Here is a 54898-nt window from a genome sequence, read left to right as displayed (position 1 = left end):
GACCACCTGGACCGCCAGCGTGCCGATGGAGCAGATCGTCTACCTGACGCTGGTCAACGGGTTCGGCATGGGCATCATGTGGGTGTCGCTGGCGACCGTGACCTTCTCCACCCTGGAATCGACCCTGCGGGTGGAGGCGGCGTCGCTGTTCGCGCTGGTGCGCTCCATCGGTGCGTCCATGGGCACCAGCGCCATCGTCATGACGCTCACCCGGTCGGCGCAGACCAGCTATGTGGAACTGCGCGACCACGTCACCCCCTACAGCGAGGCGATCCGCGCCATGGGCTCGGGCCTGCCCTGGGACATGGATACGGTGGCGGGGTTGTCGGCCCTGCGCGGCCTCGTCATCAACGAGGCGCGCATGGTCGCGTTCCTGAACGACTTCACCCTGCTGGTGATCGTCGTCATCATCCCGATGCCGCTGGTCTTCTTTCTGAAGAAACCCGCCGGTCGCTGACGGGGTTTGGCGACGACGGGCTTGGGCGATATCGGGCCCGGGCGATAACGGGCCCGGGCGATAACGGGGAGGGCCGGCTCTATTCGGCCATCACCTGCTGCTTGGCGGTGATGAGCAGGTCGTCCATCTGCCGGCGCACCTGGTGTTCCGAGGCCTGAATCGCCTTGGCCTGCAGGTCGCCCAGCACCTTTTGCAGCACGTCGTCGTCGCCCGGCTTGTCGAAATCCGACTGGACGACTTCCTTGGCATAGGTCGCACGCTCGTCGCCAGACAGCCCCATCAGGTCGCCGGCCCACTCGCCCAGCAGGCGATTGCGCCGGACCATTACCTTGAATTGCAGCTCCTGATCGTGTTGGAACTTCGACTCGAACTGCTTCTCGCGGTCATTGAACGTGCTCATGCCAGACAGAACCCTTTGCCGGTGATCGGAATATCATGGCATATAGCGAGCCTGTCCCCACGGAGCAATGCGATCCGCGTTACAATTCATGTGTACTGTCGTCACTCTTCGCCGCCCCGGCCATGACTGGCCGCTGCTGCTGGCCGCCAATCGCGACGAGATGCTGGGCCGGGCCTGGTCGCCGCCGGCGCGCCACTGGCCCGACCGCCCGACCGTCCGCGCCGGCCTGGATCACGAAGCCGGTGGCTCGTGGCTGGGCGTGAACGATGCCGGCGTGGCCGTCGCCATCCTGAACCGCCGCGGCTCCCTGGGCGCGGCCGAGGGCAAGCGCAGCCGGGGGGAGTTGGTGCTGCGTGCGCTCGGCGCCGCCTCGGCACGGGCGGCGATGGAGGACATTGCCGCGGTCGACGCGGGCGCCTATCGCAGCTTCAACATGATGGTGGCCGATGCCCGCGACGGGTTCTGGCTGAAAGGAGTCGGCGCGGGCGCGGTCGAGGCGGCGGCCCTGCCGGAAGGGATCGGCATTCTCACCGCCTGGGACCTGAACGACACGGGCCTGTCGGCGCGGACCGCCTTCTATCTGCCCCGGTTCCGCGCCGCCCGGCCGCCGGCGCCGGAAGCGGGCGACTGGCGCGAATGGCAGGGCTTGCTGGAATCGACCGAGACGGCGCGCGGCGTGCACGATCCGAACGGTGCGATGACGGTGGAAACCGACTGGGGGTTCGGCACGGTGTCGCGCGCGCTGGTGGCGCTGCCGCGCGCCGGCGAGCCGGTCTGGCTGTTCGCCGGCCTTCACCCCGAGCCGACCGGCTACGTGCCCGTCGCCGGCTAGGTGCCGCGACCGCAAAGGCCGTGGCGTGTTGCGCTGCGTCATGCTAAGAACCAAATTCGTTCCAATTTCTCGCTAGGAAACCTCCATGGCCCGCCGCAGGCGTATCTACGAGGGCAAGGCCAAGGTCTTGTACGAAGGCCCGGAACCCGGCACGCTCGTCCAGTATTTCAAGGATGACGCCACCGCCTTCAACAACCAGAAGCACGACGTGATCACCGGCAAAGGGGTCCTGAACAACCGGATCTCCGAGTTCATCATGTTGCGCTTGCAGGAAGTCGGAATCCCGACCCATTTCATCAAACGGGTCAACATGCGCGAGCAGTTGATTCGCGAGGTGGAAATCGTCCCGGTCGAGGTGGTGGTGCGCAACATCGCCGCCGGCAGCTTTGCCAAGCGCTTCCGCCAGGACGAGGGCACGCCGCTGCCCCGCTCCATCGTCGAGTACTATTACAAGTCCGACGAGTTGGGCGACCCGCTGATCACCGAAGAGCACATCACCGCCTTCGGCTGGGCCAGCCCGCCGGAGCTGGACGACATGTTCAACCTGGCGCTGCGCATCAACGACTATCTCTCCGGCCTGTTCATGGGCGCCGGCATGCGGCTGGTCGATTTCAAGGTCGAGTTCGGCCGGCTCTACACGCCGGAAGATGTGCGCATCGTCCTGGCCGACGAGATCTCGCCGGACAGCTGCCGCCTCTGGGACGTCAAGACCAACGAGGTCATGGACAAGGACCGTTTCCGCAAGGATATGGGCGGCCTGCGCGAGGCCTATCAGGAAGTGGCGCGCCGGCTCGGCATCCTGCAGGAACTGGGGCCGGTGGACGTCACCAGCGCCAATGACGACGACGACAAGACAGCGTGAAGCGACCATGATCAGAGCGGAAGTGCGCGTGATGCTGAAAACCGGTGTGCTGGACCCGCAGGGGCAGGCCATCGGCAAGGCGCTGGGCCATCTGGGCTTTGGCGGGGTCGACGGCGTGCGCCAGGGCAAGCTGATCGTGCTCGACCTGGCCACGGACGACCGGGGGCAGGCGGAGGCCCAGGCCCGCGCCATGGCGGAGCAACTGCTCGCCAACCCGGTGATCGAGGACTTCTCCGTCGAACTGGTGGACGGCTAGAGCGATGAGCTTGCGCGCAGGCGTGGTGGTGTTTCCCGGCTCGAACTGCGACCGGGACGGGGCGGTGGCGCTGGCCCATGTGACCGGCCGCAGCCCGAAAATGATCTGGCACCAGGATACGGAACTGCCGCCGCTGGACCTGATTTTCCTGCCCGGCGGCTTTTCCTATGGCGATTATCTGCGCTGCGGCGCCATCGCCGCCCACTCGCCGGTGATGCGCGAGGTGGTGGCGGCGGCCCGCAAGGGCGTGGCCGTGCTGGGGGTCTGCAACGGCTTCCACCTGCTGACCGAAAGCGGCCTGCTGCCGGGCGCGCTGATCCGCAATGCCGGCCTGAAATTCGTCTGCCACAGCGTCGCCCTCAGCGTGGAGCGCACGGACACGCCGTTCGCCGCCCGCTACGACAAGGGCCAGACGCTGCGCATTCCCATCGCCCATGGCGACGGCAACTACAATGCCGACGCGGAGACGCTGGCCCGGCTGGAGGGCGAGGGCCGGGTGGCGTTCCGCTATGCGGGCGACAACCCGAACGGCTCCGCCGATGCCATTGCCGGCCTCTACGACGAAACCGGCCGCGTGCTCGGCATGATGCCCCATCCCGAACGGGCCGTGGAGCCGGCGCTCGGCTCCTCGGACGGCCTGCCCCTGTTTCAGTCGCTGGCGGAGGCGCTGGCATGACGACCGACCGCATTCCCGCGTCCGACCTGCCGGACATCCAGGCCTCGGCCGAGGCGGACGGGCTCGCCCAGGGCCTCAGCCCCGAGGAATACGCCCGCGCCTGCGAGATCTGCGGCCGCGCGCCGAACCTGCTGGAACTGGGTATTTTCTCGGTGATGTGGAGCGAGCACTGCTCCTACAAGTCGTCGAAAAAGTGGCTGCGCCAGTTTCCGACCAAGGCGCCGTGGGTGATTTTCGGCCCGGGTGAGAATGCCGGCGCCGTCGCCATCGGCGACGGGCTGGCCGCCTGCTTCAAGATGGAAAGCCACAACCACCCCAGCTTCATCGAGCCCTATCAGGGCGCGGCGACCGGCGTGGGCGGCATTCTGCGCGACGTCTTCACCATGGGCGCAAGGCCGGTGGCGATCCTGAACGCGCTGCGCTTCGGCGATCCCGCGCACCCGAAGACCCGCCACCTGATCGGCGGCGTCGTTCGCGGCATCGGCGGCTACGGCAATTGCGTCGGCGTGCCGACCGTTGGCGGCGAGTGCGAGTTCGACCCGTCCTACAACGGCAACCCGCTGGTCAACGCCATGGCGGTCGGCATCGCGCCGGCGGACCGCATTTTCACCGCCAAGGCCGAGGGCGCGGGCAACCCCGTCGTCTATGTCGGCGCCAAGACCGGCCGCGATGGCATTCACGGCGCCACCATGGCCAGCACCACCTTCGACGACGAGGCGGAGCAGCAGCGCCCGACCGTGCAGGTCGGCGACCCGTTCACGGAAAAACTGCTGATCGAGGCCTGTCTGGAACTGATGGCGACCGACGCCATCGTCGCGATCCAGGACATGGGTGCGGCCGGCCTGACCTCGTCCAGCTTCGAGATGGCGAGCAAGGGCGGCCTCGGCGTCGAATTGGCGCTGGACCGGGTGCCGATGCGCGAGACCGGCATGCGCCCCTACGAGATCATGCTCTCCGAAAGCCAGGAGCGTATGCTGATGGTCCTGAAGCCCGGCCAGGAGGCCGTGGCCGAGGCGATCTTCACCAAATGGGAGCTGGACTTCGCCGTCATCGGCAAGCTCACGCCGTCCGGCCGCATGGTGCTGACCTGGGACGGCACCACGGTCGCCGACGTGCCGATCCCGCCGCTGGCCGACGAGTCGCCGGAATACGACCGGCCCTGGGTCCCGACGCCGCCGCGCCCGGCGCTCGATGCCGCGAGCCTGCCGCCGCTCGGCGACTGGCGCGATGCGCTCAAGCGGCTGATGGGCAGCCCGAACGGTGCCTCCAAGCGCTGGATCTGGGAGCAGTACGACCATTCCGTCATGGGCGACAGCCTGGTGGTGAACGGGGTCGGCCCCGGTGGTGACGCGGCCCTGGTGCGCATTCACGGCACCGCCCGCGCCCTGGCGCTGACCAGTGACTGCACCCCCCGCTATTGCCAGGCCGACCCGGTGCAGGGCGGCCGCCAGGCGGTGGCGGAGGCCTATCGCAACCTGTCGGCCACCGGCGCGAAGCCGCTGGCGCTGACCGACAACCTGAATTTCGGCTCGCCGCAGCGGCCGGAGATCATGGGCCAGTTCGTCGGCTGCACCCAGGGCATGGCCGAGGCCGCGGGCGCGCTCGACTTCCCCGTCGTCTCCGGCAATGTCTCGCTCTACAACGAGACCAATGACCAGGAAATCCTGCCGACGCCCGTCGTCGGTGGCCTGGGCGTGCTGGACGATCTGAGCCACGCCGTCAGCATCGCCTGGGGCGAGGCGGGCCTGGACCTGGTGCTGATCGGCACGGGCGCGGGCCATCTGGGCTGTTCCGCCTATCTGCGCGACGTGCTGGGGCGCGCCGGCGACGAGGCGGGTCCGCCGCCGCCGGTCGATCTGGCCGCGGAAAGGCGCAATGGCGAGTGCGTGCGCTCGCTGATCGGCCGCGGGCTGGTCGCGGCCTGTCACGACCTCTCGGACGGTGGCCTGCTGGTGGCGGCGGCGGAAATGGCGCTCGCCAGCCGCTGCGGCTGCGCGCTGACCCTGGCCGATGCCGGGGCGGGCGCGCTGTTCGGCGAGGACCAGGGCCGCTATCTGCTCGCCACCGGTCGCGCCGACGAGGTTCTGGAGCGGGCGAGGGCGGCAGGTGTCGCTGCGGTCGCGGTCGGTCGTACCGGCGGCGATGCGTTGACAGTGAACGGCGGCGCGCCAATATCATTGGATGACCTGCGCGCCGCCCACGAAGGGTGGCTGCCGGCTTTTGCCGACGCCATAGCCTGACCACCCCCACCGGACGGAGTTCCCCGACCATGCCGATGGCCGCCCACGATATCGAGGCCCTGATCAAGGAAGCCTTCCCGGATGCCCAGGTGAAAATCCAGGATCTGGCCGGGGATGGAGACCACTACGCCGCGCAAATCACCTCTGCGGCGTTTGCAGGCAAAAACCGGGTGCAGCAACACCAAATGGTCTACAAGGCCCTGCAAGGCCGCATGGGCAACGAGTTGCACGCGCTGGCATTGCAGACCAGCGTGCCCGACCAGGGCTAGGCCTCCGCAAGGGGCGCGTGCCGAGAAGGCTTGAAGTTTTCACCGGAATTTGCGACGCATTCGCAAATCTGTCAGCCAGGAGATCCTCCGATGAGCAATTCGGTTCACCAGCAGATCCAGTCCACCATCGACGGCAACGACGTCGTGCTGTTCATGAAGGGCACGCCGATGTTCCCGCAGTGCGGTTTCTCCGCCGCGGTGGTGCAGGTGCTCTCGCACATGGGCGTGCCGTTCCAGGGCGTGAACGTGCTGGAAAGCATGGAAATCCGCCAGGGCATCAAGGACTTCTCGTCCTGGCCGACCATTCCGCAGCTCTACGTCAAGGGCGAGTTCGTCGGCGGCTGCGACATCATCCGCGAGATGTACGAGAATGGCGAGCTGGAAGACCTTCTGAAAGACAAGGGCATCGCCCCGGCGGCCGCCTGACCCGGCCGGGCGCGGCGGTTCCCCATGCTGCAACTGCGCCCGAACTGCGAATACTGCGACAAGGATCTGCCGCCCGAGGCGGCGGATGCGATGATTTGCAGTTATGAGTGCACCTTCTGCGCCGATTGCGTCGAGCGGCACCTGCACAATGTCTGCCCCAACTGCGGCGGCGGCTTCTCGCTGCGCCCGATCCGCCCGGCGCGGGCGCATCGCCCCGGCGTGAGCCGCACGCACCAGCCGCCACAGGCCGAGCGGGTGCATCCGAAGCACGACAAGGCGGCCATCGCCGCCTTCGTCGCTGCCCTGAAGGACACGGCTCCCGCGGACCGCTGACGGCTTTCGCCGGTGTGGCGCCGATGTTTCCCGGAGCCCGCGGAGCGGAAGCTGTTTCCCGGAGCCCGCGGAGCGGGCATCCGGGATCGGTGTCCTTCATCGAACATCGCCATCGTCTATGTTCGCGAGAGCGACCGGCCCCGGATCGGCGCTCCGCGCCGTCCGGGGATGAGGTGCGATTGGGCGCCTATTCCGCCGCGACCGACTTGTTCGACGGGTCGAGATGGGCGACCTTCGGCGCCACTTCCTTCTGGATCATCTCGAACGAGTTGCGCCAGACCTCCGGCTTGTCGGCATAGTCGAAGCCGAACACCAGCAACTGGCCGAAGCCGCCCACGTCTTCGTAGACCTGCTCGATCTTCTCGGCGACCGTGGCCGGCGAGCCGACCAGCCAGTTGTGCTTGGCGCAATAGGCGGCCGTCACGTCGCTGTCGGGCACGCTCGGGTCGTGCTTCAGGTATTCCAGGAAGCCGAAATTCGAGAGCAGCGGCAGGAAATACTCGCTCATCATCCGGCCCATCATGCCGTTGACGGCTAGGTCCCACGCCTTTTCGTCGGTCTCGGCGACGAAGATCTCGCGCACCATGCGCCACTCGCCCCGGTCCGGCGTGCGGCCGGACTTGCGCGCGCCTTCCTCCACCGCATCCCAATGGCTGCCGACATAGGCGGGGTTCAGGTTCAGGCTCATGGGCATGAAGCCATGCTCGCCCGCCATTTTCAGCGTGTCGGAATTCTTGGAGAGGCCGGCGACGCCGATCGGCGGGTGCGGGCTCTGCACCGGCTTGATGTGCGGGCGCAGGAAGCCGAACATCTCGCCGCCCTTGGTGACGTGCCAGTATTTGCCCTTGAAGTCGAACTCGTCCTCGCTCCACATTTTCAGGATGATGTCGAGCGCCTCGCGGGTCATGTCGCGGTTCTGGCCGCTCATGCCGTCGACATTGAACAACTGCCAGTCGCTGGGCAGGCCGCTGGCGGCGATGCCGAAATTCAGCCGGCCTTCGGACAGATGGTCCAGCATGGCGACGCGGTTCGCCAGTTCTGCCGGATGATGATAGGGCAGCAGGAAGCCGCCGGGGCCGATGCGGATATTCTGGGTCTCGCGCAGCGCCTGGGCGATCAACAGGTCCGGCGTGGGGTTGGGCTCCCAGGGGGCGGTGTGGTGCTCGCCGATCCAGATTTCGGAAAAGCCCAGTTCGTCGAGCCAGCGAAAGGTCATCAGGTCGAAATCGTGCCCGTCTTTCAGGCTCCGCTCCGGCGGATGCGAGGGCATGGTGAAGAATCCGAATTTCATGGTCGTTTCCTCCTGTGGTTGCGGGACGCCATGCTAGGGTTCCGCCCGGCAGTCTGCCAGCCGACGGCGACGAATGCGAGAGATTGCGTATCAATTTTGCTGCCCGGTGCGCAGGGCTTGTCCGCGCCCGGCCGGAGGCGGCAGACTGGCCCCTCTTTGCCCTGCCGATCCGACTGGAAGCATTGCCGTCATGACCGCCTATCTCATCGTCCGCGCCGAGGTGTCCGAAGCCGACCGGGAGGCCTTCGACCACTGGTACGAAACCGAGCATCTGCCCGACGCCAAGCGGGCCTTCGCCACCCTGTCCGCCCGGCGGGGCTGGAGCGATGTCACCCCCGGCGTGCACATCGCCCTCTACGAATTCCCGGACCTGGCAGCGGCCCGGGCCGCGACCTCCGGCGACGCCATCAAGGCCCTGATCGCCGAATTCGACCGGGTCTGGCAGAGCCGGGTGGTGCGCACCCGCGAGGTGGTCGGCATCAAGCAAGTGCTATAGAGCGGGTTCTTTCCCCGCTGGCACCCCATCTTCCCTGTCCCCGCGGAAGCGGGAGAGGGGGCAACCCGTGCCGAAAGCGCCCGGGCCCGCCTTTCTCCCTTGGCGCTTGTTCCCCGGACGGTGCGGAGCGCCGCTGTTCCCCGGACGGTGCGGAGCGCCGATCCGGGGCCGGTGTCTTCATCCGAATACCGCCCGCGCCGGTGTTCGTTCCCGCCAACCGGTCCCGGCTCTCGCCTCCGGCTCGGCCGGGAAACACCCGCTGCGATGGCCGGGGTGCACGCGTCCCTACCGCCGGGCCAGCGTGTAGCCGACGCTCTCCCGGTCCCAGGTTTCGGCCGTGACGCCGGCGTCGCGCAGGTCGCCCTTGCGCAGCTTGCCCGAGGCCGTCTTGTCGAGGGCGGCGATGAAGGCGACGAAGCGGGGCACCGCATAGCGCGGCATGCGCTCGGCGCAATAGTCGAGCAGGGCGACGCAGTCGACCCGCGGCTGCCCCGCCGCCGGCACGATCACCGCCTTCACCTCTTCCTCGCCGCCGGCCCCTTCGACCCGGACGCCGACGACGGCGCTTTCGGCCACCAGCGGATGGCCGTTCAGCACCTGCTCCACCTCGAAGGCGGAGATGTTCTCGCCGCGGCGGCGGATGCAGTCCTTGATCCGGTCGATGTAATGGACGCGGCCGCGCTCATCCATGCGGCAGGCGTCGCCGGTGTGGAACCAGAGATTGCGCCAGGCCTCCACCGTGCGTTCCGGCATGTTGTAATAGCCGGCGGAAAAGCAGCCAGGGATGTTGGGCCGGATCAGCAATTCGCCCACTTCGCCCGCCGGCAGCGGGTCGTCGGTCTCGGGATCGCCGATGCGGACCTCGAAATGCTCGGTCTGCGGATAGCCGGCGCAGCCGCCGATCACCGGCTCGCGGTCGTGCCGGTCCCCCCAGACCGGCATGCCGCATTCGGTCATGCCGAAGCCTTGCAGGAAGCGCACGCCGAACCGGTCCTCGAAGGCCTGGCCCCATTCCTTCGAGATCGGCACCGCCATGATCAGCCGCAGGCCGTGGTCCCGGTCGCGCGGGCCGGGCGCGGTGTTGAACACGAATTCCGGCATCACGCCCAGCAGGTTGGTGATGGTGGCGCCGCAGGCGATCACCTCGTCCAGCCAGCGGTTCGGGCTGAACCGCTCGACCAGATGCACCCGCGCGCCGGCCAGATGCGCCGCCATCACCTGGATGAACAGGCCGTTGACGTGGAACACCGGCATGGAGACGTAATAGACGTCGTCCGCCGCGAGGCCCGTCGCGCCGTTCGAGCCGGCGCCGAACAGATAGCAATGCCCGTGCGGCAGCAACACGCCCTTGGCCGGGCCGGTGGTGCCGCTGGTGTACATGATGCCGGCGATCGTGTCCTTGGTGGGCGTGAAATCCGGCGGTGACGCAGCGGTGCCGCTCGCCTCGAACGCCGCCCAGGTCTCGACCCGCGCCGAGGCGAGGGCGGGCGGCGGCGCGGACGGGGCGTCGCCCGCCACCACCACCAGATGGCCCGGCTGGGCGCTGCCGGGGTCGACGCCGTTGAAGGCATCCAGCAGGCCGGCCTCGCCAATCACCAGGCCCGGCGCGCTGTTCTGCAACTGGTGTTGCAGGAAGGCGCCGCGCAGTTCGGTGTTGATGGGCACGACCACCGCGCCGCATTTCATGGTGCCGATCATGGCGATCAGGAATTCCGCCCGGTTCTTCACCAGCAGCATCACCCGGTCGCCCTCGCCGATGCCGCGGGCGGCGAGCGCCGCGGCCACCGCGTCGGAACGGCGGTCGAAGCCGGCATAGGTCAGGTCCGGCGCACCGTCGCCGAACGTGATCCAGACCCGTTCGCCGCGTGCGGCGGCCTGGTCCCGCACCTGATGCACCAGGGTCCAGCGGCTGTGGTCCGGCAGTTGGTCGCTCATCTTGGGCTCTCGTTCGGCGTCCGGTTGGGCTAAGATGCAGCCTAGCGCCCGCGCCGGGCAAGAGCCAACCGCCGGGCAAGATCCCTCCGTCGCCAAAGGATCGGCAACGACCATGCGAGACTACACCGCGAACCGGCTTTTCGACCTCTCCGGCAAGGTCGCGCTCGTCACCGGCGGCAGCCGCGGCCTGGGGCGCGAAATGGTGCGCGCCTTCGCCCAGGCCGGCGCCGACGTGATGATCGCCAGCCGCAAGCTGGCCCAGTGCGAGGAACTGGCGGACGAAATTCGCGCCCAGACCGGCCGTCGCGCCTTTCCCCATGCCGCCAATGTCGGCGACTGGAGCCAGGTGGAAGCCATGGTCGAGGCCGCCTACGAGCATTTCGGCCGCGTCGACGTGCTGGTGAACAATGCCGGCCTGTCGCCACTCTACCCCTCGCTGGACGATGTGGGCGAGGACCTGTTCGACAAGGTGTTCAGCGTCAATCTGAAAGGCCCGTTCCGCGCCATGGCCATGGTCGGCAAGCGCATGGCGGCGGGCGAGGGTGGCTCGATCATCAATGTCAGTTCCACCGCCAGCGTGAACCCGAACCGCACCACCGCCCCCTATGGCGCGGCCAAGGCGGCGCTGAACCACATGACCGCCACCTTTGCCCAGGAATACGGGCCGAAGGTGCGGGTGAACTGCATCATCCCCGGCCCGTTCGACACGGACATTTCCGTCGGCTGGTTCCATTCCGAGGCCTTTGCCGAGCGCGCCGCCACGCGCATCGCCCTGAAGCGCGGCGGCCAGCCGAACGAGATCGTCGGCGCGGCCTTGTATTTCGCCTCCGACGCGTCCAGCTTTACCACCGGCACCACGTTGCGGGTCGACGGCGGCAGCATCGGCTAGACGCACCGCCCGCCCCCTCCCATTTCGCCAGGACCCGGACCGTATGAACCACGACACCTATGCCGACGCCTATCTGAAGCGGGTGCTGAACGGCACCAAGACCGTCGCCATGGTCGGCGCCTCGCCGAACTGGAACCGGCCCAGCTATTTCGTGATGAAGTATCTGCAAACCAAGGGCTACAAGGTCTATCCGGTGAACCCGCGCGCGGTGGGCGAGACCATTCTGGACGAGCCGGTCTATGCCAGCCTCGCCGACCTGCCGGAGACGGTGGACATGGTCGACATTTTCCGCGCTTCCGAGGCGGCGAGTCCGATCACGGACGAGGCCATCGCCCACGGCGCCAAGACCGTGTGGATGCAACTCACCGTCCGCAACGACGCGGCCGCCGCCCGCGCCGAGGCGGCCGGCCTCGACGTGGTCATGGACCGCTGCCCCAAGATCGAATACGCGCGCCTGAACGGGGAATTGTCCTGGAACGGCGTCAATTCCCGCGTGATCTCATCGAAGCGGCGCAAGCTGGCCTGATCCGGCCGAGGGCGAGCCCGACGCGCTTCTGTACCCCGGCCGCCGCGGAGCGGGGAGCCGGGGCCGCTCGCTCTCGCGAACACGGGCGGTGGCGGTGTTCGGATGAAGACACCGGTCCCGGATCGGCGCTCCGCACCGTCCGGGAAACAGTGGCTGCGGTCCCGACGGGGATTGGCGGCGCTGTTAGCCGGCCGAGGGCGAGCCCAAGACGCTATGTACCCCGGACGGTGCGGAACGGGCCTGTACCCCGGACGGTGCGGAGCGCCGATCCGGGGCCGCTCGCTCTCGCGAACACGGGCGGTGGCGGTGTTCGAAGGATGACACCGGCCCCGGATGCCTGCTCCGCAGGCTCCGGGGAATAGTGGTGGCGTCAGCCCGCCTTCAGGTAATCGGCCAGCCGTTCCATGGCGGTCGTCAGGCGCTGCGGATCCTGGGCGAAGCAGAGCCTGAGCCAGCCCTCGCCGCCGGGGCCGAAGCTGCTGCCGGGGGCGACGCCGACCTTGGTCTTGCGGAACAAATCCTTGGCGAAGGCCAGGCTGTCGGTCATGCCGTCGACCTTGCAGAAGGCATAGAAGGCGGCGCGCGGCGGGTCGATATGGACCCGGTCCATCGCTTGCAGCGCCGGCACCATCGCCTCGCGCCCGGCGCGGCAGCGCGCCACCATGTCGGCCACGAAGGGCTCGCCTTGCGTGATCGCGGCGAGGCCGGCCTTTTGCAGGAAGGGCGGCACGCAGGCGGTGTGGTATTCGATCATGCTGAACAGCGCATCGGTCACCCAGACCGGCGTCACCATCCAGCCCATGCGCCAGCCGGTCATGGCCCAGGCCTTGGAGAAGCTGTTGATGCCGATCACCGGATCGTCCGGCCCGGCCAGGTCCAGGAAGGACGGGGCCACCGGCCGGTCATAAACCAGCCGGCTGTAGACCTCGTCGGCGACGATCCAGAGGCCGCGCTCGCGGGCGAAGTCCAGCAGGGCCTGCTGCTGCTCGCTTTCCATCATCCAGCCGGTCGGGTTGCCGGGCGAGTTGACGAAGATGGCGCGGGTGCGCGCGCCGCAGGCGTCCATCACCGCCTGGGTGTCCAGCTGCCAGACGCCGTTTTGCTGCTCCAGCGAGACGCGGGTGACGGACGCGCCCATGGCCAGGGCCGATTGCTCGCAATTGGGCCAGACCGGGTCGACCAGCACCATGTTGTCGCCGGCGTCCAGGATCGCCATCAGCGCCAGCATGATCGCGTTCATGCCGGACGTGGTCACCGTCACCCGCTCGGCCGCGACCGGCCTGCGGTAGAGGCCGGAAAGGTAGGTTCCCAGGGCCTCGCGCAGTTCCGGCAGGCCCAGCTTGTGGGTGTAGAAGGTCTCGCCCGCCTGCATGGCGGCATAGGCGGCGTCGGCGATGAAGGCCGGGGTCGGCACATCGCTTTCGCCGTACCAGAGCGGGATGATGTCCTTTTGGCCGATGCCGAGCCGCGCCACCTCGCCGATCAGGTGTGGCGGCATCTCGACGATCGGCCGGCGCAACCGGGCCAGGCCCGGCGCGTTGTCCGGGCCGCGGCCCGTGGGCGGAACGGTGGTGCGAGCCATGAAACGGGCCTCCGAAGGCGCGGGGCAGGATTGCGGGCGAACCCTACCCCAGCGGGCCGGAGGCGTTTAATGCGCCATGATGACCGGTATCTCGGCGTTGGCCAGGATGTGGCTGGTGGGGCCGCCGAAAATCGTCTGGCGCAGGCGCGAGCGGGTGTAGCCGCCCTTGACCAGCAGGTCCGCGCCCAGCTTTTGCGCCTCGTCCAGCATGGCCTCGCCGGCGCCGCGGCTGCCGGCGGCGACGTCGTCGCGCTCGGCCTTGATGCCGCTCCGCTCCAGATAGGTCACGATCCCGCCGCCGTCCGGGCCGGTGACGACGCCGGTGTCGACGGTGACGACGGTGACCTTTTCGGCATGGCGCAGCAGCGCCTTCGACAGCGCAATGGTGCGCGCGGTTTCGCTGGAGCCGTTCCAGGCGATCACCACATTGCGCCCGACCGAGGCCGGCGCCTGCGGCGGTGCGATCAGCAGCACGCGGCCGGTGTCGAACAGGGCGGTTTCCAGCGTGGTCATCGGCGGGCTGTCCGCCTCGCGGCCGGGACGGCCGACGACGATCAGGTCGAACAGCCGGCCATAGCCGCCCAGGCCGCCGCCGACGCCACTGATCTCGGTGACCAGCGCCTGGCTGCCGGTGCCCTGGTCCCGGCAGGCGGAGAGGAATTGCTGTTGCAGGCGCTCGGCGCGGGCCATGTCCTCGCGCTCGAAACTCTCGATCAGCGCCGGCGTCGTCGCGCCGGTATCGTCGCTGGCCAGGATGACGCTCGGTTCGGCGCGGATATAGGCGCCTTCGATAAAACTCTCGAAGCGCGCGCCGACCAGTGTCGCACACCGCACCATGGAGGGCATGCCGGACGTTTCGCTAAGCGGCACCAAAATCGCCTTCATTTCAGCCTCACACTTCCGGTGTGTTATCGAAAAGATGCATAGGAGCCATGCGATCAGAGCATGGCCGGACCCCTATCGCAACGTAGCAAAAGGTACAGGTTGTCGCATGCAAGGGGCAAGCGCCTTGGCTGGAGATATGGCGGAACTCCGCGATGTCCAACCGCAACCGTGCCGTTCCAACCTGTTTAGGAGTATGGCGGTCGCGAATCCATGGGACGATGCCGCCCGTCGCGGCGGTATTTGCGCGCATCGGAGTAGCGCAAACGGCCTTGCCCCCACCGCCCGGCTTGGGCGATGGGGGCGCGGGGATTGGGGGGGCGGTCAGGCGACCAGCCGTCCCTTGATTTCGTGCGGCAGGGTGCCCTCGCAGGGGCGCTCGCCGCAATGGCAGGTGAAGGGGCGGAACAGCCGGTCCTCGGTCTGCTCGTAGTTCATCGTCACCCAGTCGCCGGGCAAGATCCGGCGGCGGGCGGTGAAGGTGCGGGTCACCATGTCGACATCGCAGTTCGGATCGCAGCGATGCAGGATTTTGCCCATGAAATAGGGGTCGTGCAGATAGACGCCCGGCTCCACCTGCAAGGTGAAGAGCGTGATGTCGCTGCAAAAGAACCCGGTGAAGCGGAACACGATCTCGCCAGCGTGGAAGGGGGTGAGCGCGACCACGCCCTCCCCCATGCCGCGGCCGATGCTTTGGATCGCAAACCGCTCGCGCGTCGGCTCGTGCGGAAATTCCGGAACCGCGTCCGGATAGAACCGCGTCATTTGCGCAGAAGCGTCTGGCTCTCGATCCCCGCAGGGGCGAACCAGTCCTTGACGGCCTGAACGACGGCATCCGCCTCGAAGTCCTTGCAGGAAAAGACGTCGAGATACATGTCGCGGGCTTCGTCGTTGGTGTGGATGGTGATGGCGCTGGTCTGGATCAGCTGGACGGCGGAAATGCCGACCTCGTCGCCGTCGCCGAAGCGTTCCACGAACGGTTCGCCAAACGCCACCATGTCGATGCGCTTGACCATGTCGCGGCAGAAATCCGCGATTTTCACTTTCTCCAGCAGCGCGGCATTGCAGCCCGACGCTGTCAGGATCACGTGTTTCCCATAATGTCTGACGCCATCGATGACGATGCGCTTATAGGGCATGGATGGGGGGTATCCTTCAGGAACAGAGGTGACACAACCGATGAAGCGCCCGCCGCCGGAGCGAGCCGGGCGAGAGCGCTTCCCGCTCTCAGCGCCCGGAACGGGGGCGCAACCGGCTGCGGTCGATCAGGCCGCGTAAGCGGTACTTCTTTCCGTGTCCTGATCCCTGCAGATGGCGGCTATATGAGGAAAACCCCCCGCGCGAACAAGCGGATATTGCGGTCTCCGCCCGCTTCGGATTGTGCCAGAATGCCGCATGGGACCGGGCCGGCCGCAACCGCCCGTTTCGCCCCGGATTCCGGGCCGATTCCGGGCCGATTCCGGGGCGATTCAGTCGGTATTGGCGGGGGCGCCCGGCGGTATTGTGCACCGGCCGGAGCGGTGGGGAGGGGTCAGGCGTCGTGCCAGCTGGTCCAGTCGGCCAGCGGCGCGCGCTCGGTCTGCAACCGGTTGATGGCCGCGGTCTCGTCCGCATGGCCGAGCGCCATGCCGCAGACCACGGTCTGCTCCGCACCGAAGCCCAACTCCTGGCGGACGACGGTGTGGTAATGGCACCAGGCCGCCTGGGCGCAGGTGTCGAGGCCGAAGCCGCGCGCCGCCGTGACCACATTGCCGAGGAACATGCCCAGATCGAGCCAGCTGCCGATCTCCAGCGCCTTGTCGATGGTGAAGACGATGCCGACCGGGGCGTCGAAAAACGTGAAATTGCGGTTGTGCTGCGCCCACATCTTGTCGGTGTCGCCGCGGCCGATGCCCAGCAGGCCGTACATGTCCCAGCCGACCTTGCGCCGGCGCGCCTTGTAGGGCTCGGGGAAGTCCTTGGGATAATAGCTGTATTCGGCGGTGTGACGGTCGTTCTCGGTCTCGCGCGCGTGCAGCACGGCCCGGCAGAGCCGGTCGCGGGCCGCGCCCGTCACCACATGCGCCTGCCAGGGCTGCATGTTGGTGCCGGACGGCGCCCGCGCGGCGACGTCCAGGATGGCGCGCACGGTCTCCAGCGGCACCGGCGTCGGCAGGAAGGCGCGCACGGACCGGCGCGAGGTGAGGGCGGCTTCGACCGCGGTATCCATTTTCGGGGGGGCGGCATGGTTCATGGCAGACGGTTTATCCGTTGGCGGGTGGGTTGGGTGGGAGGCCCATGGGGTAGCAGACCCACGGGGTAGCGGACCCACGTGATAGCAGACCCACGTGATAGCAGACAGGGACGGCGCCGCCACTCTCGCCCGAAATTGCTTTAACGCGGCAGGGTCACGTCGATGCGGAACCGCCCGTCCGGCGTCGCCTCCGCGTGGAGCCGTCCGCTGTGCAGTTGCAGGAACGACTTGACCAGGGACAGGCCGAACCAGCTGGATGCGCCGCGCACTTCCGACGCGTTCAGGCCCGAGCCGAGCGGGTCGCGGAGCGCGGTCGTGATTTCGCGCTCCAGGCCGGCGCCGTCGTCTTCGAGGCGCAGCGTGGCGCTGCCGTCTTCGGCATGGTGGGCCGACAGCGTGATGGTGTGCACGTCGCGCCCGGAGGCCGTCGCAAATTCCAGCAGGTTGACCAGGATTTGCCGCACGCCCCGCTCCTCGCCCCAAACGGTGACAGGGTCCTCCGACGGTGCCGCCGCCGCCAGCCGCAGATTGCGTTCGGTGACGCGGGGCGCCATCAGGTCCATGGTTTCGGCAATGATTTGGTCGAGATCGCAAACGGATTTGGACAGCGAATAGCGGCCGGATTCGAGGCGGGTCAGGTCCAGGATATCGTCGACCAGCTCCAGCAGGCGTTGGGCGCTGTCGTTGACGGCGTCGATGCACTGGGCGTAGTCGGCCGACAAGGGGCCGTAAATCTGATCCCGCATGGCTTCGCCGAAGCCCAGAATGGCGTTCAGCGGCGTGCGCAGGGAATGGTTCATCAGGTGCAGGAACGCTTCCTTGGCGCGCGCGGCGTCTCCCGCGGCCTCCCGTGCCAGGCGCAGTTCCTCTTCGGCCCGGCGCAGTTCCGTCACGTCCTGGTCGATCCGCGTGACCTGCTGAACCCGGCCCTCGGCATCGATGTGCTGCGCGGCGATGCTCCGGATATTGCGCACCTCGCCGTCGGCGCGGACGATGCGAACCTCCTGCGTGTCCTGCGCCACGGTGGCGCGTTCGCCGCCGGCGGCGCGGCGTTCCAGATCGGTCGGGTGGATCAGCGCCAGCATGTTTTCGAACTCGCGCGGCGACTGTGCCTCGGGCACGCTCCAGATGCGCGCCATGCCGCTGGACCAGAGGCCGTCGCGGCGCTGCGGCCAGAAGGCGTAATGGCCGAACCCCGCCAGTCGCTCGATCTCTTCGACCACCGCGGTGGTGACCGTGTCCGGCAGGTTGTGCGTGCGATACAGGTCGTCGATGCGGCTGGCGTTTGCCATCAACCGGAGCGGTGCCGCCGCCCGAACGCGCGAGACGGTCAGGCGCCACCACGACTCCTTGTCCGGCGGCCCGATCCGGTGATCGACGGTTTCGCTGGCGTGTTCGTCGCCCCAGTCCCATGTCATCCACGCCGCCAGGTCGAGGCCGACCGCGCGCAGTGCGGCGGGTTCGGCCAGCGACCAGCGGCCGGGGGCGGAGAGGCCCAAAAATTGCCGCGCCGCCGCGGTGTTCAGCAGCACCCGGTCGATCAGGCCGGGATGGCCGGATTCGAGAAACAGGATCGGCGATGCGATCCCGGCCAGGGCATCAAATCCGCCCGGTGCCACGAGGCCCGCTTTGATCGGTTCTTGTGAGACAGTCACGCAATCGCAGCCCTCACGGAGCCCTCCCAGCGGTCGGATGCAATGGGCGGAAACGGGGAAAGGGAACGGCGCCATCGGGCAGGATGACGTTCGCCGCATTCGAGCAAATATTACGCCAATTGTACACATACGGTAGTGGTAACGTAAATATTTGCAATTGTTGATAATTATTCGTTGTGATATTCATAAGTTACTCAACCGTAAATAGTTAATGTTCGGTTGGCACTCGAAGCAGAGAGGAGCAGTTTCATGTCGTACGGTGATCTCCAAGGCGTCCGTTTGCCCGATGCGGTGACGGTGCAGGATGGCCCGATCGAAGATATAGCCAGGTTTCTGCTGACGGCAGACCAAATCGCGCGCGACCGGGGCATTCGCTTGCGCGTGCGGCGCGACATTGACGAACTGGTGGCCTTGAACCGCCGCGAGGCGGCCGCGGGAAACTGGTATCCGCTGTTTCCGGTGTTCGACCCGGCGCAGAACGAGGTGGACGAAACCAACTTCTATTGGATCAGCGGGACCGCCGAGAACGGGGAGACCGTGGTTGCCCAGGCCGGCCGGCTGTTCGACTGGCACGACCCCGACCCAACCGCATTGATCGCCCGGTTGCTGTATCCGAATGCGCGCCGGCACCCGCCCATTCTCCTGGACCGGAGCTCGGTCAAGTCCGTGTCGGGACGGGTGTGTTTCAGCGGCAGCACATGGTTTCATCCCAACTACCGCCGGTTGGGCCTGTCTCGCATTCTGCCGCGGGTCAGTCGGGTGTTTGCGTTCGGGCAATGGTCGACGGATTGGACCATCAGTGTGGTTCGGCGCGAGCATGTGGAACTCAATATCGCCAGTGCTTACGGGTATTCGGACATCCAATTGGGCATCCTCGCGCCGGGGCATCCGATTGGCGACCTCGATATCGCATTAGTGCGTATGCCGCGAAGTGAGCTTTTCAGCGATATCGAGCGATTCGTCGCCGAGCGGCTCGCCGTCCGACGGCAGGTCGCCTGAAGCCTCTGCTTTGGGGGGGAGGTCGCCACTGGTTGCGCCTTCCGCTTCCGAGGAAATCAAGATGGAGGCGCAGGTTACCAGCAACTTGTTATCGGCAGTGCGCCAGGGCAGCAGCAGCCGTTCGTAGCGGCTGCGGCGCCCTGGTCCGCTATCCGAGCGAATGCATGCGGTAACGTAGTCAAGGCTGGGCATGCCCGTCTTGACCACCTTGCTGTATTGGCCAAGCAGCCATTGGCCATAATCGACATCCGGTTGGCGGTTGATCGGCGCGCCAATAATATTGGCCTTTTGGCGGGCATCGTAAAATTTGAAACCTTCGCCCATGAACTGGAACCGCAGAGGATCGCTTACGCCGTCCGCGGTCATCACGATCAGCCGGTAGTCGAGGCCGTAGTTGATCAGGAACGGCATGGTGGTGTCGTCGAACACGCTCGCGGAAATGCGCCATTTTTGGAACAGCGGCCGCAACGGGTTGTCGTCCGTATCCGCCATGCTCTCCAGCTGCAGCGGCTTGGCGCCGAACCGGGGCTCATAGGCCTCGCCCGATTTTTCGCACAGCTCCACCAGGCGGTGCAGCATGGCCGGATCGTTGGGCCAGACCTCCGACGTCCATTCCCGGTCGTAATGCTGGATTTCGCCGTGGGAGAAATTCTGGCCGACCAGCACCCGCAGCGCGCTGTCGAGCGCGGCGCTGCTGACCAGGCTGGGACGCATGCGGACCATCATACGCTCCGTCGACCGCCGCGCGATCGAGACGAATCCCAGATTGCGCACGACATAATCGCCCGCATCGAAATCCGGATTGGAGTATCCGATGCGTTCGAAAAATGCCTCGGTTCCAGGCGCATAGATGGCTCCTTCGGGAGAGACACTGACTTGCATCTTTCTGGGTCCCCCGGTCCTGCGCACACTTCGGGCCAGTTCGCGAGCGAACATTCAGTCGTCCCTATTCAACTATCGGTAAATCCTTTCCGCAATGTTAACGCAAAATGTGTAAATCCTATCACCCCTGTTGATGGGGCTTGACCGGCAGGTCGAACAGTTCGGCGGCGTTCAGGCCGAGAATGCGCCGCTTCTGCGTCTCGTTCAGGAACGGCATGTCATAGATCACGCGGGGCGAATCGAAATCGAAGTGCGGCCAGTCTGTGGCGAACAGCAACTGGGTTTCCGCCTTGATCATATCGAACGTGCACTCCACCGCTTTCATGTTGCCCTTTTCCAGCGGTTGCGACGTATAAAAACAATTGGTGTTCATATACTCGCTCGGCAAGCGTTTCAGCAGCGGGGCTTCCGACTGGCGCATCAGGAATTGTTCGTCCAGGCGTTGCATCAGGAAGGGCACCCAGGCCAGCCCGCTTTCGATCCAAAGCGAATTCAGCTTCGGGAAGCGTTCGGGAATGCCGTTCAGCACCCAGTTGGTCATATGCACCATGTTCGACCAGACAAAGCCCAGCGCGTGCATGCCCAGGAACGAGTTGCACGTGGCCAGCGACGGGTCCTGCCAGTGGTAACCGGCATGGAAGCCCAGCGGCTTGCCGGTTTCTTCGATCATCGCATAGAGGCGCATATACTCGTTCGAATGCACCGGCTTGTAGCGGGTCGAGGTGATGGAGAAGCCGATCACGCCCGGCTTGTCGCCGAAGCGCTGCACGGTCTTGCAGGCCTCTTCGGGCGAGTTGTAGGGCAGCACCACCATGGCGGTCAGCCCCGGATCGTGCGGCAACACCCGCTCGCAAAGCCAGCTGTTGTAGGCGTTGCAGAGCATCACCTCCATGTAGATCTGCGGGTGCATGCCAAGGAACAGCATCGGCGTCGGGAACACCACCATGTAGTCGAGCGCAAACGCTTCCATGGCCCGGCGCGACAGGATCACGTCCCGATGGACGCTGGTGTCGTCCACCGCCTCGCGCACGCCGGCCTGGTGCGGGATGCGGCCGCCGACATCCTGGTAGCGCAGGCCCAGATCGCCGTTCAGGCCATAGGGCGGGGCGCCGATCTTCTCGGCGTGATAGAATTTCGCCTGGTCGCGCAGGACCGGGTCGTCGATATAGGTGACGATCTCGTTCCAGCTGGCGGTCTCGACATGGTGGGCGTCGATGTCGACGATCAGCCAGTCGGCATAGCCCGCGTGCTCGGCATGCTTGCGGGAGTGGGCCAGGATCTCGCGCGTGTCGGTCTTGGTGTCGATTTCCTGAACGTGCATCGGTTGACCGGGCAGAATCGGCGCATCCATGGAGAGACTCCTTATTGGTTCAGGTTTTGCCGGGCGCCGGCTGGGCGGCAAGGGGCGGCGCATCCGGCTCCAGTTCGTGATAGTCTTCGGGCCGGCGGCGCGACCAGAGGCCGAATTCCATCGGGCCCAGGCGCAGCGCGCGCAGCATTTCCGTGGCGGCGGTCAAGGCCTCGGTCGGGCTCACCACCTCGTCGTATTTGCCGAGCAGGGCGCGCGGGCTGCGCTCGCCGCGGTCGGCCTTGGCCGCGTACAGTTTCACCGCGGCGGTGAACAGCCTGGCCACGGCTTCGTCGGAAATCCGGTCCTCGTCGCCGTCGGCCACCGCCTTGGCGGCCAGCCGCCACGCCTCCTCCGCCAGGGCTTCCGCTTCGGCGTAGGGATCGTTGCGGCGGTCGTCGGAGGCATCATTCGACAAGGATATGGACCTCTCCGTCCTGCACCTGCACCGGGACCGGCGTCAGGGCGATGTCCGGCATGCCCGGGTGCCGGCCGGTGCGCACGTCGTACTCGAACCCGTGCCAGGGGCAGACAATGTGCAGGGCGCTTTCGTCATAGGTGCGGCCGTGGCTGGACCGGTCCTCGCCGATCACCTCCAGCACCCGCTTGAACAGGCGGCCCTGGCACACCGGCCCGCCCTGGTGCGGGCAGTCGTTCACCCAGGCGTAAAATTCGCCATCCAGGCGAAAGACGCCGATTTCCGTATCGCCGACGGCAATCACTTTGCGGCCGGGATCGTCGAACTCGTCGACACGACCCACTCTGACGGTCTGCATGGCCGGCGGCATCTCCTCATTGGCGGTAGGCCGGTACGGCCGGCCCGGTATTGTGGCTACGAAAGAAGCATAGCCGCGCCGGAGGGAAGGGGCAATCCGCACATGAAAACGACCGGCCCCGGACTGGGACCGGCCGTCGAGGGCGTTCGCGGTAGCGTATTGCCGTCTAGATGCAGTGGGTTTGCAGCGGCGGCAGGCCGTTGAACGCCACCGAGCAATAGGTGGTGGTATAGGCGCCGGTCGAGAGGATCTCGATCTTGTCGCCGACGCTCAGCGCTTCCGGCAGTTCATAGCCGCTGTTGCGATAGAGCACGTCGACCTCGTCGCAGGTCGGCCCGGCGATGATCACGGGCGAGGTGCGCACGTTCTCGTCGTCATAGGGGGTGCGCAGGCGATATTTGATCGCCTCGTCCATGGTCTCGATCAGGCCGCCGAACTTGCCGATGTCCAGATAGACCCAGCGCTGGTCGTCGTCGTAGCTTTTCTTGCTGATCAGCACGACCTCGGCCTGGATGATGCCGGCATCGCCCACCAGCGAGCGGCCCGGCTCGACGATCACCTCCGGCATGCGGTTGCCGAAATGCTTGTTCAGCGCTTCGATCACCGCCGTCGCGTGGTCGTTCTGGTCGGGCGCTTCGGTCTTGTAGCGCGCCGTGAAGCCGCCGCCGATATTGACCATGCGCAGCTTGACGCCCGCCTCGGACAGGTCGGTGAACAGCAGGGCGGCCCGCCCGACGGCGACATCCCACTGGCCCAGGTCGCGCTGTTGCGAGCCGACATGGAAGCTGAGGCCGTAGGGGTCCAGCCCCAGGTCGCGCGCCTTCAGCATCAGGTCATAGGCCATTTCCAGCTCGCAGCCGAACTTGCGGGCCAGCGGCCAGTCCGCGCCGGCGCCGTCCATGACCAGGCGGCAATAGACGCGCGCGCCCGGTGCGGCGACCGCGAGCTTTTCCAGCTCCGCCTCGCTGTCGAACGCGAACATGGTCACGCCCAGCTTGAAGGCCTTGGCGATATCGACCTGTTTCTTGATCGTGTTGCCGAACGACAGCCGCGCCGCCGGCGCGCCGGCGGCAATCGCGTCCTCGATCTCATAAATCGAGGCGCAGTCGAACGACGAGCCCATGCCGGCCAGCAGTTCCAGCACCGGCCGGGCGGGATTGGCCTTCATGGCGAAGTAAATCGTCGCCATGGGCAGCGCGCGCTGCAGGCGCTCATACGCCTCCGCCACCGCTTCCAGGTCGACCACCAGACACGGCGTCGCCGGCTGGGTTTCGGACAAATAACGAGAAATGCGTGCCGTCATACCACGGGAGCCCTTTCCACCAATCGAAACGTGACCAGCAGTGATGCCGACGCGATAGGGGCGGGACTTGCCACGAGCGTGCCATAACACGCGCCACAAGGCCGACCGGAACGCCGACACCCAGAGCGCACATGTTACCTCGTTACCGGGTCACCAGACCGTCCTCGCGAGACGGTGGGGAGAACCCTCCCCCGGGATCGCTGAGACCCGCCGGCACGTGGGCTTGCGTGCGAGCGGCGCATGTAGCGTTGTCGCTCTCCGCATGCAAGGAAAAATTCGGGGTTGGGGCAAATTAAGTCGAAAGCGCCAGCACGTTGTAGCCGATCGGGCGCGGCGCTGCGATCTGGCTGAAGAACGGCCGGTCCGGGTCGGGCACCAGCCCGGGAACGTCCAGCACCTCGAACGTCCAGGGCCGGAGCGCGCGCAGCCAGTGGAGGATCGCGCTCGGGTCCTCGCCGATACGCTGCGACTGGCGGATATGCGCCTCGAAGACGATGGCGGCGGCGGGGGCCTGGCGCAGGGTGTGTTCAGCGCCGGTCAGCGCGGCCAGTTCCCCGCCCTCGACGTCCAGTTTCAGCACCACGGGGCCGGTCAGGCCCAGATCGTCGATGCGCTCCACCGGGAAATCGTCGCCCTCGTCGACGAAGGCGGAATGGGCATGGGCGCTGAAATCGGGCTGCCGCAGGCGGCCCCGCCCCGGTTGGGCGCCGACGCCGGCCAGGCGCGCCGCCGCCGGAACGTCCAGGGCGGCGAGATTCCGGGCCAGGACCGCATGGGCGACGGCGTTGGGCTCATAGGCGAGGATGCGGGCGAAGCGGGCGCCCGCGACACGGGCCTGGGCGCTGACCGTGCCGATATCCGCGCCGGCATCCACCAGGGTCGGCGGCGCCGGCATTGCCGCGGCCGCCCGCACCAGCCCGGCAATCAACGGGGGGTCGTAGCCAGCCAGGTCGGCGGCATCCCAGGAGTTCTCGCGCCGGCCGATCGGAACCTCGAACGGCACGCCGCCGCCCAGATCGTAGACGGCCGGGCGTTGCAACCGGCCCAGCCGCCGCAAGGTCTCCTGCAACCGGTAGCCGCCCGGCAGGTTCGCCCGGATCATCCGCCGGGCCAGGGAAAACAGCAGCGGTGGCGGGGTCGGCTGCATAGCCACTCCTTTGACGCGGTCCGGCCTAGGCGGTTGCGCTGCCGCCATGGCTCCCCTAATGGACGAAGACCGAATTCGCGACAAGGATGCCGCCCATGGCCAAGCCGATCTTCATCCTGAACGGCCCGAATCTCAACATGCTGGGCCAGCGTCAGCCGGAAATCTACGGCCACGAGACCCTGGCGGACATCGAGGCCGGTTGCCGGTCCCATGCGGAAACCCTGGGGCTGGCGGTGGATTTCCGCCAGTCCAACATGGAGGGCGACCTGGTCACCTGGATCCAGGAGGCCCGGACCGGGGCGGACGGGGTGATCATCAACGCCGCCGCCTACACGCATACGTCGGTGGCGATCCAGGATGCGCTGATGCTGCTGGCCGTGCCGGTGATCGAGGTGCATCTCTCCAATATTCACAAACGGGAGGCGTTCCGGCACCATTCCTTTGTGGCCGCCGCCGCCCAGGGCATGATTTGCGGCTTCGGCTCGCGCGGCTATCTGATGGCGCTGGACGCGCTGGCGGCGCAGTGCCAGGCCAACTAGGACAAAAAGGAACTCCGCCATGACCCAGGATATCGCCCAGGATATCGCCCTGATCGTCGGCGTCGGCCCCGGCCTGGGGGCGGCGCTCGGCCGCCGCTTCGCCAAGGCCGGCGCCAGGGTGGCCCTGGCCTCGCGCCGGCTGGCGCCGGTGCAGGCGATCGCGGCCGAATTCGGCGCCGGCGCCTATGCCTGCGATGCCACCGACGAGGGCTCGGTGCTGGACCTCTACGCCGCCGTCGAGCGCGACTGCGGTGCTGCGCCCAATATCGTCGTCTACAACGCTTCCGGCCGCGTGCGCGGCTCGGTGACGGACATTTCCGTCGATGCCTTCAGGGAAGCCTGGGAGCGCGGTTGTCTCGGCGGTTTCATCGTCGGTCGCGAGGCGGCGAAGCGCATGCTGCCGCAGGGCCGCGGCACGATCCTGTTCACCGGCGCCACCGCCAGCGTCAAGAGCTATGGCCAGTCGGCGGGCTTTGCCGTCGGCAAGTTCGGCCTGCGCGCGCTGTCCTTTGCCATGGCGCGGGATTACGGGCCGCAGGGCCTCCATGTCGCCCATGTGGTGATCGACGGCGGCATTCACGGGCCGCACCACGCCACCGAGGGCGACAAGCCGGAGCATCACCTGCTGGAGCCCGACGCCATCGCCGAGACCTATTACCAGCTTCACGCCCAGCACCGCAGCGCCTGGGCCGCGGAAATCGACGTGCGGCCCTGGGTCGAGCGCTTCTAGAAGACGTCCAACGGAGGATACGGCCATGGCGGATAGACGGAAAACCCCCGAAGACCTGCGCAGCCATCGCTGGTTCGGCGTCGACAATATGCGCGCCTTCGGGCACCGCTCGCGCACCATGGAAATGGGCTTCACGCGCGAGGACTTCGCCGGCAAGCCGGTGATCGCCATCGTCAACACCTGGTCCGACACCAACACCTGCCACAGCCACATGCGCCAGCGGGCGGAAGAGGTGAAGCGGGGCGTCTGGCAGGCGGGCGGGTTTCCGGTCGAACTGCCGGCCATGAGCGTCGGCGAGCAGATGACCAAGCCGACCAGCATGATGTACCGCAACTTCCTGGCCATGGAGACCGAGGAATTGCTGCGCTCGCAGCCGGTCGATGGCGTCGTGCTGATGGGCGGTTGCGACAAGACCACGCCCGGCCTGCTGATGGGCGCGCTCAGCATGGGATTGCCGGCGATCTATGTGCCGGCCGGGCCGATGCTGCGCGGCCATTTCAAGGGCGCGACGCTCGGAAGCGGCACGGACGTGTTCAAATACTGGGCCGAGCGCCGCGCCGGCAATCTGTCCGACGACGACTGGTTCGGCCTGGAAGAGGGCATTGCCCGCTCCGCCGGCACCTGCATGACCATGGGCACCGCCTCCACCATGACCTCGCTGGCGGAGGCGCTGGGCTTCACCTTGCCGGGCGCGTCCTCGATCCCGGCGGTGGATTCCACCCACCAGATGATGGCGAGCCGCTCCGGCCGGCGCATTGTCGAGATGGTGTGGGAGGACCTGACGCCGGACCGGCTGGCGACGCCGGCGGCCTTCGACAATGCCATCACCGTCGACATGGCGCTGTCCGGCTCGACCAACGCCATGATCCATCTGGTCGCCATGGCCGGCCGCGCCGGCGTCGACCTGCCGCTGGAGCGGTTCGACGAAATCAGCAAAAAGACGCCGGTGCTCTGCAATCTGAAGCCGGCCGGCATCTATCTGATGGAGGATTTCTATTATGCCGGCGGCCTGCGGGCGCTGCTGGGGCAGGTCGGCGACCTGTTGCACCTCGACTGCCTCACCGCCAACGGCCAGACGCTGGGCGAGAACATCGCCGGGGCAGAGATCTACAACGACGACGTCATCCGCCGCCGCGACAACCCGCTGTCGGCCTCGGGCGGCACGGCGGTGCTGCGCGGCAATCTCGCGCCGGATACGGCGGTGATCAAGCCCACCGCCGCCGAGGCGCACCTGCTGAAACACACCGGCCCGGCCGTGGTGTTTTCCAATGTCGACGACATGTACCGGCGCATCGACGACCCGGACCTGCCGGTGACGAAAGACTCGGTGCTGGTGCTCCAGAACGCCGGGCCGAAGGGCGCGCCGGGCATGCCGGAATGGGGCCAGTTGCCGATCCCGAAAAAGCTGTTGGCGGAAGGGGTGCGCGACATGGTCCGCATTTCCGACTGCCGCATGAGCGGCACCAGCTACGGCGCCTGCGTGCTGCACGTGGCGCCGGAGGCCGCGGTCGGCGGGCCGCTCGCCCTGGTGCAGGACGGCGACATGATCACGCTGGACGTGGCAGCGCGCGTGTTGCGCCTGGAGGTGTCCGACGCGGAACTGGCCCGCCGCATGGCCGCCTGGACCCCGGAGGAGGAGCCTTATACCCGCGGCTATGGCCGTCTGTTCCTGGATCACGTGACCCAGGCGAACAAGGGCTGCGACTTCGACTTTCTGCATGCGGGCGGCCCGACGCCGGAGCCGAAAATCTATTGACGCGGAGACGGCGCGGTGCGAACGGCGGCCGCCTCGGCGCGGTCCTGGCGGTGGCTCTGGTGATGGCCGTGGCGGGCGCGGATGCGAAGGACACGGCGCGGCCGGCCTTCCCGCTTGCGGATTGCGCGACGCTGCAACGCCCGACCTCGCCCAACACCTGGCTTGCGGCCTCCCACGGTCCGTGTGCCGCGATCGCCGATGAGCCGGCGCCGGACTTCCCGGTCGATGCCGCCCGTCAGGCCAAGGCGTGGCAGGCATGGCTGGCGCTCCAACCGCGGGTCGAACGGGTCTGGCGTTCGGACGACGGCCTGTGGATCGAGGTCACCGACCGTACGCCCCTGTTCGGATTCGTCGACCGGGTGAGCATCGCCATACGGCCATTGACGGACGGTCGCTCGACCGTCGCCGTCTACAGCCGGTCGGAGGTCGGCTATTGGGACCTGGGCACCAACCGGTCCCGGGTGCGGGCCTGGCTGCGCGGGGTCGGCAAGCGCCTGTCCGGCGGCGGGGACTGACCGACGCGGGCGGACCCAGGGGCGCCGGGGCCGGGCCTCGCTATCGCCACCGCATCGCCGCTTGCCGCGGCGGCGCGAGGCGCAACAGAAACACCTCGACCCCCAGGGCATTCGTCACCTCGCGGATAACCGCCAGCTTGGACAGGGTGCGCTCGTCGAGAGGCCATTCGTCGGGCTTCAGGATCAGGGCCACCGCCGGCGCCTTGCCGGTGGCGAGGCCATAATGCTGGGCCTGTCCCAGCCCTTCGTGCCATTTGTCGAACCAGTCCACCTCGATGGCATAGGATGCGGAGACCACATCGACGCGGCCATGCGCGATGCGCACCTCCGTCCGGCCGTGCAGCGCCTCGGCCAGGGCGTCGGACCAGTCGGCTTCCCGATGCGTTCCGCGCGGATGCAGCGGGATCAGCGGCAGCACCGCGTGGGCGCCGGCCTCGACCAGCGCCCGCATTTCAGGCGCCACGGCCGCCGGATGCGGGGCGCGGTCTGTTGCGGTCCGCCACAGCGGCAGCGCGATAACGCAGATCGCAACAGATAAAAACAGAATGATGCGCACCAAAATCGCCCCGGGGCTGCAATCGTTTCCAGCGACTAACGATTGATTGGCCAAAACATGGGGGATTCTCGGGAAAGCGAAAGTGTTTCCGGGGCATAACGTGGCGGACGCTCCTGGTGCCGCGATCCGCCACGGATGGGCACCCGCGTCCGAAAACTGGGGCACGGTTATGGGCGGCCTCCGCCGCGGCGCCCAGATCATAGCCTCCCGGGGATGATCGCAGTCCTCCGCCCTGGGCAAGCCGCCATCTGGCGGCACTGCCACCGCAGCAGGCCGTTCAGGTTTGCTCAGCTATGTTCAGGTTTGTTCAGCCCGGACCGCCCCCGCCCGAGCGGTCCCGCCGGCTTAGCCCTCTCGCGGCCCCATCACGGCTTCCATGCGCGCCGGCACATGCCGCAGATAGCGCCAGGGCTCGAACATTTCGGCGAGGCGGTCCGCCGGCACCCGGTCCGTCACGGCCGCGTCGCCCTGCAGGCGCTCCAGGAACGAGCCGCCCTCGCGCCAGGTGGCCATGGCGTGCTGCTGCACCTTGGCATAGGCGTCCTCGCGGCTCATGCCGGCCTGGGTCAGCGCCAGCAGCACGTATTGCGAGTAGACCAGACCGCCCAGCTTGTTCAGGTTCGCCAGCATGTGGTCCGGATAGACCACCAGCTTCTCGACCACGCTTGCCAGCCGGTGCAGGGCGAAATCCAGGGTCACGGTGGCGTCCGGGCCGATCATCCGCTCGACGCTGGAATGCGAGATGTCGCGCTCGTGCCAGAGCGCCACATTCTCCAGCGCCGGCACCACGGCCGAGCGCACGACGCGGGCGAGGCCGGTCAGGTTCTCGGTCAGGACCGGGTTGCGCTTGTGCGGCATGGCGCTGGAGCCCTTCTGCCCCGGCGCGAAATACTCCTCCGCCTCCAGCACCTCGCTGCGTTGCAGGTGGCGGATTTCGGTCGCCAGCCGCTCGACGCCGCTGGCGATCACGCCCAGCACGCTGAAGAACATGGCGTGGCGGTCGCGCGGGATCACCTGGGTCGAGATCGGCTCCGGCGTTAGGCCCATTTTCTCGGCGACATAGGCTTCGACCCGCGGGTCGATGGCGGCGAACGTGCCGACCGGGCCGCTGATGGCGCAGGTGGCGATCTCGGCCCGCGCCGCTTCCAGCCGCGCCCGGTTGCGCGCGAATTCCGCATAATGGCCGGCGAGCTTCAGGCCGAACGTGGTCGGCTCGGCGTGGATGCCGTGGCTGCGGCCGACGGTCAGGGTCTCCGCATGCTCCCACGCCCGCGCCTTCAACGCCGCCAGCACCTTGTCGACACCGGCCAGCAGCAGGTCGGAAGCGCGCGCCAGTTGCACCGCCAGGCAGGTGTCGAGCACGTCCGAGGAGGTCATGCCCTGGTGCACGAAGCGGGCTTCGGGGCCCACATGCTCGGCCAGGTTGGTGAGGAAGGCGAGCACGTCGTGCTTGGTCACGCGCTCGATGGCGTCGATGCGCTCGATCTCGAACCGGCCGCGGTCCCACACCGCCTTGGCGGCGTCGGCCGGGATCACGCCCAGCGTCGCCTGGGCGTCGCAGGCGTGCGCCTCGATCTCGAACCAGATTTCGAACTTGGTCTGGGGCTCCCAGATGCCGACCATCTCGGGCCGGCTGTAACGCGGGATCATGAACGGTCCGCCTCTATGCAATCGCAGGTCCGGGCCTGTATAGCACGATGACCCGCAAGCGAAAGTTGGACACATGGCGCAGAACAACCGGATCAACCTCGAAGGCCGCCACGCGGTGGTCACCGGCGCGGCCCAGGGCTTCGGCCTGGCCATCACCGAGCGCATGATCGCCAGCGGCGCCTATGTCTCCATGTGGGACATCGATGCCGCCGAACTGGAGCGCGCGGCCGCGACCCTGGGCGACCAGGCGCGCGCGCAGGTGTGCGACGTCACCGACGTCAGCCAGATCGCCGCCGCGGTCGCCGCGTCGAACGAGGCGTTCGGCACCATCTCCATCCTGGTCAACAATGCCGGCATTACGGGGCCGAACGACGTGACCTGGAATTATCCGGTCGACGCCTGGCGCCGGGTGATCGAGTTGGACATGAACGCCGTGTTCTATTGCTGCCGTGCCATCATCCCGCAGATGATCGAGGCGAATTACGGCCGCGTCGTCAACATCGCTTCCATTGCCGGCAAGGAGGGCAATGCCAATGCCGCGGCCTATTCCACCGCCAAGGCCGGCGTCATCGGCCTGACCAAGTCGCTGGGCAAGGAGCTGGTGGACCACGACATCGCCGTCAACTGCATCACGCCGGCCGCCGCCAAGACCCGGATTTTCGAGCAGATGAGCCCGACGCACATCGACATGATGCTGGCGAAAATCCCGCGCAAGCGCTTCGTCCAGGTGGAGGAAGTGGCGGCCATGGTCTGCTGGATGGCGTCCGAGGAAAACCGCTTCACCACCGGCGGCGTGTTCGACATTTCCGGCGGCCGTGCGACGTATTAGCCGAGTGCCGCCCGACCCCGGCCGTTCGCGGTCCGGGGGTTGAAATCCGATCGCAAACACCGATTTTTACCGCCGCGCCTACCTCAATAAGTTCAATCTGGGTCTGGGTGCGCGCCGATCCGGCGCCGGCCGAACGGGCCGGGCGGGCTCTCGGCGTTCGAAAATCACGATTGGATAGTGCGATGAACAAGCTGTTGGTTGTCGGATCGGTGGTGGCCCTCGGTCTGGGTGCAGCCGCCTGTACCAGCGGCCCCGACAAGAATTCCTTTGGTTCCCGGCTTCAGACCCAGGGCGGGGATATCTCCACCATCGGCCAGAAATGGTCGAAGGGCGAATCGTCGGTGGTCGAAGGCCGCGCCCTGATCAAAAAGGGTGAGGGAAACGTCGATGACGGCGAAGCCATGGTCAGCAAGGGCAAGAGCCAGATCAGCCAGGGCGAGAGAATGGTGCGCGACGGCGAGCGCCAGAAGAAGGAGGCCGAGGAAGCCTATCGCACCCTCAATCCCGCCCCCGCCGCCGGTAAGGCGACGGCCGGTTGACGGCGGCCGCCGGGCCGGGCATGGATCGGGGCGAAAGGATATCCGCCATGTGCAACCCGGCCCAACCCGGCTCCGCCAAGCCCACCGTCTTCATCGAGAACGCGCGGACCCGCGTGACCGAGTGGCGTTTCCCCAAGCGGGGCGACGCCACCGGCTGGCACCGGCACGACTACGACTATGTGGTGGTGCCGTTGCTGGACGGCTTCCTGGAACTGGTCGACGCCCAGGGCCAGGTCAGCCGGGCCGAGCTGAAACAGGGCGTGCCCTATTTCCGCCAGGCCGGTGTCGAGCACGACGTCCGGAACGGCAACGACTTCGAATTCGCCTTCATCGAGACCGAGTTCCTGGAGCCGCCGGACGCCTGAATCGGCCCGGCGGGCGCCATGCGATTGTCGGCGGCGGTGCGGGGCTCTAGCATCGGTCCTGCCGCCTCGGGTGGCCGTCGCCGTATCCGTCGGGAGAGTTCCGCCATGATCGCCGTCCCTGCCGCCGCAGCCCCGCCCTGTCGCGCCGCGGCCCCTCCGCCGGGCCGCGCGGGCTAGGGGAGGGGGCGCATGTCCTGGCAGGGACGCGCCGTCACGATTATCGGCGCCGGCATTGGCGGGCTGGCGCTGGCCGCCGCGCTCTCGCAGCGCGGCATCGGCGTCGAGATCTACGAGCAGGCCACGGCCTTTGCCCGCGTCGGCGCCGGCATCCAGATGAGCCCGAACGCCATGCGCGTGCTGCGCGGCCTGGGCCTGGAGGACCGTATCCGCGCGGGCGCCTTCCAGCCCGAGACCTGGGACAGCCGCGACTGGGACACCGGCGCCTACACCAACCGGGCCACGCTGGGCGCGGCGACAGAGGCGCGTTACGGCGCGCCCTATATCCAGATGCACCGCGGCGACCTGCACGAATTCCTGGCGTCCGCCGTGCCGGAGGGGATCGTTCGCTTCGGCAAGACGCTGACGCGGATCGAGGACCGGCCGGACGGCTATCGCCTGTCCTTCGCCGACGGCACTTCGGCCCATGCGGAAACGCTGCTGGGCATTGACGGCGTCCACTCGGTGGTGCGCCGGCACCTGCTGGGGGCGGAGGCGCCGCGTTTCATGGGCCGGGCGGCCTATCGCACCACGTTTCCGGCGCGCCTGCTGGGCGGCGTCCGGATCGACGACAACACCAAATGGTGGGGGCCGGACCGGCACATCGTCATCTATTACACGACGAGGACCCGCGACGAGCTCTATTTCACCACCAGCCAGCCCGAAACCGACTGGACCACCGAATCCTGGTCGGCGGAGGGCGATCTGGCGGAGATGCGGGCCGCCTTCCGCGGCTTTCATGCCGATGTGCAGGCGGTGCTGGCGGCCTGCCCGCGCGTGAACAAATGGGCCCTGTTCGAGCGCGACCCGCTGCCGGTCTGGGCGCGCGGCGCGGCCTGCCTGCTCGGCGACGCCTGCCACCCGATGCTGCCCTACATGGCCCAGGGTGCGGCCTCGTCGCTGGAGGATGCGGCGGTGCTGGCCCGCTGTTTCGACGAATTGGGGCTGGACGACGCCGCGCCGGTGTTCCGGCGGTTCGAGGCGCTGCGCCAGCCGCGCACCGGCGAACTGCAACGGACCTCGCACCAAAACACCTTCATGCAGCGCCGCACCAACCCGGACTGGGTCTATGGCTACGATGCCTGGACGGTGCCGCTGGACGCGGCTCCCTGACGCCCCGCTTGGAGGAAGGACGCGCAACGGCCCGCACGAGACGGGGAGACGGCCTTGGCGGGGTCGTATAAGGTCTGCCGGTATCAATCCTTTCTCAAACCTTTGACGGGAGACACCCCAAATGCTGTTCGACGTGCGCACCTACACCTGCCGCCCCGGCACGATCCGCAAGCAGATGGCGCTTTACGAGGAGCACGGCCTGGCGGTGCAGACCAAGCATCTGGGCCAGCCGGCCTTCTATGGCTTGACCGAGACCGGCGACGTGAACACCTATCTGCATATCTGGGCCTATGAAGACGCCGCCGACCGCGAAAAGCGCCGCGCGGCGATGCAGGCCGACCCCGACTGGCACGCCTTCCTGGCCAAAACGGGCGAAGCCGGCTATTTGATCGCCCAAAATAACACGTTAATGGTGAATGCGCCGTTCTTCAAACTCAACCGTTAGACGCGAACAGCCGTCACCCTTGCCCCGAGGAGGGCCCTTGCCTTGATGAAAGCGATTGTGCTCACCGCCTGCGCCCTGGCGCTCCTCGGGTGTTCGAAGCTGCAGGATTACAAGGTCTCGGTCGAGCCACCGAACCGCAAGGAACGCACCTATGACGAGCCGTATTCCTCGCACGCCCCCGAACGGGTGATGAACACCCACTGACCGCCGGCCGCGGTTGGCGGTTTCGGACCACCGCCGGGGTCGGTCGGGGGCGCCGCGCCTCAGCCGAGCGAGGCGCGGTGCTCCTTGGCATTCTTCACATAGCCGGCCGTGGCCAGCTTGTGGCGCTCGATCTCTTCGGGCGACAGGTCGCGCATCTTCTTGGCCGGCGCCCCGGCCCAGAGTTCGCCGGTCGGCACCACCTTGCCCGGCGTCAGCACCGCGCCGGCAGCCAACATGGCGTCGGATTCCACCACGGCACCGTCCAGGATCAGCGCGCGCATGCCGATGAAGGCGCGGTCGTGAATGGTGCAGCCGTGGATCACGCACTGGTGGCCGATCAGGATGTCGTTGCCGATATAGGTGCCGAAGCGACCGCCGGTGACGTGCACCACCGTGCCGTCCTGCAGGTTGGTGCGGGCGCCGATTGTCACCTCGTGCACGTCGGCGCGCACCACGGTGTTGTACCAGAGGCTGGCCTCGTCGCCGATGGCGACATTGCCGACGACAATGGTGCCGGGCGCGAGGAACACCTCCCGTCCGATCTTCGGGACAATGCCATTATAGGGCAGGACCAGGCCCTCGCGGGCGGGGTTGTGGTTCGTCATGGGCAGAACGGCTCCAGCACATCGGGCCCGCGGTCTCGTCGAGACCGCAGAGCGGGTTCAGGGTCCGTGGCGCCTGGCCAGAGGCGCCGCGGTTCGGGATGGTCGGCACCATACCGCGATCGGCCCAAAAGAAAACGGGGCGCCGCAGGCTTGCGGCACCCCGTTGCAACGCCGGGTGTGAGACCCGAAAGGTTAGCGCTTCGAGAACTGGAAGCTGCGACGCGCTTTCGGCTTGCCGTATTTCTTACGCTCGACCACGCGGCTGTCGCGGGTCATGAAGCCGGCATGCTTCAGCGCCGGGCGCAGGCCCGGTTCGAAATTCACCAGTGCGCGCGACAGACCGTGACGGACCGCGCCGGCCTGGCCGGACAGGCCGCCGCCGGAGACGGTGCAGTAAATGTCGAACTGGTCCATCCGGTTCGTGGTCTTGAACGGCTGCACGATGATCTGGCGCAGCGTCGGCCGGGCGAAATAGTCCTCGAGCGAGCGGCCGTTGACCGAAAACTTGCCGACGCCGGGCTTGATCCAGACACGGGCGACCGCGTCCTTGCGCCGGCCGGTGCCGTAGGAGCGACCGTGTTCGTCGATCTGCGGCTCGGCGAAGGTGACTTCGGCCAGACCCGGGATCGCGTCGCCGTCGGTGGCGCCGTCCGGCTGCTGGGCATTGGCCAGCGCGTCTTTCAGATCGGCGAGGGAGGTGCGTTCTTCAGCCATCGGATTTACGCGCTCCGCGAGTTCTTGGCGTTCATGGCGGCGATGTCCAGCACTTCCGGCTGCTGGCCCGCGTGCGGATGGTCGGGGCCGGCATAGACATGCAGCTTGCCGATCACGTCACGGCCCAGCTTGGTCTTCGGCAGCATGCGCTCCACGGCCTTCTGGATCAGCCGCTCCGGGTGCTTGCCGGTCAGGATCTGGTCCCAGGTGCGCTCCTTGATGCCACCGGGATAGCCGGTGTGCCAAAAGAACTTGGAATCGGAGCGCTTGTTGCCCGTGATCGCCACCTTCTCGGCATTGACCACCACGATATGGTCGCCGCAATCGATGTGCGGGGTGTAAATGGCTTTGTGCTTGCCGCGCAGGCGCATGGCCACCAGCGACGCCAGCCGGCCCAGAACCAGGCCCTCGGCGTCGATCACGAACCATTTGCGCTCTACGTCGGCGGGTTTGGCCGAGTAGGTTTTCATTGATTTGCGTCGCCTAGTTAGAATCATGGCCCCGCGGCGTGACCGCAGCGGGCAGAGCGCGGCTTTTGGGTGGTTCCGGGGTTGTGTGTCAATGGAAAAAATTTTCACGTTATAAAACAATGTCTTACAATGCTGTAATATAGTACGCAATCAAAAAACCGCACTTTGCACCGTTTTCCCTCTTGCAAAATCGGCAAAATGTTACTTTTTGATTGCGATCTGAGCCGGCAACCCTCTTATGCACGGATCAGACGGCATAACAGCGAGCCGGAGGAGCCCATGGCCCTGGACAATGGCGGCGCACGCGACCTGTTGCGCGAAGACCGCGGCAAGGTCGCGATCCTGACAATGAATCGACCGGAAGCGCGCAATGCGCTGTCGGAATCCTTGTTGTCGGATTTGCAGACGGAACTCGACCGTATCAAGGACGACGAGTCGATTCACGTGGTGGTGCTGCGGGGCGAGGGTCCCGGCTTTTGTGCCGGTCACGACCTGAAAGAGATGATGGCGAACCGCAGCCGCGCCTATTACGAGTGGCTGCTGGAAAAATGCACCCGCGTGATGGAATCCATCAAGGCGCTGCCCCAGCCGGTGATTGCGGCGGTGCATGGCATCGCCACCGCGGCCGGCGCCCAGCTGGCCGCGACCTGCGACATGGTCATCGCCTCGCAGGAAGCGCGCTTCGCCACGCCCGGCGTCAATATCGGCACCTGGTGCTCGACGCCGATGGTGGCGGTTTCGCGCAGCGCGCACCAGAAGGCGGCGATGGAAATGCTGCTGACCGGCGACCTCTACGACGCGGAAGCCGCCCAGCGCTTCGGTCTGGTCAACCGGGTGGTGCCGGCCACGTCGCTGATGGACGAGGCCCTGGCCCTGGCCGAGAAGATCGCGGCCAAGTCGCGCCTGGTGGTGAGCCTCGGCAAGGAGGCGTTCTACCGGCAGGGCGAGATGGAGCAGTCCGACGCCTACCAGTATGCCGCGGGCGTGATGACCCACAATCTGCTGAAGGACGACGCGTCCGAAGGCATCAAGGCGTTTTTGCAGAAGCGCACGCCGAACTGGACCAACCGGTAAGGCCCGGCGGCCGCAAGGCCGCCTCTCCAATTTTTGCGGCCGGGCGGTCGCCGGCCCGGTCCGATATTCCGTTTGACCGGCACCGGCCTTGAAGGGCGGGTGCCGGTCGGCGTTTAGGCGACCATGTCGCGGGCGATCACCACCTGCATGATCTGGCTGGTGCCTTCGAACAGGCGCAGCAGCCGGGCGTCGCGGAACAGGCGTTCCACCGCATAATCCCGCATATAGCCATAGCCGCCGTGGATCTGCACGGCGCGGTCGGCGATGCGCCAGCAGGCCTCGGTCGCGAACAGCTTGGCGGCGGCGGCTTCGCGCCGGACATCCTCGCCGGCGTCGGCACGTCGGGCCGCGGCCTCCACCAGGGCGCGGGCGGCGAGGCGGTCGGCCTCGCTGTCGGCCAGCATGCCCTGGATCAGCTGGAACCCGGCCAGAGGTTCGCCGAACTGCTCGCGCTCCCGGGCATGGGCGATGGCTTCCTCCACCAGCCGCGTGGCGAGGCCGACGGCGACGGCGGCAATGTGGATGCGGCCGGCGTCCAGCGACTTCATGGCGGTGCGGAAGCCCTGGCCCTCGCGGCCGCCGAGCAGGGCGTCGGCGGGGATGCGGGCGTCTTCGAACACCACATCGGCGACGGCGGCGCCCTTCTGGCCCATCTTGTTCCAGGCCGGCTGCACTTGCACGCCGGGCGTGCCCGCCTCCACCAGAAAGGCCGAGACGCCGCGCGCGCCCGTCGAGTCCGTCTCGCTCCGGGCCATGACGATGAACAGGCCCGCATGCGGCGCGTTAGAGATGAAGCGCTTGGTGCCGTTCAGCACCCAGAAGTCGCCGTCCCGGCGGGCGGCGGTGCTGAGGCCGGCGGCATCGGAGCCGCTGCCGGGTTCGGTCAGGCAGAAGGAGACGATGGTCTCGCCGCGGGCGATGCCGGGCAGGTGGCGCCGTTTCTGGTCCGCCGTGCCGTCGATCATCAGCGCCTTGCCGCCGGCGCTGACCGTGGTGCCGATCAGCGAGCGGAACGAGGGCGAGGCGCGGCACAGTTCGAACACCACCGCCACTTCCTGCGCCAGCGACAGGCCGAGGCCGCCGTATTCCTGGGGCACGGTCAGGCCGAACAGGCCGATCTCGCGGATGTGCCGCACGACGCGGGCGGGGATTGCGCCGCTGGCGTCGGTTTCCGCCTCGGCCGGGATCAGCACCTCGTCGACCAGACGGCGGACGCCGGCCAGGATCAGGGCGAGGCTCTCCCCGTCCACGCCGGGCTCAGGCATCGGCGCGCTCCGCCGGCTTCACCGCGCACAGCAGATAGTTGACCGTGGCGGGGCCGCGCGCCTGCCAGCCATAGACCGGGTGCAGGTTCAGGCCGGTCACATCCACCACCCGCAGGCCGGCCGCGCGCACCGGTGCGGCCAGTTCGGACGGGTGCAGGAATTTGCGCCAGTCATGGGTCCCCGCCGGCACCCAGCGCAGCAGGTATTCCGCCGCGATCTTGCCGAAGGCGAGGGAGGCCAGGTTGCGGTTCAGGGTGGAGAGCACCAGCACGCCGCCCGGCTTCACCAGCGCCCCCACCGTGGCGAGGAAGGCGCGGGGGGAGGTGACGTGCTCCACCACTTCCAGGCAGGTGACCAGATCGAACATGCGGCCGGACTCCGCCACCTCCTCGGCGCTGGCGACCCGGTAGGTGAGCGGCAGGCCCTGGCCCTTGGCGTGCTGGCGGGCGGCGGCGATGCTGGCGGGGACGAGATCGATGCCCAGCGTTTCCGCCCCCATGCGGGCCAGCGGTTCGGCCACCAGGCCGCCGCCGCAGCCGATGTCGAGCGCCGTGATACCGTCGAGCGGCCGCGGACCGCCGCGCAGGCGCAGGTGCCGGACGGCCTGGCTGCGCACATAGCCGAGGCGGGCCGGGTTGATTCGGTGCAGCGGCGCGAACGGGCCTTCGCGGTCCCACCAGTCGCGGGCGTGGCGGGCGAACTGCGCCAGCTCGCCCGGATCGGCGCTCTGCGACACGAAATCGGCGGGGTTCGGGCTTGGGGCCATGCGTGTTTCCTTGAGATGGCGCGAGCGGGCGACTATGCTGCGCGGCTTATCTGACCGCACCATCGCTTTTGCCCAAGGACTCTGCAAGCCCGTGGCCCGCATCGTACAGAAATTCGGCGGCACCTCCGTCGCGGACCTGGACCGTATCCGCAACGCGGCCGCGCGGGTCAAACGCGCGGTCGACGCCGGCGACCAGGTCGCCGTGGTCGTCTCGGCCATGGCCGGCGAGACCAACCGGCTGGTCGACCTGGTGCGCCAGGCGAGTCCGCTGCACGACGCCCGCGAATACGACGCCGTCGTCGCCAGCGGCGAGCAGGTGACCAGCGGCCTGATGGCCGTGGTGTTGCAGGGCATGGGCGTGCCCGCCCGCTCGTTCCAGGGCTGGCAGGTGCCGCTCAAGACCGATGGCAGCCACAGCCGCGCCCGCATCCGCGACATCGACCCGGCGTTGATGCTGGAGCGCATGGCGGAGGGCGTGGTGCCGGTGATCGCCGGCTTCCAGGGCGTGAGCGATGCCGGCCGCATCACGACGCTGGGCCGTGGCGGCTCGGACACGTCGGCGGTGGCACTGGCGGCGGCGCTGGGCGCCGACCGCTGCGATATCTATACGGACGTGGACGGCGTCTACACCTGCGACCCGCGCATCGTCACGCGCGCGCGCAAGCTGGAGCGCATCACGTACGAGGAAATGCTGGAAATGGCGTCGCTGGGCGCCAAGGTGCTGCAAACCCGCTCGGTCGAGCTGGCGATGAACCATCGCGTGCGGGTGCAGGTGCTCTCCAGCTTCGAGGACAAGCCAGGAACCCTGGTGGTGGATGAGGACGAGATCATGGAACAAGAGGTCGTCAGCGGCATTGCCTACAACCGCGACGAAGCCAAGGTGACGCTGCGTCAGGTGTCGGACCGGCCGGGCGTGGCCGCGACGATATTCGGGCCGCTGGCCGATGCCGGCATCAATGTCGACATGATCGTCCAGAACGTCTCGGCCGATGGCGAGACCACGGACCTGACCTTCACCGTCGGCAAGGCCGATCTGGACCGGGTGCAGGCCCTGCTTCAGGACAAGCGGGCCGAGATCGGCTTCCGCGAGGTCATCGCCGACGCCAGCGTGGTCAAGGTCTCGATCATCGGCGTCGGCATGCGCAGCCATGCGGGCGTGGCCCAGAAGATGTTCTCCACCCTGGCGGAGAAGGGCATCAACATCCAGGTGATCTCCACCTCCGAGATCAAGGTCAGCATCCTGATCTCCGAGGATTATGCGGAACTCGCCCTCCGCGCCCTGCACACCGCCTACGACCTCGACGCGGCGGCCTGATCGGTGAGCGGATCGGAGGCCTTGGACCGGCTGTGGTCGCGGGGCTGCGCCCTGCTGGGTACGCGCCATGCCATCATGGGCGGCGCGATGACCTGGGTGTCGGAGCGCAATCTGGTGGCCGCCATCAGCAATGCCGGCGGCTTCGGCGTCATCGCCTGCGGCGCCATGGAGCCGGAGCGGCTGCGGGAAGAGATCCGGGCGACGCGGGCGCTGACCGCGAAGCCGTTCGGCGTCAACCTCATCACCATGCATCCGCGCCTCGCCGACCTGATCGGCGTCTGCCTGGAGGAACGGGTCAGCCATGTGGTGCTGGCCGGCGGCATTCCCACCCGCGCCGCCATGCGCCAGGTCAAGGACGGCGGCGCGACGCTGATCTGTTTTGCACCGGCGCTGATCCTGGCCAAGAAGCTGGTGCGCGACGGCGCCGACGCCCTGGTGATCGAGGGTGCGGAGGCCGGCGGCCATGTCGGGCCGGTCGCCACCAGCGTGCTGGCGCAGGAGATTTTGCCGGTCATTCGCGAGGTGCCGGTGTTCGTCGCCGGGGGAATCGGTCGGGGGGAAGCGATTCTCTCCTACCTCGAAATGGGTGCGGCGGGGGTGCAATTGGGCACAAGATTCGTCTGTGCAACGGAAAGCGTGGCCCATGCGGATTTCAAGCGCGCCTTCATCCGCGGCGAGGCGCGGGACGCCCAGACCAGCGTCCAGGTCGACCCCGGCTTCCCGGTGATTCCGGTGCGGGCCTTGCAGAACAAGGCCACCCAGCGCTTCACCGAATTCCAGCACGAGACCATCGCGCGGGTGCGATCCGGCGAGCTGGAAGCCAAGGAAGCCCAACTAAACATTGAACATTTTTGGGCCGGCGCGCTGCGACGGGCGGTGATGGAAGGCGATGTCGAGAACGGCTCGCTGATGGCTGGCCAGAGCGTCGGCATGGTCCGGGCCGAGCAACCGGCGGCCGCGATCATCGGCGAATTGCTGGAGCAGGCCGTTGCGGCCTTGTCGCAGCGGTGTGCAATGTGACGTCGCAGCGGTGCGCAATGTGACGCACCATCGGGTTTCCCCTGCCAATCCCCTGATCGGTCCACAATGAGCCTTCCGTGCCACCGTTGATCATCTGGTAGCGCGCCGTTAAAACACTTACCAATGAGAATAACGCGTCAACAGGGCCGGCTATCGTATCGGTTGTTCGGATCTGTCCCGTCTAGGACCAGGGGATCAAGGTGCAAGAGCACGGCGACACGGCAATGTCGGATCACGGCTGGGCGCGCGCGGGAGACCGCGTCGCGGGCGCCGACAGCATTGGTTGGTGGTTGCAGGCCCGGCGGCTGGAACTGGGCGCGAGCGTCGACGACGTCTCGGAGGCCCTGAAGCTCCAGGGCTTCTATATCGAAGCGCTGGAAGCCGAAGCGTTCGAGCGCCTGCCGGCCCGCAGCTATGCCATCGGTTATGTCCGATCCCTGGCCCAGGCCTATGGCCTCGACCCGGACGAGGCGGCGGCGCGACTGCGCGTGTCCTGGCCACTGAGCGCGCCGCTCGACGCCCCGAACGCCCGCCCGTTTCCCGAAGCCGAGCGCGAGCGCCGGTTCCCGACGAGTGCGGTGCTGTCGCTGACCATCGTCGTGGCGATCGCCGCCTATGCCTACTGGTATGCGACCCGGTCCGCCGAGGTGGGGCGCCCGCTGCTCAGCCCGGTGGCGGAACTGGAAGAGACCGCCGCTCCGCCGGAACCCTCGCTGCCGACACCGGCGCCGGGGCCGCTGCAATTGCTGGGCGTTCCCGATCTGGCGCAGTCGGTCGAAGCCACCGATGCCCTGGGGCCCGAGGCGGTGCCGCCCGAAAAACAGGCGCTGCCGGTGGATCCGCTGCCGCGTCCCCGCCCGGGGACGGACGCGGCGGCCGTGTTCGCGGCCACTTACCGGATGCCGGTGCTGCCCGACGATGCCGCGCACGACAAGCCCGGCGTGACGCCGACCCGGATGGCCGGCCAGCAGGTCGAGAGCCTGCCGGCCTCGGCCTCCCTGGCGGCCTATTTGCCGGCGGTGCGCCTGCGCAGCGACCTGGGTCCGCTGCGCACCGGCGCGGTGTTGCAGACGCTGCTGCCGGTGAGCCGTCCCCATCTGGCGACCCGCGACGATGAGCCGGTTTCAACCGGCAGCGGCCGCACCCAGGCGTTCGCCGCGGTGCCGGCGGAGGAAACGCTCGCCGGCGGCCGGGAGGCGGGCGAGCGAGCGCCCGTGGCGACCGGCAGCGGGTCCTATGACGTCATGACGAGCCTGCCGCCGTCCGACAACCAGGCCCTGCCGGCCATAGCCATCCTGGCCGATGCGTCGTGCTGGGTGGAGATTCGCACCGAGCGCGGCAAGCTGGTCTTGCAGCGGCTGCTGGCGCCCGGCGAGCGCATGGACGTGCCGCCGCGGCGCGATCTGATCCTGACGGCGGGCAATGCCGGTGGCATCCGCGTTCTGGTGAACGGCATCACCGCGCCGGCACTGGGCGGCAAGGGGCAGGTGGTGCGCGGCGTGAAACTGACCCGGCAGGAGTTGCTGGCCCATCGCTAGGGCATGGCCCGATGCAGGGCCGGGAAACCGCTCTGGAGTGGAGTCTTTTCCTGCGGACTCACCAGCCCAGCTTCCCTGTCCCCGCGGAAGCGGGGACCCAGGCCTGAGAGACAAATACAGAGACCTTGTCCTGTGAGAAGCTCCCAGGCATGCGCTCCCGCTTGCGCGGGAGATGGGGCAGGAGAGGGGCTCAACCAGGACCGAAAACGGGCCAGCACCGCGGAGTTCCCGGCCCAACCGAAGCGGCTTTCGGCCGGAGCCTTTCCCTAGGCGCCCGCCTTGGCGATGCGCATATGGCGCCGGGCGCGATACGCCATCAGGGCGCTGGCAATCCGGCTCAGGGTACGACTGGTCCAGCCGTGCGGCGCAAAGCCGACGGCCTTGAAAATCATGCCGATCGCCCGTTCCACATGGCCGGGATTGTAGAGGGCGCAGGCGCGCTCCGAATAGGCGCGCGAGGCGCGGCGGCGGTCATAGGGCTCGCCCGCCAGATTGGCGGTGTGATAGGCCTGCGCCAGTTCGTCGTCCTCGGTCTCCAGCACGCGCGTCAGGGCGATCCAGGCCCGGCGCGGCGGCGAGAGATGCTCCCGGTCCAGATAGCGGCGCAGATTGCGGTAGAACAGGCCGTAATGGCGCCATTCGTCGGTGGCGATGCGCCGGCAGATTTCCCGCAGCACCGGCTCCTCCGTCGCGTCGGCGATGGCGGTGTAATAGGAACTGGTGCCGACCTCGACAATGCAGCGGGCGATCAACTCGCCGGCCAGCGAACCGCGCACCGACGCGCTCGCATCGACGGGGATGCCATAGGCGGCGCGAAAGGCGGCGAAACGGGCATCGTAGTCGAAGTCCGGGTCTTCCAGGCCGGCCCAGCGGCCGAGCGCCTGGCCGTGCTGCACCTCTTCCTCGGCCCAGCCGCGGGCCAGGTTGCAGAAGTCGGGATCGTCGCGAAAAACGCTGCACAGATAGGCGGCGTAATCGCGGGCGTTGGATTCGACCATCGCCGCCGCCCGCACGATTTTCACGATATCCGGGTCGACCTTCGATCGGTCGAACTGATCCCAGGGGATGTCGTCCAAAGTCCACTGACGTGGCATATCCGTGCCTCGTTCAAACCGCCTTCGGTCCCTATGATCCGTGCTTTAGCCCAAGCACGCTAAACCAATAATATAGATCGGCTTCGGATATGAGCAATGGGAAGAACAAGGCATTGCCGTGGCATTTTCGGGTGGCGCGGCAAGGCGTTCAAAGAAAAAGCGCCGCAAGGGTTGCGGCGCTTTTCGTGGTTCGGAAGGGGGATGCCCGTCCTGTGCAATACCGTCCGGCCTAGTGCATGGTCCGGCGCACCGCATCCAGCTTGGCCTGGGCGATATCGAGCCGCCGGCTGGCATTGTCGCGCTCGTGATCGGACTTGGCCATGTCGACGTCTTCGCGGGCGTCGCGCAGGTCCTGTTCGGTCTGGGTCGCGTCGATCTCCGAGACCGGCATGGCGACTTCCGCCAGCACGGTGCACCGCCCCCGCGTCACCTCGGCAAAGCCGCCGGCAACGAAAATGCGTTCGGAAACCTCCCGCCCTTCATAGACCAGGATCACGCCCGGCCGCACGGTGGAAAGCAGGGGGGCGTGGCCCGGCAGGACGCCGAAGTCGCCCTCGCCGCCGGGAACCACCACCATGTCTACGGGTTTCGAGGTGAGCAGCCGCTCCGGCGAGACCAACTCGAAATCGACTTTTCCGTCCGCCATCGGTTCTAGCGTCCCGATTCTGGGTTAAGCCGCCTCAGCGGCCATTTTGCGGGCTTTCTCCATGACCTGGTCCATGGTGCCGACCATGTAGAAAGCGGCTTCCGGCAGGTCATCATACTCGCCGTCGACAATGGCCTTGAAGCCCTTGACCGTCTCTTCGAGCTGCACGAATTCGCCCGGCGTGCCGGTGAAGACCTCGGCCACGTGGAAGGGCTGCGACAGGAAGCGTTGCAGCTTGCGGGCGCGGGCCACTACCAGCTTCTGGTCCTCGGACAGTTCGTCCATGCCCAGAATGGCGATGATGTCCTGCAGCGCCTTGTATTCCTGCAGGGTTTCCTGCACGCGGCGGGCGGTGTTGTAGTGCTCCTCGCCGACGACGCGCGGGTCGAGAATGCGCGAGGTCGAGTCGAGCGGGTCCACCGCCGGATAGATGCCGAGCTCGGCGATCTGGCGCGACAGCACCGTGGTGGCGTCCAAGTGGCTGAAGGTCGTGGCCGGCGCCGGGTCGGTCAAGTCGTCCGCCGGCACGTACACGGCCTGCACCGAGGTGATCGAGCCCTTGGTGGTCGACGTGATGCGCTCCTGCAGGGCGCCCATGTCGGTGCCGAGCGTCGGCTGATAGCCCACCGCCGAGGGGATGCGGCCCAGCAGCGCCGACACCTCGGAGCCCGCCTGGGTGAAGCGGAAGATGTTGTCGACGAACAGCAGCACGTCCTGGCCTTCCTCGTCGCGGAAATATTCCGCCTGAGTCAGACCGGCGAGCGCGACGCGGGCGCGGGCGCCCGGCGGCTCGTTCATCTGGCCGTAGACCAGCGCCGCCTTGGAGTTGTTGCCCTCCAGGTCGATAACGCCGGACTCGATCATCTCGTGATAGAGGTCGTTGCCCTCGCGGGTGCGCTCACCCACGCCGGCGAACACGGAATAGCCGCCATGGCCCTTCGCGATGTTATTGATCAGCTCCATGATCAGCACGGTCTTGCCGACGCCGGCGCCGCCGAACAGGCCGATCTTACCGCCCTTGGCATAGGGGGTGAGCAGGTCGACGACCTTGATGCCGGTGACGAGCTGTTCCGTCTCGGTCGCCTGCTCGCTGAAGGACGGGGCCGAGCGGTGGATCGGGAAGCGCTGCTTGGTCTCCACCGGGCCGCGATCGTCGATCGGATCGCCGATCACGTTCATGATGCGGCCCAGCGTCTCCGGGCCGACCGGCACGGTGATCGGCTGGCCGGTGGCCTCCGCCTCGTCGTTGCGGGTCAGGCCTTCCGTGGTGTCCATCGCGATGGTGCGAACACTGTTCTCGCCCAAGTGCTGCGCCACTTCGAGCACCAGCACGGAGCCGTCCGGGCGCTTCACCTGCAGCGCGTCGAGAATCGCCGGGATCTCACCGTCGAACTGCACGTCCACGACCGCGCCCATCACCTGGGTGATCCGGCCGACAGCGTTTTTCGCCATGGGGGTCAACTCCTCAAAAATTCAAGTCGGTCAGCTTGCCTGAGCACCGGGCCCTGGGCAACTATATGGCTTCGGCGCCGGAAATGATCTCGATCAGTTCCTTCGTGATCATCGCCTGGCGGGTTCGGTTGTAGGTCAGGGTCAGGCCCTTGATGCGCTCGCCGGCATTGCGGGTGGCGTTGTCCATCGCGGCCATGCGCGCCCCGTGCTCGCTGGCGGCGTTCTCCAGCAGCGCGCGGTAGATCTGCACCGAGACATTGCGCGGCAGCAGGTCGGCCAGGATGGCCTCCTCGCTCGGCTCGTACTCATAGACGGCACCGCCCAGGTCCTCGCCGGCGTCGTCCGCTTCGGGCACGGGCGCGGGGATCAGCTGCTGCGCCTGCACTTCGCTGGAAATCGCCGACTTGAACTTGGCATAGATCAGCGTGCAGACGTCGAACTCGCCGTTCTCGAACATTTCCCGCAGGCGGTCGCCAATGCCGTCCGCCTCGTGGAATTCCACCGCCCGGCGGCCGACGCCCTCGATGGTGTCGATGATCATGCCGCCGAACTCGCGCCGGATTGCGTCGCGCCCCTTGCGGCCGACACACAGCACCGTCACGTCCTTGCCGTCGTCGCGCAGCTTGTAGACCAACTGCCGCGCCCGGCGGACGAGGTTGGTGTTGAAGCCGCCGCACAGGCCGCGGTCCGCGGTCGCCAGCACGATCAGATGGCGCTGGTCGCTGCCGGTGCCGGCGAGCAGGGGCGGTGCCCCCGGGGTGCCGCGCAGGCTGGCGCCGAGGGAGGCGAGCATGCGCTCCATCCGTTCGGCATAGGGGCGGGCCGCTTCGGCCGCCTCTTGCGCGCGGCGCAGCTTGGCCGCGGCCACCATTTTCATGGCGGACGTGATCTTCTGCGTTGCCTTGACGCTGCCGATCCGGTCGCGCAGGTCCTTCAAACTGGCCATGACGCCTTGGTCTCCGCTGTGTCGCTTCGGTCGTCAGGCTTTAGGCAAAGCTCTTGGTGAAGGTGTCGAGGAACTCGCGCAGCTTCGCCTCGGTGGCGTCGTTCAACTCGCCGCTGGCGTTGATCGCGTCGACGATGTCCTTGCCGCGCTCGCGCAGGGCCGACAGCATCTGCTCCTCGTAGCGGACGACACTGCCGACCGGCACGCTGTCCAGATAACCGCGCACACCGGCGAAGATCGAGGCGACCTGCTCGCCCACCGACAGCGGCTTGAACTGGCCCTGCTTCAGGATCTCGGTCAGGCGGGCGCCGCGGGCCAGCAGGCGCTGGGTCGAGGCATCCAGGTCCGAGGCGAACTGGGCGAAGGCTTCCATCTCGCGGAACTGCGCCAGTTCCAGCTTAATGGAGCCGGCGACCTTCTTCATCGCCTTGGTCTGGGCGGCGGAGCCGACGCGGCTCACCGACAGGCCGACGTTGATCGCCGGGCGGACGCCCTTGTAGAACAGGTTGGTTTCCAGGAAGATCTGACCGTCGGTGATCGAAATCACGTTGGTCGGAATGAACGCCGACACGTCGTTCGCCTGGGTTTCGATGACCGGCAGGGCGGTCAGCGAACCGGCGCCCAGATCGTCGTTCATCTTCGCCGCGCGCTCCAGCAGACGGGAGTGCAGGTAGAACACGTCGCCCGGGAAGGCTTCGCGGCCCGGCGGGCGGCGCAGCAGCAGCGACATCTGGCGATAGGCGGTGGCCTGCTTCGACAGGTCATCATAGATGATGACCGCGTGCATGCCGTTGTCGCGGAAATACTCGCCCATGGTGCAGGCGGTGTAGGGCGCCAGGAACTGCATCGGCGCCGGGTCGGACGCGGTGGCGGCGACGACGATGGTGTAATCCATCGCGCCGTTTTCCTCCAGCGTCTTCACGACGTTGGCGACCGAGGAGCGCTTCTGGCCGATGGCGACATAGATGCAGTAGAGCTTCTTGCTCTCGTCGCTGCCGGCGTTGATGGTCTTCTGGTTGATGATCGTGTCGATCGCCACCGCGGTCTTGCCGGTCTGGCGGTCGCCGATGATCAGTTCGCGCTGGCCGCGGCCGATCGGCACCAGGGCGTCGAGCGCCTTCAGGCCGGTCTGCATCGGCTCGTGCACCGACTTGCGCGGGATGATGCCCGGCGCCTTCACCTCGACTTCGCGGCGCTCGGCGGCGTCCACCGGGCCCTTGCCGTCGATCGGATTGCCGAGACCGTCCAGCACGCGGCCGAGAAAGCCCTTGCCGACGCCGGTGTCGACGATGGTGCCGGTCCGCTTCACGGTGGCGCCTTCGCCGATCGAGCGGTCGTCGCCGAAGATCACGACGCCGACATTGTCGGTTTCCAGGTTCAGCGCCATGCCGCGGGTGCCGTCCTCGAACTCGACCATTTCGCCCGCCTGGACGTTGTCGAGGCCGTAGACGCGCGCCACGCCGTCACCGACGGACAGCACCTGGCCGACCTCGGCCACATCGGCCTCGGCGCCGAAATTGGCGATCTCGTTTTTGAGGATTTCCGAGATTTCGGAGGCGCGGATTTCCATCACTGAACCCCTTTCATGGCAGTCTGCAGGCGCTGCAATTTGGTGCGGAGCGAGCTATCATACATACGAGAGCCGAGCTGAACGATGAGTCCGCCCAGCAAGGATTGATCGACATGGGCTTCCAGGCTGACCTTGGCGCCGGCGACCTCGCGCAATGCGGTTTCGAGCCGGGCGATCTGATCGTCGGTCAGCGGGTGGGCCGCGGTCACCTTGGCCTGCACCTCGCCGCGGCGCGTCGCCAGGATCGACAGGAAGCTGTCGATCATTTCCGGCAGCGCGAACAGGCGGCGGTTGCGGGCGATGAGGCGCAGGAAATTCCCGGTCAGCGCCTGGGCGCCGGCGCTCTGGGCCATGGCGGCCAACGCCCGTTCCTGCTCGTCGCGCTTCAGCACGGGCGAGCGGACAAGGCGGCGAAAGTCTTCGCTTTCGGCCATCAGGCTTTTCAGGGCGCGCAGGTCGTCAGCGACCTGGTCCAAGGTCTTGGCTTCGTCGGCAAGCTCGTACAAAGCGCCCGCATAGCGCTCGGCAAGCCCGGAAGCCGGTCCAGTACTGGTTGCCACGGTTGGGAACCTCTTGGGCCGAAGAAACGGAATTCGGGTTATCGTTCGGAGGAACTGCGCTTTTGGCGCATGCCGAACGGGCGTTCTGGACGGGGGCCCGTCCGAACGGAGAGGTGACTAGCACACGCCCCACACACCTGGCGAGCCCTCCCTATGCCTTACGCGACATCTGGACGCTTTCCGGGGCGGCGGTCAGCGCTGCCGGACAAGGGGTTAGGCAAGGCGTTACGCCAGGGTTAGAGGAAGGCATAGGGGTCGACGTCGACGGCCAGGCGCACGCTTCCGGTGGGTTTCACCCCCGCGAGCCAGGCCCGCAACACGGCCGGAACGTTGACGCCGTGGCCCGCGTGCAGCAGCAGGCGCACCCGGTGGCGGCCGCGGATCAGCGCCAGCGGCGCCGGGGCGGGGCCCAGCACGCGGACATCCGGCCCGTGCGGGGCGGTGGCGGCCAGATGCTGGCCGAATTCCATGGCGGCGGCGAGGTCCGTCGCGGAGACGATCAGCGCGGCGAGCCGGCCATAGGGCGGCATGCCGGCCTCCTGCCGGGCGCGTTTCTCCACGGCGTAGAAGGCGTCGCGGTCGCCGGCCACCAGGGCCTGAAGCACCGGCTGTTCCGGCTCCACCGTCTGGAGCAGGACGCGGCCCGGCCGCTCGGCGCGCCCGGCCCGCCCCGCCACCTGGGTCAGCAGCTGGAAGGTGCGCTCGGCCGCGCGCAGGTCGCCGCCGGCCAGACCCAGGTCCGCATCGACCACGCCGACCACGGTCAGCAGGGGGAAATGGTGGCCCTTGGCGATGAGCTGGGTCCCGACGATCAGGTCGACCTCGTGCCGGCCGATGGCGTCGATCAGGTCGCGCACCGCCGCCGGGCCGTGCAGCAGGTCGGAGGACATGACTGCCACCCGTGCCTCCGGCCAGCGCTCGGCCACCTCCTCGGCAATGCGTTCGACGCCGGGGCCGCAGGCGGCCAGGCTGTCGGTGGCGTGGCAGGTGGGGCAGGCGCCGGGAATGCGCTCCTGGTACCCGCAATGGTGGCATTGCAGCCGGCCGGTATAGCGGTGCTCCACCAGCCAGGCGCTGCACGACGGGCAGGCGAAGCGGTGGCCGCAGGTGCGGCAGAGCGTGAGCGGGGCATAGCCGCGGCGGTTCAGGAACAGCAGCGCCTGCTCGCCGTCCGCCAGCGCCCGGGTGACGGCATCGGCCAGCGGCGGCGCGATCCACTGGCCGCGGGGCGGCGGCGTGTCGACCAGGTCGCAGATCTCCACCGACGGCAGCGCCGCCCCGCCATGGCGCCGCGGCAGCGCCAGCCGGCGGTAGCGGCCACGGTCGATATTGGCGACGGTCTCCAGCGACGGCGTCGCGGAGGCGAGGCAGATCGGCACCCCTTCCGCCTGGGCCCGGACCACGGCGATGTCCCGGGCGTGGTAGCGCACGCCGTCCTCCTGCTTGAATGCCTGGTCGTGTTCCTCGTCGACCACGATCAGGCGCAGGTCGCGAAAGGGCAGGAACAGGGCCGAGCGCGCGCCGACGACGATGCGGGCCGCGCCGTCGGCCACCCAGCGCCAGGTGCGCCGGCGGTTCGGCGGGCTCACCTCCGAATGCCAGGCGGTGGGAAAGGCGCCGAAACGCTGGCGGAAGCGGTCGAGCCATTGGGCGGTCAGCGCGATCTCCGGCAGCAGCACCAGCACCTGGCCGCCAGCATGGAGCGCGGCGGCGATGGCCTCGAAATAGACTTCCGTCTTGCCGGAGCCGGTGACGCCGTCCAGCACGTCCACCTGAAAGCGATGCGCCCGCACCGCGGCGACGAGTTCGCCGGCGGCGGCCCGTTGTTCGGCCGAGAGCGCCGGGCCGGGGCGCTCCGTGTCCGGGGCGGGCGGGCTCTCGGGCGCCAGCGTCACCCGTTGCAGCAGGCCGGCATCGGCCATGGCGCGAATCACGGCGGCGCTGGTGTCGGCAGCCTCGGCGAGCGTGGTGGCGGGGAGGGGTTCGTCGGCGACCGCCGCCAGGGCGCGGGCGCGGGCGGCGGTGATGCGCACGCCGTCGGGATGGGGCTCCGGCGCGGCCGTGTAGGCGACCCGCGCGGCCTCGCCCTGCTGGATCGCCGGCAGGTGCACGGCCATGCGCAGCACCGCACCGTGCGGGGCGAGCGTATAGGCGGCGACCCAGTCGATGACGCGGCGCAGCGGCGCCCGCATGCGCGGTGCGTCCAGCCGCCTCGCCACCGGCTTCAGCCGGGCCGGATCGACCGCCTCTTCGGCCGCGCCGTCCGGCGGATCGTCCCAGACCACGCCCACCAGGACGCGCTTGCCGAGCGGCACCTCGACCCAGTCGCCGGGCGCAAGGGCTGGACCTGCGGGCACCGCATAGGTTAAGGGGCCTGCGAACGGCAGGTTCGAGGGCAGGCCGACCCGCACCGTCCGGACCGGGTCCGGCGATGCGACCGATCCCGGCCTAGTGCGATGCTCCGCCATCCTTTAAACTGTTCCGTCAGAATTCGGTTCCATCAACCTACCGTGCCCGCACGAGACGGTCACGGGGCGGGCGCCCGCCAACGACCCGCCAACGAGAGGCCCAGCGCATGAAGTTCTTTGTCGATACCGCCGACCTGGCCGATATCCGCGACCTGGCGGCGACGGGCCTGCTGGACGGCGTGACCACCAACCCCTCGCTGGTGGCCAAGACCGGCCGCAAGTTCACCGACGTCATCGCCGAGATTTGCGACGTGGTCGAGGGGCCGGTGTCGGCGGAGGTGGCCGCGACCGACCACGAGACCATGCTGGCCGAAGGCCGCAAGCTTGCGCGGATCGCGCCCAACGTGGCGGTGAAAGTGCCGCTGACGGTGGACGGGCTCAAGACCTGCAAGGCGCTTTCCAGCGAGGGCACGCAGGTCAATGTGACGCTCTGCTTCTCGCCGGCCCAGGCGATTCTGGCGGCCAAGGCGGGCGCGACCTTCGTTTCGCCCTTTGTTGGCCGGCTGGACGATATCGGCCAGGACGGCATGGGCCTGATCGCCGACATCGTGCAGATCTACCGCCAGTACGACGCGATCACGACCGAGGTGCTGGTGGCTTCGATCCGCCACCCGATGCATCTGGTCGAGGCGGCGAAGATGGGCGCCCATGTGGCGACCCTGCCGCCGAACGTGATCCGCCAGCTCTACAACCACCCGCTGACCGACAAGGGGCTGGCCGCCTTCCTGAAGGATTGGGCCGCCACCGGCCAGTCGATCCTGGACCAGTAGCCCGGACCGCCGCCTGCCCATGCCCCGCCAGTCGCCGAAAACGTCTGACAAGCGCCGCGGTCCGCCGGCCGAAACCCTGTCGGCCGACGCGGTGGCGGCCTGGTTGCGCCAGCACCCGGATTTTCTGGCGGACAACCCGGACCTGCTGCTGACCCTGACCCCGCCGGACCAGCGCGCCGGCGAGGCGGTGGTGGATTTCCAGCGCTTCATGGTCGAGCGCCAGCAGCGCGAGCTGGTGAAGCTCAAGGCCAGCAGCCAGGAATTGCTGGCGATCAGCCGCCTCAACAAGGCGACGCAGCAGACCGTGCACCGGGCCGTTCTGGCCCTGCTGGCGGCCCCCACCTTCGAACGGGCGATTGCGACCGTGGTCGACGAATGGGCGGCCTATATGGATCTGGACGTGGTCGTGCTCGGCATCGAGCACGACGGCGATTCGGGCCTGCCGGCATTGAAGGCCGGCCTGAAGACGCTGGCACCCGGCGCCGTGGACAGCCGGCTCGGCCGCGGCAATGACGTCAAGACCTTCGCGGCGCTGGACCCGGTCGACCCGGATCTGTTCGGCGAGGCCGCGCCGCTCGCCAAATCCGCGGCCTGGCTGCGCCTCGCCATCCACGACAGCGCCCCGCCCGGCCTGCTGGCGCTCGGCTCGCGCGAGGAGGGGCGGTTTCACCCGCGGCAGAACACCGAATTGCTGCGCTTCCTGGCCTCGGCCCTTGCCGCTACGATCCGCGCATGGCTCGATCTTCCCGAACCCGGCCCGGCGATTCCGCTCTGACGCCCTATGCGCCCGATTTGGCGCAGGCGGTGGCGGACTGGCTCGCCTGGATGACGGACGAGCGACGGCTTGCGCCGCGCTATGCCGCCGGCATGGCCGACATCCTGGCCGGCTTCGCCCGCTTCGTCGGCCGGCACCGGGGCGAATCCCTGACCCTTGCCACCCTGGCGGCCTTGCCGCTCGCCGACCTGCGCGCCTGGCAGGCGGCGCGCCATGCCGAGGGCCTGTCGGCGGCGACCCGTGCCCGCGGCGTCACGGCGCTGCGCAGTTTCGACCGCTTTCTGCGCCGCCGCGGCGCCGACGGTATCGGTGGGCTGGCGGGGTTGCGGCCGCCCAAGGTGGTGCGCCCGGCGCCCCGGCCCCTGGAAGTCCAGGACGCCAGCGCCCTGCTCGATCTGGCGGAGGAGCATGCGGAAGCCTGGGTCGGCCTGCGCGACCGGGCGTTGTTCACGCTGCTCTATGGCTGCGGCCTGCGCATCGGCGAGGGGCTGGGCCTGAACCGCGGCGCTTTCCCCTTCGGCGACAGCGTGCGCGTGCTCGGCAAGGGCGCGAAGGAGCGGCTGGTGCCGGTGCTGCCGGTGGTGGGAGAGGCGGTGGCCGCCTATCTGGCGGCCTGCCCGTTCGGTCTTGCCGCCCGCGACCCGTTGTTTGTCGGCGTGCGCGGCAAGCGGTTGAACCAGGGCATCGCCCAGAAGCGCATGCGCGAATTGCGTTTGCTGCTGAACCTCGACGAACGGGCGACGCCGCACGCGCTGCGCCACAGCTTCGCCACCCATCTGCTGGGCGCCGGCGGCGACCTGCGCACCATCCAGGAATTGCTGGGCCATGCCTCGCTCGGCACCACCCAGCGCTATACCGAGGTCGATCAGGTGCGCCTGCTCGACGTCTATCGAAAGGCCCACCCCCGTGCCTGATCCGTTGCCGCCCCTGGTCCTGATCCGCGACATGGCTGCCGCCGATGCCGAGGCCGTGCTCGCCATCTATGCCGAGGGCATCGCCACCGGCCACGCCACCTTCGAGGCGGAGGCGCCGACCTGGGAGCGCTTCGACGCCGGCCGCCACAAGGCGCCGCGGCTGGTGGCGGAGGCGGGCGGCCGGGTGGTGGGCTGGGCCGCGTTCTCGCCGGTGTCGTCGCGGCCGGTCTACAAGGGGGTGGCCGATCACTCGGTGTATGTCGCCGCATCGGCGCGCGGGCAGGGGGTCGGGCAGCTTCTGCTCGCCACCTTCCTGGAGGAGGCGGCCGCGGCGGGCTTCTGGATGGTCGAAAGCCGCATTTTCCCGGAGAACCGCGCGAGTCTGGCGCTGCACCTCGCCTGCGGTTTCCGCGTCGTCGGCCGGCGCAAGCGCATGGGCCGGATGCCCTACGGCCCGATGGCCGGCCAGTGGCGCGACTGCGTGCTGGTGGAATGGCGCAGCGCCGATGATCCGGAGGATTAGGCTGTGTCCCGGCCGCGGCGGAGCGGTGGGCCGGGATCGGCGTCTGTCGCGAACACGGGCGGTTGCGGTGTTCGAAGAATGACACCGGCCCCGGATGGCGGCTCCGTCCCCTCCGGGGAACAGGGATTATTCTGCGGCTTCGCGGTTGGCGTATTCGAGCACGGCGCGCAGCAGCACGTCGCAGCCGGCCGCCAGGTGCTCCGGCGCGGAATATTCGGCCTCGTTGTGGCTGATGCCGTCCTTGCAGGGCACGAAAATCAT

61 protein-coding genes (2 of these 61 cut by a window edge) are annotated in these 54898 nt (G+C 67.8%); 31 read left to right on the top strand and 30 right to left on the bottom strand.

Annotated features, from left to right (window positions below; translation table 11 throughout):
• Positions 1-457, top strand: the final stretch of a protein-coding gene (locus tag H6844_17660; protein MCB9931234.1) for a DHA2 family efflux MFS transporter permease subunit. Its footprint begins 1061 nt before the window's first position; only the last 457 of its 1518 coding nucleotides appear in the window; the start codon falls outside the window, past its left edge; the stop codon is at positions 455-457.
• A gap of 79 nt (positions 458-536) precedes the next feature.
• On the opposite strand, the gene H6844_17655 is transcribed toward H6844_17660, so the two are convergent.
• Positions 537-857, bottom strand: coding sequence for a DUF1476 domain-containing protein (locus tag H6844_17655; protein MCB9931233.1), 321 nt, complete (start codon positions 855-857; stop codon positions 537-539).
• An 88-nt stretch (positions 858-945) separates the two neighbouring features.
• Here H6844_17655 and H6844_17650 point away from each other — a divergent pair, with 88 nt between their 5' ends.
• The 8 genes from H6844_17650 (at position 946) to H6844_17615 (ending at position 6751) form a co-directional block, all read left to right on the top strand.
• Positions 946-1689 carry an NRDE family protein gene (locus H6844_17650; GenBank protein ID MCB9931232.1) on the top strand — a complete coding sequence of 248 codons (744 nt, stop codon included), beginning with the start codon at positions 946-948 and terminating at the stop codon, positions 1687-1689.
• 85 nt (positions 1690-1774) lie between these two features.
• Complete coding sequence (locus tag H6844_17645) at positions 1775-2551, top strand: phosphoribosylaminoimidazolesuccinocarboxamide synthase (GenBank protein MCB9931231.1); 777 nt, start codon at positions 1775-1777, stop codon at positions 2549-2551.
• A gap of 10 nt (positions 2552-2561) precedes the next feature.
• The gene (gene purS / locus H6844_17640) at positions 2562-2807 is read left to right on the top strand and encodes a phosphoribosylformylglycinamidine synthase subunit PurS (protein MCB9931230.1); all 246 of its coding nucleotides are present in this window, start codon (positions 2562-2564) and stop codon (positions 2805-2807) included.
• Positions 2808-2817: 10 nt separating this feature from the next.
• Positions 2818-3483: a phosphoribosylformylglycinamidine synthase subunit PurQ gene (gene purQ / locus H6844_17635; GenBank protein ID MCB9931229.1), complete on the top strand. Its 666-nt coding sequence runs from the start codon at positions 2818-2820 to the stop codon at positions 3481-3483.
• A complete protein-coding gene (gene purL, locus H6844_17630) occupies positions 3480-5723 on the top strand; it encodes a phosphoribosylformylglycinamidine synthase subunit PurL (protein ID MCB9931228.1) in 2244 nt (747 codons plus the stop codon). Before purQ ends, purL begins: the two co-directional genes overlap by 4 nt.
• A gap of 29 nt (positions 5724-5752) precedes the next feature.
• Positions 5753-5992: a BolA family transcriptional regulator gene (locus tag H6844_17625; protein ID MCB9931227.1), complete on the top strand. Its 240-nt coding sequence runs from the start codon at positions 5753-5755 to the stop codon at positions 5990-5992.
• 90 nt (positions 5993-6082) lie between these two features.
• Positions 6083-6418 (top strand): Grx4 family monothiol glutaredoxin, encoded by a 336-nt coding sequence (gene grxD / locus H6844_17620; GenBank protein MCB9931226.1) that lies wholly within the window; start codon positions 6083-6085, stop codon positions 6416-6418.
• A 24-nt stretch (positions 6419-6442) separates the two neighbouring features.
• Complete coding sequence (locus tag H6844_17615; GenBank protein ID MCB9931225.1) at positions 6443-6751, top strand: DUF1272 domain-containing protein; 309 nt, start codon at positions 6443-6445, stop codon at positions 6749-6751.
• Between the two features lie 187 nt (positions 6752-6938).
• Here the strand turns inward: H6844_17615 and H6844_17610 are convergent, their stop codons facing one another.
• Positions 6939-8042 carry an LLM class flavin-dependent oxidoreductase gene (locus H6844_17610; protein MCB9931224.1) on the bottom strand — a complete coding sequence of 368 codons (1104 nt, stop codon included), beginning with the start codon at positions 8040-8042 and terminating at the stop codon, positions 6939-6941.
• 190 nt (positions 8043-8232) lie between these two features.
• Here H6844_17610 and H6844_17605 point away from each other — a divergent pair, with 190 nt between their 5' ends.
• The gene (locus tag H6844_17605) at positions 8233-8538 is read left to right on the top strand and encodes a hypothetical protein (GenBank protein MCB9931223.1); all 306 of its coding nucleotides are present in this window, start codon (positions 8233-8235) and stop codon (positions 8536-8538) included.
• A 285-nt stretch (positions 8539-8823) separates the two neighbouring features.
• Here the strand turns inward: H6844_17605 and H6844_17600 are convergent, their stop codons facing one another.
• Positions 8824-10473: an AMP-binding protein gene (locus H6844_17600; GenBank protein ID MCB9931222.1), complete on the bottom strand. Its 1650-nt coding sequence runs from the start codon at positions 10471-10473 to the stop codon at positions 8824-8826.
• 112 nt (positions 10474-10585) lie between these two features.
• On the opposite strand from H6844_17600, the gene H6844_17595 reads away from it, so the two are divergent.
• Positions 10586-11362 carry an SDR family oxidoreductase gene (locus H6844_17595; protein ID MCB9931221.1) on the top strand — a complete coding sequence of 259 codons (777 nt, stop codon included), beginning with the start codon at positions 10586-10588 and terminating at the stop codon, positions 11360-11362.
• A 43-nt stretch (positions 11363-11405) separates the two neighbouring features.
• Positions 11406-11888, top strand: coding sequence for a CoA-binding protein (locus H6844_17590; GenBank protein MCB9931220.1), 483 nt, complete (start codon positions 11406-11408; stop codon positions 11886-11888).
• 370 nt (positions 11889-12258) lie between these two features.
• Here H6844_17590 and H6844_17585 read toward each other — a convergent pair whose 3' ends face one another.
• From H6844_17585 to H6844_17560, 6 genes are all read right to left on the bottom strand, one after another.
• The gene (locus tag H6844_17585; protein MCB9931219.1) at positions 12259-13470 is read right to left on the bottom strand and encodes a pyridoxal phosphate-dependent aminotransferase; all 1212 of its coding nucleotides are present in this window, start codon (positions 13468-13470) and stop codon (positions 12259-12261) included.
• 66 nt (positions 13471-13536) lie between these two features.
• Entirely contained in the window at positions 13537-14340 is an 804-nt protein-coding gene (locus H6844_17580) for a universal stress protein (GenBank protein MCB9931218.1), read from the bottom strand.
• A gap of 336 nt (positions 14341-14676) precedes the next feature.
• Complete coding sequence (locus H6844_17575) at positions 14677-15117, bottom strand: SET domain-containing protein-lysine N-methyltransferase (protein ID MCB9931217.1); 441 nt, start codon at positions 15115-15117, stop codon at positions 14677-14679.
• Positions 15114-15491 (bottom strand): S-adenosylmethionine decarboxylase, encoded by a 378-nt coding sequence (locus H6844_17570; GenBank protein ID MCB9931216.1) that lies wholly within the window; start codon positions 15489-15491, stop codon positions 15114-15116. Before H6844_17570 ends, H6844_17575 begins: the two co-directional genes overlap by 4 nt.
• 392 nt (positions 15492-15883) lie before the next feature.
• Entirely contained in the window at positions 15884-16585 is a 702-nt protein-coding gene (locus H6844_17565) for a nitroreductase (protein ID MCB9931215.1), read from the bottom strand.
• 140 nt (positions 16586-16725) lie between these two features.
• Positions 16726-18204, bottom strand: a complete 1479-nt coding sequence (locus H6844_17560) for a PAS domain-containing protein (GenBank protein ID MCB9931214.1) — start codon at positions 18202-18204, stop codon at positions 16726-16728.
• A gap of 285 nt (positions 18205-18489) precedes the next feature.
• Here H6844_17560 and H6844_17555 point away from each other — a divergent pair, with 285 nt between their 5' ends.
• On the top strand, positions 18490-19239 hold the full coding sequence (locus H6844_17555) for a hypothetical protein (protein MCB9931213.1): 750 nt from the start codon (positions 18490-18492) through the stop codon (positions 19237-19239).
• Here the strand turns inward: H6844_17555 and H6844_17550 are convergent.
• From H6844_17550 to H6844_17525, 6 genes are all read right to left on the bottom strand, one after another.
• On the bottom strand, positions 19153-20121 hold the full coding sequence (locus H6844_17550; GenBank protein ID MCB9931212.1) for a hypothetical protein: 969 nt from the start codon (positions 20119-20121) through the stop codon (positions 19153-19155). The two genes, H6844_17555 and H6844_17550, sit on opposite strands and share 87 nt — an antisense overlap.
• Before the next feature lie 121 nt (positions 20122-20242).
• Positions 20243-21472 carry an amidohydrolase gene (locus tag H6844_17545; protein MCB9931211.1) on the bottom strand — a complete coding sequence of 410 codons (1230 nt, stop codon included), beginning with the start codon at positions 21470-21472 and terminating at the stop codon, positions 20243-20245.
• Between the two features lie 19 nt (positions 21473-21491).
• Positions 21492-21887 (bottom strand): hypothetical protein, encoded by a 396-nt coding sequence (locus H6844_17540; protein ID MCB9931210.1) that lies wholly within the window; start codon positions 21885-21887, stop codon positions 21492-21494.
• A complete protein-coding gene (locus H6844_17535) occupies positions 21877-22257 on the bottom strand; it encodes a Rieske 2Fe-2S domain-containing protein (GenBank protein MCB9931209.1) in 381 nt (126 codons plus the stop codon). Before H6844_17535 ends, H6844_17540 begins: the two co-directional genes overlap by 11 nt.
• 154 nt (positions 22258-22411) lie before the next feature.
• Complete coding sequence (locus H6844_17530) at positions 22412-23548, bottom strand: type III PLP-dependent enzyme (protein ID MCB9931208.1); 1137 nt, start codon at positions 23546-23548, stop codon at positions 22412-22414.
• 292 nt (positions 23549-23840) lie between these two features.
• Entirely contained in the window at positions 23841-24695 is an 855-nt protein-coding gene (locus tag H6844_17525; GenBank protein ID MCB9931207.1) for an FkbM family methyltransferase, read from the bottom strand.
• Positions 24696-24790: 95 nt separating this feature from the next.
• Here H6844_17525 and aroQ point away from each other — a divergent pair, with 95 nt between their 5' ends.
• The 4 genes from aroQ to H6844_17505 are packed head-to-tail and all read left to right on the top strand — an operon-like array spanning position 24791 to position 28235.
• Positions 24791-25234 carry a type II 3-dehydroquinate dehydratase gene (gene aroQ, locus H6844_17520; protein MCB9931206.1) on the top strand — a complete coding sequence of 148 codons (444 nt, stop codon included), beginning with the start codon at positions 24791-24793 and terminating at the stop codon, positions 25232-25234.
• 19 nt (positions 25235-25253) lie between these two features.
• Entirely contained in the window at positions 25254-25964 is a 711-nt protein-coding gene (locus H6844_17515) for an SDR family NAD(P)-dependent oxidoreductase (protein MCB9931205.1), read from the top strand.
• A 25-nt stretch (positions 25965-25989) separates the two neighbouring features.
• Positions 25990-27720: a dihydroxy-acid dehydratase gene (locus H6844_17510; protein ID MCB9931204.1), complete on the top strand. Its 1731-nt coding sequence runs from the start codon at positions 25990-25992 to the stop codon at positions 27718-27720.
• Positions 27717-28235, top strand: a complete 519-nt coding sequence (locus H6844_17505) for a DUF1499 domain-containing protein (GenBank protein ID MCB9931203.1) — start codon at positions 27717-27719, stop codon at positions 28233-28235. Before H6844_17510 ends, H6844_17505 begins: the two co-directional genes overlap by 4 nt.
• A gap of 40 nt (positions 28236-28275) precedes the next feature.
• Here H6844_17505 and H6844_17500 read toward each other — a convergent pair whose 3' ends face one another.
• The gene (locus H6844_17500) at positions 28276-28698 is read right to left on the bottom strand and encodes a hypothetical protein (GenBank protein MCB9931202.1); all 423 of its coding nucleotides are present in this window, start codon (positions 28696-28698) and stop codon (positions 28276-28278) included.
• A gap of 438 nt (positions 28699-29136) precedes the next feature.
• Complete coding sequence (locus H6844_17495) at positions 29137-30441, bottom strand: adenylosuccinate lyase (GenBank protein MCB9931201.1); 1305 nt, start codon at positions 30439-30441, stop codon at positions 29137-29139.
• 73 nt (positions 30442-30514) lie between these two features.
• Between H6844_17495 and H6844_17490 the strand changes: the two genes are divergently transcribed.
• The 6 genes from H6844_17490 (at position 30515) to H6844_17465 (ending at position 34152) form a co-directional block, all read left to right on the top strand.
• Positions 30515-31270 carry an SDR family oxidoreductase gene (locus tag H6844_17490; protein ID MCB9931200.1) on the top strand — a complete coding sequence of 252 codons (756 nt, stop codon included), beginning with the start codon at positions 30515-30517 and terminating at the stop codon, positions 31268-31270.
• A gap of 182 nt (positions 31271-31452) precedes the next feature.
• A complete protein-coding gene (locus H6844_17485) occupies positions 31453-31809 on the top strand; it encodes a hypothetical protein (GenBank protein ID MCB9931199.1) in 357 nt (118 codons plus the stop codon).
• A 47-nt stretch (positions 31810-31856) separates the two neighbouring features.
• Positions 31857-32174 carry a cupin domain-containing protein gene (locus tag H6844_17480; protein ID MCB9931198.1) on the top strand — a complete coding sequence of 106 codons (318 nt, stop codon included), beginning with the start codon at positions 31857-31859 and terminating at the stop codon, positions 32172-32174.
• A 189-nt stretch (positions 32175-32363) separates the two neighbouring features.
• Entirely contained in the window at positions 32364-33503 is a 1140-nt protein-coding gene (locus tag H6844_17475) for an FAD-dependent monooxygenase (GenBank protein MCB9931197.1), read from the top strand.
• Between the two features lie 121 nt (positions 33504-33624).
• A complete protein-coding gene (locus tag H6844_17470; protein MCB9931196.1) occupies positions 33625-33948 on the top strand; it encodes an NIPSNAP family protein in 324 nt (107 codons plus the stop codon).
• A gap of 42 nt (positions 33949-33990) precedes the next feature.
• The gene (locus tag H6844_17465; GenBank protein ID MCB9931195.1) at positions 33991-34152 is read left to right on the top strand and encodes a hypothetical protein; all 162 of its coding nucleotides are present in this window, start codon (positions 33991-33993) and stop codon (positions 34150-34152) included.
• A gap of 59 nt (positions 34153-34211) precedes the next feature.
• Here H6844_17465 and H6844_17460 read toward each other — a convergent pair whose 3' ends face one another.
• The 3 genes from H6844_17460 to rplM all read right to left on the bottom strand — a co-directional run bounded on the left by H6844_17460 (position 34212) and on the right by rplM (position 35941).
• On the bottom strand, positions 34212-34757 hold the full coding sequence (locus H6844_17460; protein MCB9931194.1) for a gamma carbonic anhydrase family protein: 546 nt from the start codon (positions 34755-34757) through the stop codon (positions 34212-34214).
• Positions 34758-34949: 192 nt separating this feature from the next.
• Positions 34950-35471 (bottom strand): 30S ribosomal protein S9, encoded by a 522-nt coding sequence (rpsI, locus tag H6844_17455; GenBank protein ID MCB9931193.1) that lies wholly within the window; start codon positions 35469-35471, stop codon positions 34950-34952.
• Positions 35472-35476: 5 nt separating this feature from the next.
• Entirely contained in the window at positions 35477-35941 is a 465-nt protein-coding gene (gene rplM / locus H6844_17450; GenBank protein ID MCB9931192.1) for a 50S ribosomal protein L13, read from the bottom strand.
• A 279-nt stretch (positions 35942-36220) separates the two neighbouring features.
• Here rplM and H6844_17445 point away from each other — a divergent pair, with 279 nt between their 5' ends.
• Positions 36221-37015, top strand: a complete 795-nt coding sequence (locus H6844_17445; protein ID MCB9931191.1) for an enoyl-CoA hydratase — start codon at positions 36221-36223, stop codon at positions 37013-37015.
• A 113-nt stretch (positions 37016-37128) separates the two neighbouring features.
• Here H6844_17445 and H6844_17440 read toward each other — a convergent pair whose 3' ends face one another.
• Together H6844_17440 and ubiG are read right to left on the bottom strand one after the other, a co-directional pair.
• Positions 37129-38280, bottom strand: coding sequence for an acyl-CoA dehydrogenase family protein (locus H6844_17440; protein MCB9931190.1), 1152 nt, complete (start codon positions 38278-38280; stop codon positions 37129-37131).
• On the bottom strand, positions 38273-39046 hold the full coding sequence (gene ubiG, locus H6844_17435; protein ID MCB9931189.1) for a bifunctional 2-polyprenyl-6-hydroxyphenol methylase/3-demethylubiquinol 3-O-methyltransferase UbiG: 774 nt from the start codon (positions 39044-39046) through the stop codon (positions 38273-38275). The genes H6844_17440 and ubiG overlap by 8 nt, the downstream gene beginning before the upstream one ends.
• A 91-nt stretch (positions 39047-39137) precedes the next feature.
• Here ubiG and H6844_17430 point away from each other — a divergent pair, with 91 nt between their 5' ends.
• From H6844_17430 to H6844_17420, 3 genes are all read left to right on the top strand, one after another.
• A complete protein-coding gene (locus tag H6844_17430; protein ID MCB9931188.1) occupies positions 39138-40361 on the top strand; it encodes an aspartate kinase in 1224 nt (407 codons plus the stop codon).
• A 3-nt stretch (positions 40362-40364) separates the two neighbouring features.
• A complete protein-coding gene (locus H6844_17425; GenBank protein MCB9931187.1) occupies positions 40365-41381 on the top strand; it encodes a nitronate monooxygenase in 1017 nt (338 codons plus the stop codon).
• Between the two features lie 224 nt (positions 41382-41605).
• On the top strand, positions 41606-42919 hold the full coding sequence (locus H6844_17420; GenBank protein ID MCB9931186.1) for a DUF4115 domain-containing protein: 1314 nt from the start codon (positions 41606-41608) through the stop codon (positions 42917-42919).
• A gap of 266 nt (positions 42920-43185) precedes the next feature.
• Here H6844_17420 and H6844_17415 read toward each other — a convergent pair whose 3' ends face one another.
• The 7 genes from H6844_17415 to H6844_17385 all read right to left on the bottom strand — a co-directional run bounded on the left by H6844_17415 (position 43186) and on the right by H6844_17385 (position 51655).
• Complete coding sequence (locus H6844_17415; protein MCB9931185.1) at positions 43186-44013, bottom strand: ferritin-like domain-containing protein; 828 nt, start codon at positions 44011-44013, stop codon at positions 43186-43188.
• Between the two features lie 229 nt (positions 44014-44242).
• Positions 44243-44659 carry a F0F1 ATP synthase subunit epsilon gene (locus H6844_17410; GenBank protein MCB9931184.1) on the bottom strand — a complete coding sequence of 139 codons (417 nt, stop codon included), beginning with the start codon at positions 44657-44659 and terminating at the stop codon, positions 44243-44245.
• A gap of 24 nt (positions 44660-44683) precedes the next feature.
• On the bottom strand, positions 44684-46111 hold the full coding sequence (atpD, locus tag H6844_17405) for a F0F1 ATP synthase subunit beta (protein MCB9931183.1): 1428 nt from the start codon (positions 46109-46111) through the stop codon (positions 44684-44686).
• 61 nt (positions 46112-46172) lie between these two features.
• Entirely contained in the window at positions 46173-47057 is an 885-nt protein-coding gene (locus H6844_17400; GenBank protein ID MCB9931182.1) for a F0F1 ATP synthase subunit gamma, read from the bottom strand.
• A gap of 40 nt (positions 47058-47097) precedes the next feature.
• Positions 47098-48627: a F0F1 ATP synthase subunit alpha gene (locus H6844_17395; protein ID MCB9931181.1), complete on the bottom strand. Its 1530-nt coding sequence runs from the start codon at positions 48625-48627 to the stop codon at positions 47098-47100.
• Positions 48627-49187: a F0F1 ATP synthase subunit delta gene (locus H6844_17390; GenBank protein MCB9931180.1), complete on the bottom strand. Its 561-nt coding sequence runs from the start codon at positions 49185-49187 to the stop codon at positions 48627-48629. The genes H6844_17395 and H6844_17390 overlap by 1 nt, the downstream gene beginning before the upstream one ends.
• A 236-nt stretch (positions 49188-49423) precedes the next feature.
• Positions 49424-51655: a primosomal protein N' gene (locus H6844_17385; GenBank protein ID MCB9931179.1), complete on the bottom strand. Its 2232-nt coding sequence runs from the start codon at positions 51653-51655 to the stop codon at positions 49424-49426.
• Between the two features lie 107 nt (positions 51656-51762).
• Between H6844_17385 and fsa the strand changes: the two genes are divergently transcribed.
• From fsa to H6844_17365, 4 genes are read left to right on the top strand one after another with little or no spacing between them, the layout of a single operon-like run.
• Complete coding sequence (fsa, locus tag H6844_17380; GenBank protein ID MCB9931178.1) at positions 51763-52425, top strand: fructose-6-phosphate aldolase; 663 nt, start codon at positions 51763-51765, stop codon at positions 52423-52425.
• Between the two features lie 19 nt (positions 52426-52444).
• Positions 52445-53200 carry a DUF484 family protein gene (locus H6844_17375; GenBank protein MCB9931177.1) on the top strand — a complete coding sequence of 252 codons (756 nt, stop codon included), beginning with the start codon at positions 52445-52447 and terminating at the stop codon, positions 53198-53200.
• The gene (locus H6844_17370) at positions 53158-54114 is read left to right on the top strand and encodes a tyrosine recombinase XerC (GenBank protein MCB9931176.1); all 957 of its coding nucleotides are present in this window, start codon (positions 53158-53160) and stop codon (positions 54112-54114) included. The genes H6844_17375 and H6844_17370 overlap by 43 nt, the downstream gene beginning before the upstream one ends.
• 31 nt (positions 54115-54145) lie before the next feature.
• Positions 54146-54637, top strand: a complete 492-nt coding sequence (locus H6844_17365) for an N-acetyltransferase (protein ID MCB9931175.1) — start codon at positions 54146-54148, stop codon at positions 54635-54637.
• Between the two features lie 126 nt (positions 54638-54763).
• On the opposite strand, the gene H6844_17360 is transcribed toward H6844_17365, so the two are convergent.
• Positions 54764-54898: the end of a Zn-dependent hydrolase gene (locus tag H6844_17360; GenBank protein ID MCB9931174.1), read on the bottom strand. Its footprint extends 1119 nt past the window's final position; 135 of the gene's 1254 nt are visible here — the last part of the coding sequence; the start codon falls outside the window, past its right edge — the gene reads right to left on this strand; its stop codon occupies positions 54764-54766.

The sequence above is a fragment of the Alphaproteobacteria bacterium genome, from assembly GCA_020638555.1.
Classification (GTDB): Bacteria; Pseudomonadota; Alphaproteobacteria; order Bin95; family Bin95; genus JACKII01.
Note: the sequence above shows the minus strand (reverse complement) of the source record. Positions and strands in the feature narration are given on the sequence as shown.

Excerpts from the sequence above, each read along its gene's own strand:
- H6844_17595 (MCB9931221.1), top strand. The coding sequence starts at position 10,586 with ATGCGAGACTACACCGCGAACCGGCTTTTCGACCTCTCCGGCAAGGTC.
- H6844_17645 (MCB9931231.1), top strand. The coding sequence starts at position 1,775 with ATGGCCCGCCGCAGGCGTATCTACGAGGGCAAGGCCAAGGTCTTGTAC.
- H6844_17570 (MCB9931216.1), bottom strand. The coding sequence starts at position 15,491 with ATGCCCTATAAGCGCATCGTCATCGATGGCGTCAGACATTATGGGAAA.
- grxD (MCB9931226.1), top strand. The coding sequence starts at position 6,083 with ATGAGCAATTCGGTTCACCAGCAGATCCAGTCCACCATCGACGGCAAC.
- H6844_17460 (MCB9931194.1), bottom strand. The coding sequence starts at position 34,757 with ATGACGAACCACAACCCCGCCCGCGAGGGCCTGGTCCTGCCCTATAAT.
- H6844_17470 (MCB9931196.1), top strand. The coding sequence starts at position 33,625 with ATGCTGTTCGACGTGCGCACCTACACCTGCCGCCCCGGCACGATCCGC.
- H6844_17410 (MCB9931184.1), bottom strand. The coding sequence starts at position 44,659 with ATGGCGGACGGAAAAGTCGATTTCGAGTTGGTCTCGCCGGAGCGGCTG.
- H6844_17575 (MCB9931217.1), bottom strand. The coding sequence starts at position 15,117 with ATGACGCGGTTCTATCCGGACGCGGTTCCGGAATTTCCGCACGAGCCG.
- H6844_17445 (MCB9931191.1), top strand. The coding sequence starts at position 36,221 with ATGGCCCTGGACAATGGCGGCGCACGCGACCTGTTGCGCGAAGACCGC.
- H6844_17515 (MCB9931205.1), top strand. The coding sequence starts at position 25,254 with ATGACCCAGGATATCGCCCAGGATATCGCCCTGATCGTCGGCGTCGGC.
- atpD (MCB9931183.1), bottom strand. The coding sequence starts at position 46,111 with ATGGCGAAAAACGCTGTCGGCCGGATCACCCAGGTGATGGGCGCGGTC.
- H6844_17625 (MCB9931227.1), top strand. The coding sequence starts at position 5,753 with ATGCCGATGGCCGCCCACGATATCGAGGCCCTGATCAAGGAAGCCTTC.
- ubiG (MCB9931189.1), bottom strand. The coding sequence starts at position 39,046 with ATGGCCCCAAGCCCGAACCCCGCCGATTTCGTGTCGCAGAGCGCCGAT.
- H6844_17545 (MCB9931211.1), bottom strand. The coding sequence starts at position 21,472 with ATGGATGCGCCGATTCTGCCCGGTCAACCGATGCACGTTCAGGAAATC.
- H6844_17485 (MCB9931199.1), top strand. The coding sequence starts at position 31,453 with ATGAACAAGCTGTTGGTTGTCGGATCGGTGGTGGCCCTCGGTCTGGGT.
- H6844_17440 (MCB9931190.1), bottom strand. The coding sequence starts at position 38,280 with ATGCCTGAGCCCGGCGTGGACGGGGAGAGCCTCGCCCTGATCCTGGCC.
- H6844_17370 (MCB9931176.1), top strand. The coding sequence starts at position 53,158 with ATGGCTCGATCTTCCCGAACCCGGCCCGGCGATTCCGCTCTGACGCCC.
- H6844_17475 (MCB9931197.1), top strand. The coding sequence starts at position 32,364 with ATGTCCTGGCAGGGACGCGCCGTCACGATTATCGGCGCCGGCATTGGC.
- H6844_17525 (MCB9931207.1), bottom strand. The coding sequence starts at position 24,695 with ATGCAGCCGACCCCGCCACCGCTGCTGTTTTCCCTGGCCCGGCGGATG.
- H6844_17585 (MCB9931219.1), bottom strand. The coding sequence starts at position 13,470 with ATGGCTCGCACCACCGTTCCGCCCACGGGCCGCGGCCCGGACAACGCG.
- fsa (MCB9931178.1), top strand. The coding sequence starts at position 51,763 with ATGAAGTTCTTTGTCGATACCGCCGACCTGGCCGATATCCGCGACCTG.
- purL (MCB9931228.1), top strand. The coding sequence starts at position 3,480 with ATGACGACCGACCGCATTCCCGCGTCCGACCTGCCGGACATCCAGGCC.
- H6844_17530 (MCB9931208.1), bottom strand. The coding sequence starts at position 23,548 with ATGACGGCACGCATTTCTCGTTATTTGTCCGAAACCCAGCCGGCGACG.
- H6844_17420 (MCB9931186.1), top strand. The coding sequence starts at position 41,606 with ATGTCGGATCACGGCTGGGCGCGCGCGGGAGACCGCGTCGCGGGCGCC.
- H6844_17590 (MCB9931220.1), top strand. The coding sequence starts at position 11,406 with ATGAACCACGACACCTATGCCGACGCCTATCTGAAGCGGGTGCTGAAC.
- H6844_17400 (MCB9931182.1), bottom strand. The coding sequence starts at position 47,057 with ATGGCCAGTTTGAAGGACCTGCGCGACCGGATCGGCAGCGTCAAGGCA.
- H6844_17610 (MCB9931224.1), bottom strand. The coding sequence starts at position 8,042 with ATGAAATTCGGATTCTTCACCATGCCCTCGCATCCGCCGGAGCGGAGC.
- H6844_17650 (MCB9931232.1), top strand. The coding sequence starts at position 946 with ATGTGTACTGTCGTCACTCTTCGCCGCCCCGGCCATGACTGGCCGCTG.
- H6844_17495 (MCB9931201.1), bottom strand. The coding sequence starts at position 30,441 with ATGATCCCGCGTTACAGCCGGCCCGAGATGGTCGGCATCTGGGAGCCC.
- rpsI (MCB9931193.1), bottom strand. The coding sequence starts at position 35,471 with ATGGCTGAAGAACGCACCTCCCTCGCCGATCTGAAAGACGCGCTGGCC.
- H6844_17535 (MCB9931209.1), bottom strand. The coding sequence starts at position 22,257 with ATGCCGCCGGCCATGCAGACCGTCAGAGTGGGTCGTGTCGACGAGTTC.
- rplM (MCB9931192.1), bottom strand. The coding sequence starts at position 35,941 with ATGAAAACCTACTCGGCCAAACCCGCCGACGTAGAGCGCAAATGGTTC.
- H6844_17415 (MCB9931185.1), bottom strand. The coding sequence starts at position 44,013 with ATGCCACGTCAGTGGACTTTGGACGACATCCCCTGGGATCAGTTCGAC.
- H6844_17565 (MCB9931215.1), bottom strand. The coding sequence starts at position 16,585 with ATGAACCATGCCGCCCCCCCGAAAATGGATACCGCGGTCGAAGCCGCC.
- H6844_17550 (MCB9931212.1), bottom strand. The coding sequence starts at position 20,121 with ATGCAAGTCAGTGTCTCTCCCGAAGGAGCCATCTATGCGCCTGGAACC.
- H6844_17555 (MCB9931213.1), top strand. The coding sequence starts at position 18,490 with ATGTCGTACGGTGATCTCCAAGGCGTCCGTTTGCCCGATGCGGTGACG.
- H6844_17510 (MCB9931204.1), top strand. The coding sequence starts at position 25,990 with ATGGCGGATAGACGGAAAACCCCCGAAGACCTGCGCAGCCATCGCTGG.
- H6844_17365 (MCB9931175.1), top strand. The coding sequence starts at position 54,146 with ATGGCTGCCGCCGATGCCGAGGCCGTGCTCGCCATCTATGCCGAGGGC.
- H6844_17385 (MCB9931179.1), bottom strand. The coding sequence starts at position 51,655 with ATGGCGGAGCATCGCACTAGGCCGGGATCGGTCGCATCGCCGGACCCG.
- H6844_17605 (MCB9931223.1), top strand. The coding sequence starts at position 8,233 with ATGACCGCCTATCTCATCGTCCGCGCCGAGGTGTCCGAAGCCGACCGG.
- aroQ (MCB9931206.1), top strand. The coding sequence starts at position 24,791 with ATGGCCAAGCCGATCTTCATCCTGAACGGCCCGAATCTCAACATGCTG.
- H6844_17395 (MCB9931181.1), bottom strand. The coding sequence starts at position 48,627 with ATGGAAATCCGCGCCTCCGAAATCTCGGAAATCCTCAAAAACGAGATC.
- H6844_17490 (MCB9931200.1), top strand. The coding sequence starts at position 30,515 with ATGGCGCAGAACAACCGGATCAACCTCGAAGGCCGCCACGCGGTGGTC.
- H6844_17615 (MCB9931225.1), top strand. The coding sequence starts at position 6,443 with ATGCTGCAACTGCGCCCGAACTGCGAATACTGCGACAAGGATCTGCCG.
- H6844_17480 (MCB9931198.1), top strand. The coding sequence starts at position 31,857 with ATGTGCAACCCGGCCCAACCCGGCTCCGCCAAGCCCACCGTCTTCATC.
- H6844_17655 (MCB9931233.1), bottom strand. The coding sequence starts at position 857 with ATGAGCACGTTCAATGACCGCGAGAAGCAGTTCGAGTCGAAGTTCCAA.
- H6844_17375 (MCB9931177.1), top strand. The coding sequence starts at position 52,445 with ATGCCCCGCCAGTCGCCGAAAACGTCTGACAAGCGCCGCGGTCCGCCG.
- H6844_17600 (MCB9931222.1), bottom strand. The coding sequence starts at position 10,473 with ATGAGCGACCAACTGCCGGACCACAGCCGCTGGACCCTGGTGCATCAG.